Source organism: Marinobacter sp. X15-166B (genome assembly GCF_001752365.1).
GTDB lineage: Bacteria > Pseudomonadota > Gammaproteobacteria > Pseudomonadales > Oleiphilaceae > Marinobacter.
The window spans coordinates 3,090,526-3,132,246 of the sequence record NZ_MEIY01000001.1 but is presented as its reverse complement, the minus strand read 5'-3'; the positions used below and the strand labels follow the sequence as shown (position 1 = coordinate 3,132,246).

Genomic DNA, 41,721 nt, shown 5'->3' with positions numbered 1-41,721 from the left:
TTCTCGATTAGTTGTAGGGAACCATAAGAACGTCAGTTTCTCGACTAACCGTTGCCTGAACCCTTGACGTCACAAGGCCGGGGAAAGTGCAGGAAGCGCCCTGTGGACACTTCCTGGCGGAGTAGGTTACTTAGTCGCCTCCTTGGCTTCGTCACCCATATTTTCTGCGCCTTGTTTGACGTTATACCAAGCGGAAGAGGTGGCCTGCTTTGTGTTCTCCCAAGCGCTCTCACTGATATCCTTGGTGTTCACCCAAGCGTGCTGCAAGCTTTCCCTCGTCTTATTCCACCAACCCTCGTTGTACTCAGGTAGTTGTTTCAACTCATCCTGCGTCATTTCCATGTGAACTTGATACTCGACGTTGTCGAAGCCAGCGTTTTTGGAGACTGTTTTTACGGTAAACATGCCACGTTCCGCAACAACCTCACCACCGCCTATACCAAGTATCTCGCCGGTCTCGATAACCAGCGAATGCACGGACATATCGTCACTCATCAGAATGTCTTCGACTTCACCGATTTCTTCGCCGCTGCTGTCAAAAACCTTGGCATCCGACAGTTCGTCCATGGAATACAGTCCCTCGGCTGCAACCGCTGAAAGACTCATTGCCATCGCGCCTGCCAGCAGGGAGGCGCCCATTGTGCGAGTAATAAGTTTATGCATTGTCGTACTCCTTCAGAACGTGACTTTTGCGGTCGCCCGTAGCGAAAATTGCACTAAGGACGCTCTTCCAGGTAAACGCGAACAATGCCCGAATCATTGATCCGGAAAACCACGTCGCCTAATAAACTTAGCAATGGCCGGGGCGCGGGCCAAATGACGGTCCGGTAATTCGTTGGCACATTAATTTCGATAGCTCACCGCACCCCAATCGAGTTGGCATAGAAGATGCCCTGATTGTTGTGACCGGCGAGGCCTTTTTGGCGGATAAACCGGCAACATTTTGGGCGCGATACCTGGCGAACCGTTCATCGAACAATGCGAATGTGAAGGTTACCGATTATGGCGAGCAAGTCATCGAAACGCATAAAAGATCCAGAAAGATATGAAGCGCTACGTGAGCAAGGGGCATCCAAAGAAAAAGCTGCACGAATCGCGAATACAGACAGTACCGAAGCTGGCAGGCGTGGTGGTAAAGCTCCACCCTACGAACAATGGAAAAAGACCGAGCTGTACGAAAAGGCCAAAAAACTCGGCATCCAGGGCCGCTCCTCCATGTCCAAAGCACAGCTGATAAACGCGTTGCGTAATCATTGAGGATTTGAACGCGCGTCCAGGCCCACACCCAATGCGTAAAAACGACATGGCAGTGTGTAAGTTTTACATAGTTAGCCTGGGACTTTATCGAGAAGGATTGAACGTGAGCGTCTTGCACGACCCACGGAATCTGTACCCAAAGCCTGATTTCCCCGCACAGCAACAACCCCTACCCGGCCAGGAGCGTACAATGGAACCGCTCGCCGATCACGGTGAAAGCTCTTATAAAGGTTCCGAGAAGCTTAATTGCGAACTTTACGTTAGCACTTGCTGAAGACGCCATTGCGCAAGGTGTAAGAGTTAACGGGGTCGTCCCCGGCGCAGCCTGCTGAGCTGGCACCGATTTATGTATTTCTCGCCTCGGCAGCTGTCAGCTACGTGGTTGGAGAAATATACGAGGTTTCAGAGACTTCTCTGCGCGCTGTCCCTTCGCCAGGTGGCGGGGGGCACACCGAACTCCCGCTTGAAGGCGCGGCTGAATGCTGCTTCCGTTTCGTAGCCAATATCTGTGGCTATGCGGATGATGGAATCGTTGGAATTGACCAGCCGCGCCGACGCCTGCTCTAGGCGTTGCTGAGCGAGATAATGCATGGGCGGCTCTCCCAGCGCACGGGTGAAATGCTCCGCAAAGGCCGAACGTGACAAGCCTACCTCCCTGGCCAGAGTTTCGGTGGTCCAGCGGCGCCCTAACTGGCTGTGCAGCAAGCTGAGTGCCTGGCAAACATAGGGGTCGCGGACAGCTCCGTCCGGATTGCCAGCGTCCGGTGGCAACGTCAGCAGATAACGGCGTACCGCTTCAAAAAACAACAATTCTGCCAGTCTGGCCAGAATCAACGGCGAGCTGATCGCGTTGTAGTCAAGGTCCTCTGCCGCAAAACGAAAACTGCTTTCTATCCAGCCGCCCGCTCGCCCGTCAGCTACGTTGATTTTCATCACTCTGGGTAACAAAGCGATGGCCGCACTGTGGGGTGTGTTGTTACCCAGGAATCCGCACAGAATTCGGGTGCGCTCGCCGCCACCGCCGTGGCAGATGCGTGCCAGGCCGTGATCAGGTCCCCTCTGCAGGAGTTGCTCCGGGTTTACCGGTTTGCCGGTCAGGGCGCTTGCCAGGAGGTGTTCATCGTTGCGCGGAAGCAGAACAATCTCACCGCGCTTTACCACCACGGGAGGTTGGTCAGGGACGCTGAGAAACAAACGCCCTTCGGTCACGTAATGATAGGCGATGAGATGGCGGGGCACGGGCGTAAAAGGGGCACAGTCTTCGGGCTCTACCCGGGCCGCAATACACCAGGGTGCGGTGAATTCTGCATCAAGAAACACCGCGCCCGTCAGGCGTATGTCCCGCAGCATGTCCAGTGATATAGCCATTGCCGCTGGCCTCTGAAAAAAGGCGGATCGGATAAGAAAACCGGCGCCTTGCACATAGTCTGTTTGCCCGTGCCCACCTAATCTTAGCATTGTAATCACCCGAATCGACATGGGCTCGACCCATGAACTTCAGGGAGCAAACGAGATGATGTATGACCAACAAGGTAACCGTCTGCCCGGTGCAAATTCAGAGGCAGCATCCTGTTACATTCAGGCGGTCGAAGCCTTCAATCTGTATACCGGCGACCCGGTCGCCCTGCTCGACAAGGCCGTTCAAGCCGCGCCGGAATTCACCATGGCCCACATTCTTAAAGCGCATTTGTTCGCCGTGGCGACAGAGCCTGACGCCATGGAGGTCGCCCGTAATACGGTCCGCCAATTGAAAGATAAGCGGGTGTCCGAGCAGGAAGCGTCGCACCTGGCCGCGCTGGAACTGGTGTCCGCCGGTCAGTGGACCAAGGCGGCCATTGCTCTGGAACACCACAACATGCGGTACCCGCTTGATCTGGTGGCCTTGCAGTCGGGCCATTTGCTGGATTTTTACCGCGCCAGCGCACGTAGCCTGCGGGACCGCATCGCCCGCGTGTTACCCAAGTGGTCAGAGAACATACCCGGATACTCCATTTTACTGGGAATGCACGCCTTCGGTCTGGAAGAAACCGGCGACTACAGCAAGGCTGAAGACGTCGGGCGTCGTGCTCTGGCGTCACAGCCGCTGGATTGCTGGGCGCACCACGCAGTAACCCATGTAATGGAAATGCAGGGCCGACCAACGGAAGGCCTGGCCTGGGCAACAGAGCGGGAACCCTATTGGGCTGCGGAAAACAATTTTTTCAAAGTTCACAACTGGTGGCACCGGGCACTGTTTCATCTGGAACTGGGTCAGCATTCGGAAGCACTGGCTATTTATGACGAAGCCATCCGCAGGGGGGAAAGCACCGTTGCCCTGGACCTGGTTGATGCCTCTGCCCTGCTCTGGCGGCTGCACTTGAGTCAGGTGGACCTGGGGCCGCGGTGGCAGGAGTTGGCGAAATGCTGGCAGGAGCATGCCGACGGGCGCACCTACACCTTTAATGACTGGCACGCCGCCATGGCCTATCTGGGGGCTGGCCACACCCAAGCGGTAGACCGCCTGCTCGCGACAATGCAGGAAACGCTCGTGGAAGAACCCGGTGGCAGCGAGATGTCGGAATGGACACAACGGACAGCCTTGCCATTGGTGCGTGGGTTCACGGCCTTCTGGCGCGGGGACTACTGGGCTGCGGTGGAACAACTGTTCAGCGCGCGCCCCATAGCCAACACTTTCGGCGGCAGCCACGCACAGCGCGATATCATTGACCTGACGCTGATCGAAGCAGCGCTGCGAGGTGGGGTGACGCACGTCGCCGAGGCCTTGAGTCACGAGCGGCTGGCGTTGAAGCCGCACAGCCCGGTGAACCGCAGTTTTCTGGCTCGTAGCCAAGAGGTGGGTGGCACCGGTAATCACGCCGCGTGAGCGTTATCTGCGCCCTTCGAACAGGGGTTTGAGCGCGGCGAGCTCTTCATAAAGGTAAACCATGAGTGCGCGAATGCGCGCCACACGTCGCAGGTCCGGATGGGTGAGCAGCCAAAGCCCTACCTTCAACTCCGCCAAGGGCTCGTGCACGCGCACCAACGTGCTTCTCCCCTCAACCAAAAAAACAGGGGAGCGGCGCGAGACCGGCCCCGCCTTCCGCAAGCGCGACCAGACCAACCAGGCTGTTGCACCGCTGCACGGGTTGCACCGAGGGGAGTTCGCGGCGCAACCAGCGCGAGGATCGCAGGTGCGCCAGACTCTCGTCCGGTGCCAGCCAGTCGTGCTCGGCAAGCAAGTCGAGCGCCGGTGCCCCCTCAAGATAATGGGGTGACCCATAAACGGCCGTGGCAATCTCGGCAATCTTCCGTCCGACCAGAGTCTCAGGCGGATCGGCCGTGGGCCGTAAGGCAATATCGGCATCGCGCCGGGTGAGACTCAGGAACGGATTGCCGGTGGTAACCTCAAGTCGAATGGCCGGGTATCGCCGGCGAAAGCCTGCCAGTACCGGGCCCAGCACTCCGGTGAGCAGGGTATCGGTCGTGGTGAGCCGCACGGTACCGCCGGGGCGCTGATCACGCCCGGCGAGTCGTCGTTCCAACTCATCCACCTCGATACCCAACCGCTCCGCGCTCGCAGCTGCCTCTTCGCCGGCCGCCGTCAGCGCAAGACCTTCCCGGTGCCGCTCGAACAGACGCACCCCCAGGTTTCGCTCAATGCGGCCCAGCCGGCGAAACACCGTCGAGTGGTTCACCCCCAGTGCCCCGGCCGCGCCGGCGAGCGTACCGGTTGCAGCGAGCGCACGGATGTAGCGCAAATCGTCCCAGTCCATCTCATTGCACCATTGCAATACTCGAGTGTAAGTATGCCTATTCCGCTTGCGTGGAAGCAATTATAAGATGATCTCCGTACGCGATACTCCCCTCGCTCGAACTGCGGAGGTTTGTGCCATGTCCAGACTGCAGCTTATCAGCCACCATCTTTGCCCCTATGTCCAGCGCGCTGTTATCACGCTGTCCGAGAAAGCCATTGACCACGAGCGTATCTACATCGATTTGGCCGACAAGCCGACCTGGTTCCAAACCCTCTCGCCTCTGGGGCGGGTGCCCGTGCTGCGCATCGGGGCGGCGGTGCTGTTCGAGTCTGCGGTCATTTGCGAGTACCTCGATGAATCCACGCCTGGATGGCTGCATCCGCAAGACGCTTTGGAGCGTGCCAGGCATCGCGCATGGATCGAATTCGCATCCGCCACTCTCGACGGAATTGCGGGCTTCTACAACGCAACGGAGGCGGACGCCTTCGCGAACCGCCTGGCAACGCTGCATGACCGTTTTGGCCGGCTCGAAGATCAACTCGGCACCGGCCCGTATTTCGCCGGCGCCCGCTTTCACCTGGTCGATGCTGCTTGGGCTCCGGTGTTTCGCTACCTGGACACCTTCGACGCGGCGGGCGGATTTGGCTTGCTCGACGGACTCGTCCGGGTCCCCGCCTACCGGTTGGCCCTGGCAGAGCGTGCTTCGGTGCGCAATGCCGTAACGACAGATTATCCGGAGCGCTTGTACGACTTCCTGCTGCACCGCAACAGCCATCTTGCGGGATTGCTTCGGGGAGCGGCCTAGCCATGGCTCGCATACGCGCCTTGATCGACGGCCGCTGGCATCCAGCGCTGACGAACGAAAGCCCACAGGTGGCACAATTGCGCGACCATCCGACGCGATACCGCGGCTGGATCAGCGCCAGCGGCGCGGCGGGACCGGATGGCCGGCCAACATGGCCGGCGGAGCCGGGCCGCTACCATCTTTACGTCTCCTATGCCTGTCCCTGGGCGCACCGGACTATTCTCTACCGGCGGCTGAAACGGCTGGAGCGCGTGGTGTCCATGTCCGTGCTGCACCCGCGGATGGCTGGCCCTCATTCGTGGACTTTTGCGGACAGCCCGTTCAGCACCCGCGATCACCTGTATGGCTGCGATTACCTGCACCAGATCTACACACGCGGCGACCCGCGGGCGACCACGGTTGTCACCGTGCCAATGCTCTGGGATCGCGCCACCCATACCATCGTGAACCGGGAGTCCGGGGACATTATCCGTATTTTGGAGAGCGCATTTGACGCCTGGGGGGATGCGGGGGTGCACTTCCGGCCACCGGCGTTGCGGCCTGAGATCGAACGGCTCAACGCCTTCCTTATTCCAAGGGTCTGCACGGGCGTCTACCGCGTCGGTTTCGCGCCCGACCAGGCGACCTATGATCACGAGCTGGCTCGGCTCACGGAGGCTCTCGCTGCGCTGGAACAGCGGCTAGCGAGGCGGCGCTGGCTGCTCGGCGATACGCTGACCGAGTGCGACTGGCATCTGTTCGCGACACTTGTGCGCTTCGATGCGGCCTACGTCGGAGCCTTACGTTGCGGTCGGTCCCACTTGAGCGAGTATCCGGCGCTCGCCGACCACACCCGGCGGCTGTATGAATTCCCCGGGGTAGCCGAAACCGTGGATTTCGAGGCCATTCGACTGCACTACCTCGATGACCATCCTGAAATCCTTCGTTCGATTGTGCCCCCGGCGCACCCGGGCAGCAGTGCGCTCGGTTCATAACGGTGTCGCCCTGGCGGTGCCGGGTGACCGGACCGGGCCGCTTGCTCACTGTCGAATTGGCATATACTGAAGGTTTATTTGCTCTGTTCGGCAACTGCAGACCGTGGTTTGCAAAGGAGACCCGGATGGCAAGCTATTCCCACAGCATCGGTGCGGTGACCTACCGCTTCGCCGACCTGAAAGAGTTGATGGCCAAGGCCAGCCCCGCCCGCTCCGGGGACTTTCTGGCAGAGATTGCAGCGGGTAACGACAGCGAGCGCGTCGCGGCACAAATGGCCCTTGCGGACGTTGAGCTCAGCCGTTTCCTGGAGGAGCCGTTGGTTCCCTATGAAATCGATGAAGTAACGCGCCTGATTATCGATACCCACGACAAAGCCGCATTTGCCCCCGTCAGCCATCTGACCGTGGGTGGGTTTCGCGACTGGTTACTCAGCGACTCCGCCGACGGACGGAGCCTGCGGTCACTGGCGCCGGGGCTGACGCCGGAGATGGCCGCCGCCGTAACGAAAATCATGCGCGTGCAGGATCTGATCCTGGTGGCGCAGAAAATCCGTGTGGTGACCAGATTCCGCAATTCCCTGGGCCTGCCCGGCCGCCTTTCGACCCGCTTGCAGCCCAACCACCCCACCGACGACCCGGTGGGGATTGCGGCGAGCATTCTTGACGGACTGCTCTATGGCAACGGCGACGCGGTGATCGGGATCAACCCGGCCACCGACAGCACCGCGTCAATCTGCGCCCTGCTGGAAATGCTCGACGCGGTGATCCAGCGTTATGAAATTCCCACCCAGTCCTGCGTGTTGACCCACGTCACCACTTCCATTGAGGCGATCAACCGCGGTGTGCCACTGGATCTGGTGTTCCAGTCGATTGCCGGCACCGAGGCCGCCAATGCCAGCTTCGGGGTGAGTTTGGAGATCTTGCAAGAAGGTTACCAAGCAGGGCTGTCATTAAACCGGGGCAGTTTGGGGCAGAACCTTATGTACTTCGAGACCGGTCAGGGCAGCGCGCTGTCCGCCAACGCCCACCACGGCCTGGACCAGCAAACCTGCGAAGCCCGGGCCTACGGAGTGGCGAGACATTTTAACCCATTGTTGGTTAATACCGTGGTGGGTTTCATCGGCCCGGAGTATCTGTACAACGGCAAACAGATCATCCGTGCGGGTCTCGAAGATCATTTTTGCGGGAAATTACTGGGCGTACCCATGGGGTGTGATATTTGCTACACCAACCATGCGGAGGCCGACCAGGATGACATGGACACCCTGTTGACGCTGCTGGGTGTGGCCGGCGTCAACTTTATTATGGGCATTCCCGGTTCAGACGACGTCATGCTCAACTACCAGACCACCTCGTTTCACGACGCCCTCTATGCCCGCAAGACCCTGGGCCTGAAACCCGCACCGGAATTCGAGCAGTGGCTGGCGAAAATGGGGATCTTCACCCAGACTGACGGGCAAATTCACTTTGGCGATACCCTGCCACCGGCGTTTCGCCAGGCGCTGACGCAACTGGAACGAGCGAACACCTCATGAACAAACCGACCACCGGCAACCCGAGCCCATGGCAGCGGCTGCGCAACCTGAGCCCGGCCCGCATCGCTCTGGGACGCTCGGGCATCAGTCTGCCTACCAACGCGCAGCTGAACTTTCAGGCTGCCCATGCCCAGGCGCGGGATGCTGTGCACTTGCCGTTTGAAGCCGCCGGGCTCAGTGACCAATTGGCAAAACACGGGCGTGCCAGCCTGGTGTTGCACAGCGCTGCCAGTGACCGCCACAATTTCCTGCTGCGCCCCGATCTGGGACGCCGGCTGAGCGACGCGTCGGTTGATCTGCTGTGCAAGTACCGTAGCGGCAATCCAGGGGGTTGCGAACTTGCGATCGTGGTGGCTGATGGTCTGTCCGCCCTGGCGGTGCACCGCCATGCCCTGCCCCTGCTGAAGTGCCTCGAACCTCAGATTCAGGCGGAAGGCTGGAGCCAGTCGCCCGTGGTACTGGTCAGCCAGGGCCGGGTGGCCGTGGCCGACGAGATCGCTGAACGACTCGGCGCACGCATGGCGATCATCCTGATTGGTGAACGCCCCGGCTTGAGTTCACCGGACAGCCTGGGGGTGTACTTCACCTACGCACCCAGAGTCGGTTTGACCGATGCTTACCGCAACTGCATCTCCAATGTGCGTTCCGAAGGCCTGAGCTACCCAATGGCCAGCCATCGCTTACTGTTCCTAATGCGCGAGGCCTGTCGCCGGAAACTCTCGGGGATTGCTTTGAAGGATGAAACTGAAGTGCCGCAGATGACAAACACAGCACGGGGCGAGAACTTCCTGCTTGGGTGACGGGCTTAAAACAGCAGTATTTTAAAACCGATCACGATCAGAACCACGCCACCGAGCAGTTCCGCCTTGCTCTCCAGCCAGGTGCCACTCTTGTCGCCGACAAAGACCCCGGCCCAGCTGAATATTGAAGTGGTCAGGCCGATGATGGCGCAGGCAACGAACGGGTTGACGGCCAAAAGGGTCAAGGTGAATCCGGCGGCCAGCGCATCAATGCTGGTGGCTATGGCGAGGATCAGCATCACTTTGTGAGTGATTTGGGCAATGTCTTCCTCAATGCCCTCTGCCACGGATTCGTAGATCATTTTCCCGCCAACCAGCATCAACAGCCCAAATGCGACCCACTGTGCGTAGCCCTCCACCCAGCCGAGAACGCCACGGCCACCCAGATAACCGATCAAAGGCATGATGCCCTGAAACAGGCCAAAATAGACTGCGGCCTGTAAAGGTAAGGCGCGGGTGACCTTTGCCTGCTTGGAGCCAAGACCAATTGATACAGCAAACGCGTCCATACTGAGTGCTAACGCCAATATCAATACTTCCGTCATTCAGCGGTCTCCTTCCATTGTTCGTCTGACTTTTTTGAGGCGGTTCGGTAAGCTCAGGGCGGCGAGTTTAACATCATGTGGTCTTTCATCCGCCCGCTTACCATCAAGGAGTAACGTGTCCAGATCATTTACCGGTCATCCGCTTTTCGATACCGCAAAGTACCTTGAAGATCTTGCCGATTTTCACCTGCACCCTTCGATACCCCGGTTTCTTGAGTCTCTGCCCCAACCGACAGAGACGATCCGTGAGGATTACGAAATCAGCCGCCAATTTTTGCTCAGGTATGCGGATGTGTCGGGCACGTTCACCCGTTTCCGCAGCGAAGTGCAGCGTTTTCTAAATTACCTTTGGGTCACCGCCAAGCGCACCCTGGCCCGGACCGACTCGGACGTGGTGTCCGCCTACTTCCGGACACTGAAAAACCCGCCCAAATCCTGGATCAACCGGGGGGTGTTTGCGGCGTTTACCAACTCCGGCGCCCTGCGGACAGCCAATCCGGACTGGCGGCCGTTTGCCCTGCGGGCGACCGACGACAAGGCGGTCTACAGTGCCAGCCAGGCCAGCCTTAACGCCAGCCGCACCGCCCTGCAAACCTTCTTCAAGTTTCTGGTATCGCAGCAATACCTGCTGTCCAACCCGCTGGATGAAGTACGTAAGCGCGACCGCAAGGCCAAACCGCAGTTGGCCAAAGACGTAGAAGCCGACGTGCGACGTCTGACCGACTGGCAATGGGCCTTTCTGCTGGAAAGCCTCACCGAAGCGGCCGCGCAAGACCCCAGGTACGAACGTCACCTGTTCGTGGTGGTCATTATGAAGTCGCTGTTTTTGCGGGTCGGAGAGCTGGCGCCTCGCCCCCTGGAAGACGGTGCGGAACGTATTCCGGTGTTCGGTGATTTCCGGCGCCGGGTCATTCAGGGGGAAGAATACTGGTCTTACTTCGTGTTTGGTAAGGGGGACAAAGCCCGCTCAGTCACTTTGCCGGACGCCTGCCTCCCTTACCTGCGGCGCTGGCGTGCTCACCTCGGACTGCCGGGTGCCATGCCCGAACAAGGTGAGCGCAACCCCATACTGCCGTCCAGCCGCGGCAGAGGGTTGGGCAAGCGCCAGATACAGCGCGTTTACGAACAGGCCATCATGGTCGCAGTGACCCGCATGCGGGATCAGGGTTATCTGGATGAAGCCAGTCAACTCGAAGCGATCAAATCCGAAACCCATTACCTGCGCCATACCGGCGCAAGCCAGGCGATTGAATCCGGTGCGGATATCCGCCACATCAGCGAAGAACTGGGGCACGCCAGTGCGGCCTTCACCGAGTCGGTGTATGTGAATTCGGATCAGGCCCGCAGACGCTTCGAGGGACGGGAACGGCAAATTTAACCATAACCGGACCGGCCTTAATCGGCTTCAAAAATCAGGGTTTCCGGATGGAAGGTGTACCAGGCAAACCAGAAGGCCCGGGTAGCCGGCAACAGCGTACCCGCCTGATTTCTGAGCTCGGCCGATGGCGTGGCCGGGTCGTAATGCAGCGTAACGGTTTTACCGCCGACACTGTCGGTGAGTACGCCTTCGTGCTTGGCCAGTTCCGGGAACGGCCAGGCCTTGCTCTGGCCATTGTGGGTCCATCCCAGCACCCAGGTTTTAGGGTGGTATTTGCGACTGGTATGGGTGACCGGAAAGTACAAACGCTCGGAGTGATCGTACCCCCCGTAGGGCGACAGGCGATAATTGCGCCTGTACCCGGTGTCTGTCGACATAACCTGGCCGCTGTCACCGGTCCGTGCCAGCCAGCTTTGCCAGCGTTCGTGGCGGATGGCCACCCGGTCAAGCGTCGCTCCCACCAGCGGGCCGGCGATCGCCCTGGCCTCGATCTGGGACCACAGCGATTCCGTCTGATCGTCGTACATCAGCAAGTCGCTGTTATACAACAACCCAGATACACCAAACGTCAGTAACTGACCATCGACCACGGGATCAAACGCAATGCCGGTACCGCATAGTGGGCAAAAGGTAATCAGCACCGGCTGACCGTCCACACGGTGATTGACGATTTCATGCCAATTGAGAATACCCACCGGAAACGCAAAAGACTGGCCGTGCTGATCGTAGGTAAGCATCAGGTCGCCGCTGCGCCAGCGCTGGGGAACAGCTTCCGCGCGCTCGAATTTCGGACTGTTAATGGCCGGTATGCCGTCACGGGGTGGTCCACCAGGGAGGATTTCATCGACGGGTACCGAAGCGTTGCTCAAGTCAAACCCGTTTTTTTGTTGCCCGTTTACCGACAGCGAAAACACCAACAGCATCAGCAGCCCTGCCGTCCGGCAACCGTTCAAGCGAATCATTGTTCACCTCCCGACGCAGCCAAATAACGTCACACAGACCTTGCCAATTATTGATAGACACGCGTGGCTTGCATTTGTTACGGATTGGCGGCGCTCTCGCCGCTGTTGCGCACATTCACCCGTACAACTTCTTATATGTAGGTTCCTCATCAACCTTGAGAATGCGCGGTTCGTAATCCACACCGTCTTAAGGGTCCGACACGCCATGTCTACACCTGCTGCCTCGGGCGCACCAACCAGCGCCATGTTGATCATTTTTTCGCTTGCCATGGGGGGCTTCGCCATTGGCACCGGCGAATTTGCCATCATGGGGCTGATGCCCAATGTGGCCCGGGATCTGGGCATCACCGAACCGCAGGTGGGGCACCTGATCAGCGCCTACGCCCTGGGCGTGGTGGTGGGTGCCCCCCTGCTGGCGGTGTTTGGCGCGCGTTTGTTACGCAAGCACCTGCTGATTGCACTGATGGGTTTCTATGCAGTTGGCAACCTCGCCAGCGCCCTCGCACCCAGTTACGACACCCTGCTGGCTTATCGGTTCATTGCCGGGTTACCCCACGGGGCCTATTTTGGGGTCGCGGCGCTGGTGGCGGCGTCGTTGGTACCGGCCGGGCAGCGTGCCACAGCGGTTAGCCTGGTGATGATGGGGCTGGCGCTGGCCTTGTTGTTCGGCAACCCATTGGCCACCCTGCTCGGCCAACACATTGATTGGCGTTACGCGTTCTGGTTTGTGGGGGGAGTGGCTACGCTCACCACTGCGCTGATTGGTTTTACACTGCCACTGAATCGGGACGAGCCCCGTCACAGTGCGTTCCATGAGTTACGTGCCTTCAACCGGCGGGAAATCTGGTATCCATTAGCCATTGGCTCAATCGGCTTTGCCGGCATGTTTTGTGTGTTCAGCTACCTGGCGCCTACTTTGTTGCACGTCACCGGGGCTGATCCGCTGTGGATTCCGGTGGCGCTGTTTGTGTTTGGCCTGGGAGGTTTTGCGGGCAACATCCTCGGCGGCTGGCTGTTTGACCGTATGAATTTTCAGAGTGTGGGCTGGATTTTGTTGTGGGCAGCTGCCATGTTGATGCTGTTTCCACTGGCCGCTGGTACTTTGGGGCCACTGTTGCTGATCTGTTTTCTGGTGGCCCTTATGGTGGCGTTGGGGCCCGCCCTGCAAACCCATTTAATGGATGTCGCCCGCGACGCGCAGACCCTGGCGGCGGCGTCCCACCATGGGGCGTTCAATCTGGCCAACGCACTTGGACCCTGGTTAGGCGGTATGGCCATCAATGCGGGTCTGGGGTGGCAGGTCACCGGTTACGTCGGCGCCGCGACCGCCCTTGCCGGCCTGTTGGTGTTTTTTGTTGCCTGGAAGCAGCAACCCGATAACGAAGCTGCGGCGGGCTCGCAACTTACCCTATAATCCGCCCGGTGACCGGCGCGGCAAAGCCCAGCTCACCACGATACAATATGTTGCCCATGCCCATAACAACGTGGTCGATGTCGTGGTCTACCACGCCATCCGGGTCGACCAGGTCGGGGTGGTGGCGGAGCGTAAGCAACGAGCTCAGCAGTGCCCCCAGATGCACCAGCAAGTCGACGGAACTCAGGTCATTGGATGCGTCCAGCGTCTGTTCCCGGGCGTGGGCTTTGGCGTCTTTCACGATGCAGGCCTGATGCGGGTTCAGTGACTCGGTGGCAATTTTCATCAGCGCACCGTAACACTGCTCGCGCTCCAGCCGGATCGCTTCCATGCAGATGTCTTCATCTTTATGGGATGGCGATTCTTCACGGGCCAGACCGGCGAGATGAAAATCAAGATCACCCTGTTCCAGGCGCTTCTTGTACTCGCTCTGCACCTCTTGCCGGGCTTGCGGTAAAAAATTCTGGATGGCCTGCTCTTTCGCCCGCAGCAATTCTTCCCGGGATAGCTCGCCCACCACCAGGGTCATGAGTCTTGCCCGCTCGAGCAACGCAGGCCACACTTTTGGGTCAATGTCTTCCGGGGACGCCGGTAACGATTGCATGATTGAAGCAGTCTGAAAATAGAAATTGGTGACCTCTTGCTCGCTGAGGCCTGTTTGCATGGCAATCTTTCGCAGTCCCAGTTTTTTCATGTCCTGTAACAACCCCGGGACCAGCAACAGCACGTAATGTCGGGCTCCAGCAGAGGGCGCGGTCATAAGCAATCCTCGCCTCGCAACGATTCGAGGCCTAATTCAAAGGTAGCAGAAGATATGGCGCTCAGCGAAACAGGCAAATCCGTTGTATCATGTGCGCTTTTCATGGTCGGCAACAAAGGCATCTAATGGAACGCTACGGTCTCGAACAAATCATCCTTCACCACAGTTTCAAGCAAGTCAGCGGACGAACGGTGAGCATTCCATGCAACACACGCACCCATCTGGGCGGTGAAAACGGCGCCGGGAAAACCTCCACCCTCGCTCTGATTCCGGCCTTTTACGGGCAGGAGCATGACCGGCTGATCAACCGCGGCTCTGGCAAACTGTCGTTTCTGGAGTATTACCTGCCGACGCCCCAGAGCCTGATCATTTTCGAATACCGGCGCGACGACGGCCTCTGCTGCGCGGTCATGTATCGCCACCAAACCACCGACACCAGCCAGATCCGGTATCGTTTCGTTAAAGGTGCCGCGGCCGCCACCTTTTTCTCCGACAACATAAAAGTGCTGATGAGCTCCGGCACCAGTGCCGGCGATGTTATCAACGCCATCGCAGACACCGGCATTTCAGTATCCGGTCCGATTCGCACCATCAAGGATTACCGCGCCATCATTCAGCGCAATCCCCGTCTGTTATCCCAAAAGGCCGCCGAGGCCCGAAAAATGCGGGCGCTGGCGGCAGAGTTCGGTCTGGGTACGGCCAACTCCAACATGTCCCACATCGAAAAGCTCACCAATGTGGTACTGAACAAAAGCCAGTTGATGAGCAGTTTCAAGGAAATGATCTGTGATACCCAGTTTGACCACATCCATCTGCACCAGCGCCCGAATGCCATCGACAGTCGTGGCCTGATCAACGACATCAGCAGCGTCAGTGATTTTGAAAAAGAAACCGACAAAATGCGCGAATGCCTGGTGCTGGATGGCCAGCGGCAGGCCAACGACAACCACATTCGGAGTCTCGGTCACGCCCTGACTGCAACTGTGGCGCTTGAAGAAGAGCGTCTGAGTGCCCTGCGACAGGAAATCCGAGATACCGAAAACGAAATCATCCGCTTGCAAGACGCCCATGAGGACAGCCAGAGCGCGCTGAAACGGGCCATTGCCGACGCCCGCATTGATCTGGAAAAAACCGAGGCTGATTACGACGACCTGCACAGCCAGCGGGAGCGTTACGACCAGTCCGGCACCCCGGAGCTGGCCCGCAAGGCCGACAATCTGGCCATACTGCGGGCGAACGAGGCCGAAGCGAAGATCGAGTACGAACGATTGAGTGGCCAGCAAAACGAAATACGCGAGCAGCACGAAGCTGAGAAACGCCGCCTGCAAGACGAACACCACCAGCGTCGGGGGATGCTTCTGGAAGAGATCGCCAAAGCCGAAAAGCGTTTGGCCGAGGCCGAACAGAAGCACGAACGAACCGTGTTGACCGAGCAGGCAAATCTAGGCAATAAGATTGCCGAATTCAGAGAGTCCCGTCAGGCTGGCCGGGAACTGTTGCAGAATCGGGTAATCGAGCTGGAAACCGTGATCAACAATATCGGCCCCAGCCAGCACCAGGTTGAGCAGCAGGAACTGGCCGAAGCCAAAGTGGCCCAGGCCCACGGGGCACGAGACAAAACCCGCGAAGACATTGAGCAGTGTGGCCACAAACTGAGGCTGGCGGCCCAGGCCCGACAAGACGCTCTGGACGCACTGAAAGATGCCGAAGCCGTGCACCGGATCAGACTCGAAAACCGGGACGAACTCCGCCGGATTATGCATCCGGAAGACGGCTCCTGGTTGTCGCAGCTCCGTCAGCAGGACCCTCAGTGGGCCACAAAGCTGGGCAAGGTCGTTCGCCCTGACCTGCTGTACCGGAAAGACCTGGCTCCGGAATATCAGGCCAGCGCCGCGGTACCATCCCTGTACGGCTGGGTGTTGCAGCTCGAGGGTGAACCGGCTCCGCAACACGCCTTGGCCGAAGACGAATTGCAGCGCCGCTTGCAGACTCTGGATGAAGAAGTCAGCGTCGCCAAACACGCGGTTACAGCTATTGAGAAAGACGTCAAAACCTCGACCGAGCAGCTCCAGGATCGTGAGCGCGAGCTGGAACAGGTGAAGATTGCCCTTAACAGCCACGACCGTAATCTGAAGGCGGCGCAAAGCGAGTTGCAACTTATCAGCGATCGCATCCGCAAGGCCGTCGATGACACCCTGACAAAAGCCCGGACTGAACTCGAGTCCAAAACCCGTGATTTGGCCGCCTATACGGTTGCGACTGATGAGGGCGTTGCGGAAATCACCCGTGACCATCAGGCCCTGTTGCTGGAGTTGAAATCCCACTGGGCAGACAGTCAGCAAAATCTGACGGTTGACCTGGAGGCCCGCACCCAGAGCAAAATCGAGGCAGACGAGCAACACCGGCAGAGACTGGCCAGGCTCGAGGATGCCTATGAACAGGCCTGCCGCGACACCGGCATTGACCCGCAACTGATCAGCGATGCGCGCAAGCGACTGGCATCATTGCAGGCTGAAATCAAAAGCATCACCGACAATCTGGATGAGATCGACCGGTTCAAACGCTGGCAACAGGTGCAGTGGCCGCGGATCGAAGAGTTGCAGGCACGCATTGCCAGCCTGAAAGGCTCACTGGGCCAGTTGCTCGGTGAGCAGCGGGAGCACGAGCGTGTGCACAAAGCGGCCGTGGAGGCATTGCGGGACAAGCGAAGCTACTGTCAGAACCAGTCACGCGACCTGGACAGCGGCTTAGGTTTGGCTCGTAACTTATTGGAAAAAATAGATTTAGGCGAGTCAGACGGTGCAGCTCCGGGGGATCTGGAGATGCTGACCAACGACCTTCAGGAACGCCTGGCGGCGCAGCACAAGTTACGTGGACAGGTGCTGAAAATGTTCCGCGACGCCAAGGCCATCATCAATCGCTACGACAGTTCCCAGATAGCCATGGCCTGGAAGAAGCGCACCCGTGAGCGACAAATCATGCGGGGTTATGACGCCAGCATCGAAGGTACCGAAGCTTTTGACCTCGAGCAGGTTTCGGACATTCGCGGCTTGTTGGATGTGGAGATTCCCATGTTGCGGCAAACCCTGGTGGGTAACTTTATCAGTGAGGCCAGCCGGTTTGAAAACTATTACGGCAGTCTGCGCGTCGTAGTGGCAGAAGTTGAGGCCGTGTCCCGCAAACTGGGCCGCCAGATCAATCTAGATCAACGCATCGAGTCCTTGTCGGACATCCGTATCAGACTGACCCCGAGAATCCACGACGATGAGGCCTGGGAGCCCCTCAAGGCGTTTGTAAAAGAGTGGGAAGACTGGAAACTGCTGAACCGCAACGAACTGCCCCCGCTGGACCTGCTGCGTCTGTTCAGGGCGGTCGACGATGGCCTGCGGGCAGCCCACGCCGGTACCAGCATCGCATCGCTGATCGATATGACCATAGAGATGCGGGAGAACGACCGGGATGTCATCATTCGCACCGATAACGACTTCGCCTCGGCCAGCTCCACCGGCCTGACCTATCTGGCTATTATGGCGATCTTCATGTCCATGACCCGCTACCTGTGCCCGGACCAGTCTGTACGCATTACCTGGCCGGTAGACGAACTGGGGACCCTCAGCGAGAACAATATCGCCCGGCTTGCGGATATGCTGGAGCAGCATAACCTCACCATGATATCCGCCTGCCCGACCCTTGACAGCGGCCTGCGAAAATTCTTTGAGAACAAATTCCGGATCCACAAGGGCCGTATTCAGGAATTTGTGGCCACACCGACACCCGCAACCAGCGGTATCCGTGAATATTTGATGAGCCAGACCCAAGAGGAGGCACCCACCCATGCCGGCTAACTCCGCACCTGGAAACACACTGTTTGAACAAGTGGTTACCGCCCTTCTTGAAGGTGAAATCTTGTGCTCGATCCGTTACGAATCGCTGTACAACTACCTCATGATCCCGGGTAACGTGGACAAGGTGAATGAGTTTCTGAGTCGTCTGAACCGCCGGGCACGGATGACCGGAAGCCAGGACGCCTGGTTGTGTGCGTACATTGATCTGGACACACCGGGGGCCCGCGACTCGGTGCGTCACCAGTTCAGCGAAGTCGCCAACCACCTGGAAGCGCTGGTGGGCTGGCTGCGGCTGAGCCGCAATGCCGGCACCCACGATCGCCCGTTGATTCCCGGCGATTATCTGTCGGAGGCCGACCTGCTGAAAAAAATAGAACAGGCGCCGGATCTGGCACAGAACCTGGCCACAATCACCGAACGGGGCCTGTTCAAAAGCCAGAACTCCACCGCGAAGGGCCAGTTGGGTCACATCATGACACGGCTGGTGGAGCACGGTTATCTGGAGCGCCAGAGTGGCACCGGTACCGTCTATAAGGCCACCGGCAAGTGGAGTTGGCTCTACGACGTGATGGGCTTTATCCAACAACATGAACAGCTGGAAACCGAATCCGAAGACGTTCAGATGAGTATGCACTGATGGCCCAGAAAGACGATGCCCGAGCGGCCCTTAAAGCATTGGCCAATTACGCTGACCCGATCATCGATGCTTACCTCGGCAACGGCAATTGCCTGGACGATAGCGACGCCAACAGTACGGTGATCAGATCCCTCAACAGGCATCGCTTGCTGTGGCGCCTGGATGAGACCGAAGGGTTTCAGCTCAAAAACCCGGTGATCCGGTTGCTGGACCAGGTGACTCAGTCGTATCGCCGGCAAATGGCCAACGAACACATCGCCGAGCTGTGGAAGCAGCTGCAGGATCGTTTTGAGGATTACCAGGAAACCCTGCGCACCGGAGCTTACCGGGATCGCGACCGTCTGGAGCAGGAAATTCGTGAATTGATGCACGAAATAATGGACGACATGGCGACCGCCACCAGTGGTTTTTTTGCGTACATCAACAGCGGGTTCTCCTATGTAACTGACCCTGCGCTGCGCATTCGGGAAAACGAAAAAGTCATTCAGCAGGCCGGCAACCTCAACCAACTGTTCGACACCTTCAGGATTGAAGACCTGGTGGAATATGCGGGCCAGAACACTTTCCTGAAGCGTCTGTTGCTGAAGCATTTGCAGGCAGAGTTGGAAAAATCCCAGACAACCCTCGCCTTCGCATTGAATCAACTGCGCAAGATGCTGGTTCGCCTGCGGGAGGATCAGCGGCTGAACCGCATGCTGGGCGCACTGCACGCTCACTTTGCCAACAACCCGGGTTACCTGCCGTCCATCGACGATCTGACCCTGGATCGATGTCCGGACGCCCTGAATCAAAGTCGGCCCATGGCCTTAGTGGCGTACAACGACCTGACCGATTTTCGTCAGGACGAAATCGCCGCAGAAATCGCAGCGAGTATCCGTCGTGACCGGCCCCGCTCACCGGACACCGATATCGGGTTTGAAGCAGTTGAGATCACTCAGGATCTGGACAGTGAAAGCATCGAAGAGGTCAGTGACCCCATGGACCTGGCGGTGGACGAACTGCTCGAAACCCTGACCACCGGCGAAATGACCGGCCTGGTAATCAGCGCCCGCAAGATCAAGCGTGCGCACCTACCCGATCTCGATCCGGTCATCTGGCTGCACTCTATAGCGGCCGGTGTGGATTCTCTGTCTGCAACCAGCCGAAACAAGCTCGACGTTGAATTTGTCGGCGTCCGCAGCGAGCTTTACGAGGGCAATGACCAGATCCACGACATTATTCTGCGTCAGCGTTCCCATGAATAGAAAACATTACAACGCCATCCGCGCCCTGATCGTTAGAGAAGCAAAACATGTAAAACGTGGGGCCATCTGGACGGAAATTGTTGATGTCACAGGCATTGGTGCGCGGCGAGGACATAATTACGAATTTACCGAGGATGACATCGAACGTTTACGCCAGCACTGCGTGCGCACCCTGGGTCTGGATCCGTACGTTGATGGGCAGCAAGCCGATCGCTTATCGCAGGTTGAGTTAACGGCCGATGAAAAATTGGCCCGCGGATCAGTCTTCGGACAAAGTTTGCTGCTTGCCACAACCGGGAACGCCACCTTGCCGCTTGCTTCTGGCGACTTCAAGCTGCCGCCCTTTGCTTTTCTAGGGGTAACTCAGGATGTTATCAGAACAGACGAACTAGCTGACCGTAACCTGGTGGTGATCGAAAACGGTAGTCTGATGACTCAGCCCCACCGCATCACATTGCCCTATCCCTGGAACGACGCCGTGTTAGTTTACAGAGGGCACGGTGATGACGCTAAATTAGCGAATGCCCTTGCACGGGCGCAACCGGCGGATAGATTAGCGTTGTTTTTCGATTTTGATCCGGCTGGCATTGAGATGGCACTTACCTTCGGTCGCGGTTCCATCATCCTTCCGAAAACCTGGCAAAACCTCTCGGAAAGTACCACGATCAACAAGCGGGTCAGTTTTTACGAGCAACACAAACAGCTCCTTCGAGCTCTCCGTCTTGCCAAAAGCCCTGAACTGACGAGCATACTTGGTCACGTCCAGCAGGAGAAACTGGCCATTACCCAGGAAGCACTGGTGGTCCACCAGGTTGAACTGACGGCCCTCGCGAACCAACCAATTGCATAGACGAGCCGGATGTCTCCGACGACATAAATTATTTGTCCGTAATTCCGGATTCCGGCGCCCTCCTGCCCTCGTAGCAAGAAGCGTATATTCCGGTGGTTCACGTCAAACCGATTGTTGCAGGCTGGCGCCCGAGATATAAAAAACAATCACGTATGTTGGTATATTATAAGATTGGGCGCGCAACCCCTATTTGCATGTTGGTATATTGTTGGTGTTGAATCCGGGCTGGAATAGCCAGCACCAGCATCCGACGCTGGCACTCACTGGCCGCCTTCGATAGTGAAATCCGAGCGGCGAGTTCGCCTCCTTACCGAATGGTCGCCCTTGGCGGGTTTTTCCAACGCCCGACAAACAGCTAATAACTCTGAGCCCCTATTCGATATAGGATAGGATACTATTGTCATTAATATACTTAGCTGCGCCCGAGGCGAATTACCCATGACTTACGCTCGAATTACTGGCACCGGCTCTTACCTGCCTGAAAATATTGTGACTAATCACGACCTGGAAAAGATGGTGGATACCACCGACCAATGGATTCGTGAGCGTACCGGCATTGAGCAACGGCATATTGCGATTGAAGGGGAAACCACCGTTGATCTGGCGGAGGAAGCGTCCCGCCGTGCTATTGAGGCGGCCGGAATCCGGGCGGAAGACATTGATCTGATTGTATTTGCCACCTCAACGCCCAACAAGATTTTCCCCAGCTCTGCCTGCATTCTGCAAGCTCGACTGGGCATACAGGGCTCCCCCGCTTTTGACATTCAGGCGGTGTGCAGTGGGTTTGTTTATGCCTTGGCGACCGCTGAAAAATTCGTCAAAACCGGCACCAGCAAAAAAGCTCTGGTCGTCGGCGCCGAGGTGTTCTCACGGATACTGGACTGGGACGACCGCACCACTTGTGTATTGTTTGGCGATGGCGCCGGAGCGGTCATTCTGGAAGCGGATGAAGAAACCGGGATATTGTCCACTCACCTGCACGCGGATGGTCGTTATGAAGAGCTCCTGCATGTACCAGGCGGCATTGCGGATCGCTACGACCTGGTCAAGGCCGGCAACGCCTTTGTCGAAATGAAGGGCAATGAAGTGTTCAAGATGGCCGTTAACACCCTTGGCAAGATTGTGGACGAAACCCTGGAGGCCAACCAGATGGACAAATCTGAGGTGGACTGGCTGGTGCCTCATCAGGCCAACCTGCGCATCATTGCAGCGACCGCCAGAAAATTGAGCATGTCCATGGAGCAGGTAGTCGTCACCGTCAACAAGCACGGTAACACCTCTGCGGCCTCTATTCCCCTCGCGCTTGACGTCGCGGTCCGTGATGGGCGCATTCAACGAAATCAAGTGGTTTTACTGGAGGCCTTTGGCGGTGGTTTCACCTGGGGCTCTGCCCTGCTCCGCTTTTAATGTATAATATCAAGCAAATAGCCAATCTGCCGTGTGATGCAGCCGAAGAAAAAAACAGAGGGTAGGATTTATGGTTAAGCCTGTTAAGAACAATATAGAAAACTCCAACGCGTCAGAGCCGCAGAACTTCAGTCGTCGCCGTTTGCTCGTTGGTAGTGCCGGGGCATTAGCGTCAGTCAGTCTGTTGGGTATGGTGCCGCTGGCCAAGGCCGCACAAGCCAGAACCTTGCCCGATTACGCCAAATGGAAAGAACAGACCGCGCTGATCGTCCACAGCGCTAACACCATGGAGACCGAAAGGGGCGCGATTGGCAGTGGTGTAGTAACGCCCAGCTCACGTTTGTACGTGCGTAACAATCTGCCAGCGCCCAGTGAAGACATTGTCACCAACGCCGATGCCTGGGAGGTTTCTTTTGAGGGTGTGAAAAACCCGAAATCTTTCACTCTCGCAGAGTTGAAGACCATGGGGGTCGAGTCCGTAGCCGCTGTCTTGCAGTGTTCAGGTAATGGTCGTGCGTTTTTCCCCCACGGCCCGGGTGGTACCCAGTGGAAAACCGGTGCTGCAGGATGCGTTGTCTGGACGGGTGTTCCGCTGAAGAACGTACTGGACTCTCTGGGCGGCGCCAATGCAGAAGCCAAGTACATCACCGGCACAGGTGGCGAAGAGCTGCCGGCGGGTCTGGACCCTAAATCGTTGGTTGTTGAGCGTTCTGTACCGCTGGCCGCTCTCGAGCAGGCACTGCTGGCGTGGGAAATGAACGACGAACCCCTGCCCCTGAGTCATGGTGGCCCGGTGCGCCTCGTGATTCCCGGGTACTACGGCGTAAACAACGTAAAATACGTCAAGACTATTGCCTTTACCGAGAAGCAGACTGAAGCAAAAATTCAGGCTTCCGGGTACCGTGTCCGGGATGTGGGTGTTAAAGGCGCGCCCGACCAGCCTTCCATGTGGGAAATGCCGGTTAAATCCTGGGTAACGGCCCCGCTCGAAACAACCCACAAGGGTCGTAACCTGATTTATGGCGTTGCCTTTGGCGGCGTGAACGATGTGGCCAAAGTGGAAGTGTCCACGGATGACGGCAAAACCTGGAAAGACGCCCGCTTCCTTGGCCCAGACCTGGGACCCTACGCATGGAGGCCTTTCGTCCTGGCAGCCGATCTGCCAGCCGGAGAGCACCGTATCGTCAGCCGCGCAACGGACAGCAAAGGCAATGTACAACCCGCCGAGCGGATTGAAAATGAACGTGGTTACGGCAACACCAGCTGGAAAGACCACGGTGTTACTGTAACCGTTGCGTAAGGATTCTGGTATATGAGAGTTTTTGTAGTCGCTGCCGTTTTGTCCATGGGTACAACGTTTGCCAGTGCAGATGATCTGTACGATACCGGCAAAAAGCTGTTTTCCGAGCAGGCCATGCCTTCGTGCACGATCTGCCACACGCTGAACGACGCCGGCTCGGCCGGTGCCGTTGGTCCTGATCTGGACGAGCTGAAGCCGTCGGAAGATCAGGTGTTCAATGCACTGAACGGCGGTGTGGGTATCATGCCCGATTACTCAGCAAGCTTGAGTGAAGAACAAATGAAAGCGGTTGCTCATTACGTGGCAAAAGCGACTGGTCAGTAAGAAGTGGATGACTGCACCGCCCCGCGGTGCAGTCCTTGCCAAGCCAATTTTTTTCCAGATCCCGCCGATCAGACTGTCCGGTTCAATTCAGCAATGCCAATAACGCCTTGGCGGCGTCTTCCGAGGAGGCAGGGTTTTGCCCGGTTACCAGGTGACCATCGGTGACCACGTAACTGGCCCAGTCATCCCCACAGGAATACTTCCCGCCCCTTTCTTTGAGCATGTCCTCGACCAAAAATGGAACCACTTCGGTCAATTCGACTGCGGCCTCTTCCGAGTTGCTGAAGCCGGTCACGGCCTTGCCTGCCACCAAAGCCTTACCGTCGATTTTGGTGTGACGGAATACTCCCGGGGCATGGCAGACGGCGCCCACGGGTTTCTGCGCCTTGTAAAACGCTTCGATCAGGGCGATGGATGTTTTGTCCTCCGCCAGATCCCACAAAGGCCCGTGTCCCCCCGGATAGAAAATAGCGCAGTAATCGGTGGCATTGACCGTGCTTAGCACGCGGGTGACGGACAAGGCTTTTTGCGCAACCGGGTCCTGATTAAAGCGCTCGGTGGCCGCCGTCCGGGCGTCATCGGTCTGGCTGTTCGGGTCAACAGGCGGCTGTCCACCCATGGGTGAAGCCAGGGTTACCTTCATGCCTGCGTCTTTGAACACGTAATACGGGGCGGCAAACTCTTCGAGCCAAAACCCGGTGTTGTTACCTGTCTCACCCAATTGATCGTGAGAGGTTAATACCATCAATATATTCATGTGGCGGTCTCCATTGCAGTGAAACCTAGCCCCCACCGCCCATACCACCAAACAGCATGGTAAGGATGACGAGCGCCGCTATCCAGCCGATTACCGCGGGCCAGAAATTAATCAGCTGGGGCTTGTCGAGCTCCTGGTCAGTTGGTGATTCACTCTGCGCCCCCCCGGGTTGTATGTCCGGAACCGTGGGCGTCGCTGACGCACCGGCCAGCTCAGGCCAGCCGAACCAGTTGCCCAGTGCATGGGCCACCGGCGCGGCCAGCTGCCCATTGCGCGCCATGGGGCGCACTCGCGGCTCCAGACTGTCGGCAATGGCCCCCTTGATCGGGGCATCCTCCGCCGGTGGTTCGGTGAGAATGGCGCCCCATATGTCCGGATCATTGCGACGGCCATCATCGTTCAACAGCGCTTCAATCTGGATGACCACTTCCCGCACCACCTGTTGCTCCCGAGTCGACAGGGCAACCGGGGCCGTCTGCCGCTCCGGCGCCTGTTGGGGGGCGGGCTGCTGATGCTGTTCATCCTGGCGGGGTGCCGGTGTGGGCGCTTCATAACCCGCTTCCACCAAGGCGTCACGGTAGGCTTCGTCCAAGCGTGCGCTGTCATCGCTGGATACAAATTTAGCCTGTTGTTGGTAGGCTTCGTCAATCGAGGCACGATTTCGGGTGGGCTCGATGCCCAACACATCCCAGCAGTTCATCAGCTGCGGTTCTCCAATTAATAAATGGCTGTTCAGGCGGCGCAACACGCGGGGCAACACTGACCGGTGACCGGTAATGACGCCGTATCCAGGCCAGCGCCCCCGCAGGCGGCATGCGGCTCTGGAGTCGTTAACGCACCGGCTGGCGCATGGTAACAAACTCTTCAGCGGCTGTCGGGTGAATCCCCAGGGTGCTGTCAAACTGCGCCTTGGTGGCTCCTGCCTTCATGGCAACTCCAAGTCCCTGGGTGATTTCACCCGCGTCAGTACCCACCATGTGGGCACCGAGCACCACATCGCTGTCCTTATCAACCACCAGCTTCATCATGCAGCGCTCTTCGCTGCCACTCAACGTATGCTTCATGGGCCTGAATTCAGACATGAAGATGCTCACGGAGTGCCCCGCGGCGATTGCTTCTGCTTCGGTCAGGCCTACGGTACCGATATTAGGCTGGCAGAACACAGCGGTGGGAATATGACGGTAATCCATTTCACCCTGGCCATCACCAAACAACCGGCGAGTCAGTACCATCGCCTGGGCAAGGGCCACCGGAGTCAGTTGGGGCGTGCCAATGACGTCGCCCAACGCCCGGATAGATGGCACCGAGGTCTGAAAATATTCATCCACCTTGATGTGCCCGGAGTCGGTGAACTCCACCCCGAGCTCTTCCAGTCCCAGTCCATCCACCAGCGCCCGGCGCCCGGTGGCACCCATAACCAGACCGGTCTGCATGGTGGTGCCGTCAGACAGTTCCAGTTGATACTGGTCGCCGTCAGTCCGGACAGAAGTCAGGGTCACACCAAACTTGAGATCGACGCCCTTCTTGCGCATTTCGGCCGCCGTGAACACCCGCACATCGTCATCGAACCCGCGCAGGAACAGATCGCCCCGATAGACCAGCGTGGTTTCCACACCCAGGCCGGCAAGAATGCCCGCGAACTCGACTGCGATGTAACCGCCTCCCCAGATGACCGCCTGTTTGGGCAATTGCGGCAAAAAAACATTTCATTGGAGGTCACGATGTGTTCGCTGCCGGGTATTTCCGGTATAACCGGCCAGCTGCCGGTGGCAATGGTGATGTGTTTGGCGCGGTATTGTTTACCGGCGACCTCGACCGTATTGGCGTCTGCCAGGGACGCGGTGCCTTCAATGATGGTGACGCCGGCATTGCCCAGGAGGTTCCCGTAAATGCCATTGAGGCGTTCAATCTCGGTGTTCTTGTTTGCAACCAGTGTCGGCCAGTCAAACTTTACCTGCTCTGAAGGCAGATTCCAGCCATAGCCGGCAGCGCCTTCCAACTCGTCGATGACACTGGCTCCGTACACGAACAGCTTCTTGGGTACACAGCCAACGTTGACACAAGTGCCGCCCAGATAGCGGGACTCAACGACTGCAACCCGGGCACCCGCCTGCGCCGCCATACGCGACAAACGGACCCCGCCGGAACCGGCTCCAATTACGATCAGATCAAAATCCTGGCTTTCAGACACAAAGTCTCCTTATCAATTGCTTCATCAACTCACTTCTGAAACAGCGTCTGTCGGTGCTGTTTCGCGAAACAGTACATAATCTTCAAAATCGCCCAGCTTAACCTGTCCCAGACTACGAAAACCTTCGGATTGGTAAAATTGCAGATAGTGACTATTGCCAGTGTCCAGAACCAGACCGCTACCCTGGTGACTGGCGGCACATAACTGGCCGACTTCCGACAGCAGTTGCCGGCCAAACCCCCGGTTCTGGTATTTGGGGTGCACCCCCATCAGGGGCAAGTGGTGGGTCTGCTCGCTGGGCAATAACTTGCGAATGGCCTCATGGTATTCGATATAGCGTTGGGTCGAGGCAAAGCCGGCGGTCAGCATCATCCGCAGACGCCAACTGAACCGGTTGGGCAGATCCAGACGCAAATCAGGATTGCCTATAAACGCGACGGCCACCAGGGTTTCGCCTGACAGGATGCCGATGGCATCCTGCCCCAGCTCAAGGTACAGAGTGATCAACTCCCGAATAGTCGCGCGGACGCGCTGCTCATAGCCCGCTTGCCGGTGGTTGAACAAATACTGGAAGGTGGGTTCGTGCCGATACGCCTGATACAGGACCGACTTTGCTTCATTGAGTGCAGTTTCATCCAGACGAACGATCGATCCGTGTGCCATGTCATCACCCCTCATTGTGATACCCCGGTCATGCAATCAGATGTTCAAGGTCAGCCGCACCGAGACCATACCGGGCGTCTCCCGGCGGTCAAAAGCAGCCTGTCCCACCACTACACCATACTCCTTTCCCAGCAATTCCAGCCAGGCCGCAACCTGTTTGAAACTGACATTTTCAAGCCACACCCGCATGGCTTTGTCGCCACTGGGTTCGAACCTGCTCAGCGCAAGACCCGACTCTCTGGCGCTGCGGGTAACCGTTGACATCAACCCGCGGCTATCAGCAATATGCGATGCGGCGGTGGCCCCGGTGTGCATCTGAGCCAGCCTTTGCAGGGCGGGCTGATTGGTCTGCATCCAGCTGTGCAGTTCCGCGGCGCGGATCCGGTCTGCTTCGGCGCGGTCATTAAAGTCCGCCACCGGTCGCCAGATCAGAAAATAAACCGCGGCGCACACCAGGGCTACCATTAATATCGTCAGCGCCTGCTGGTCACGTCTGGGCAGCTGATCAAACCGGGCGGTCAGTTGCTGCAGCAATCTGGACCTCTTTAGTTTGTTAACCAAAACTTTAACCTCCGGATATGGTCAGACGGCCACGGGCACCGCTTGATTCATTCACGACTGAGCCGATATCCGCCTCCAGTCCAGTGTTCACCAGTGCGCCGCGCAACGCATTGAGCTTGTCAAAACTGTCTGCGCGTAGATCCACCACCAGCTCGCCCCTCGCCTGACTGTAGTTAAGCGAGTTGAAAGTGACGGCATTCTTACCCGGCAACCGGGTGTATTGCTGGCCAACGTATTTCAGCAGGGTCAGGAAGTCGGCCTCCTGTCCACTGGTACCCAGCTGCCGGAGCTGCCCCTCCACAACGCGCCTGACGTTGCCGCTGTGGGTGCGCCGGTCGTCCGGGAACGACTGCTGGTACAGGGCCATTGCCTGCTGCTCAAATTGTTGCGCCTGTTGCTGCTGGTAGACCCCCATACCCGCTTCAATACCCAGTTGGACCAGGAACCAGAGGCATGCGATTGCGATGGCTGGTTTCCAGGGCTGGAGGGGCGATCGGCTGCGATCGACCACGCTGTAAGGCCCTTCACACAAATTCACCGGGTCGCAGAGTCGTTGATGGTGGGCGATTGCCAACAACTCTAATGCCGTCACTTCCAGTGTTTTCTGCTGCAGTTCTAGAGTTCCAGACGCCGCCAGCGCGGTGATGGTGGCAGAGTGCCGGCTCAGGTCTTCCGACGAACCAACCAGGGTCACCCGCTCGGTGGCGATCTCTTCTGTGACCCCGGTCGCAAGGTTATCGGCAATCAACGGCAGATTGCCCACCTGTAACCGCAGCCACTCTCCGCTGCGGTTGGCAACCAGAGCGACCGGGCCATCGAGGCAAATGCTCCACTCCTGCTGTTCTATCGGCAGCAGGCTTGCATCCGGATACAGCGCTTCCAGCTGCAGCTGGGACCAGCCCGAGAACAGCTCGAACCAATGGGCCATTTTCTGGTGATCGATCGCGGCAACCCGATAACCGCTATCGCCAATGCGTTTTCCCAGCGCCAGATGGACGGTTTCGATATCCTGAGCCAATTGCTCCTCAACGGCAAACGGCAGCGCCTGACGGATATAGCGGGTTTGCCTCGCGGGCAATTGCGCCACACATAAAACCGCCTCGTCGGCAGGAATCAAACCGATCAGGCGCACGTTGGTAAGCGCATTCTGCGCCAGAGTCTGCTCGATGCTGCTTTGACCCTCCCCTTCGCCACGCGCAATCACTGCACCACTGGCATCCAGCAGCACCCAGTCAAACCGCGGCACCGGGTAGCTGGCAGCCGGATCGACCGTGGGCAAGGATTCTGGCCGAACGTAAAGGTGGTATGACATAGGGATGAATGTCCTTGGATTAGCCTTCGGGAACGGCGAACGGTTGTTTGGTAATACGGTTCTTTTGGCCAGAGTCCCGCTGAACGGTCAACACCTCGTTTTCTTCGGGGTTCCGAAACATCAGGCTCACCAGACTCGTGGTACGATCGTCATAGGTTATTTGTGAAACAACCTCGAAAAAATAAGTTTGCAGGGATAAGCCCGCGGCCGTCATCCCCAGTCCGGCAAACTCGGGCAACGCCAGAAAATCCACCAGGCTCTCAAATCGCCCCTCTTTCCTCTTAGCCAGAATAGCCGCTGCCTGCTGCGCCGTCAGCCGTTCATCCAGCGCCTGCAACACCGGCCCACTGGCCATATTAACATTGATCCCGAGCCCCGACACGGGCACAACGGTAACGTGGGGCAACAGCCGTTGGTAAGCGTCTTCCGTCATACCATCAATCAACCGTAATTCACTCACATTAACGAACGGTTGATTGGCCGCGCGGTAAGGGGGATCCTGTTGCAGATAGACGCCGTCTTCAGCACCGTAGGCGTTTATGGTCTGATCATCCGCATCTACCCAGTCGATCAGGGCTTCGACGTGCACACTGCTGATGTCCAGAAGCTCCAACAAGCGCGCGACCCGTTTGCGGGTCAGCTGTTGCGCTTCAGTTGTCGCGTTGACCAGATTATTCAGATTAATGCGCCCCCCCAGATCGTCAATCTGCACTTCAACAACTCCCCGGTCATCAACCGGCAGCACTGCAGCGTACTGGTTCCAGAATTCATCGGGGCTATCAACCAGCGTTCCGTCTTCCTTGTCCTGTTCCAGATCCTTGATCAACACCTGTTGGGCAAAGGCTTCGCTGCCGAGGGCGATACTCAGTGCTTGCTGCTGCGCAAGATAATGTCCCGTGCGAAATACCCGGACCGACTGCTGCTGGGTCATGCCACTGACCAGCATAACGACCAGCGCCATTGCCAGGAGCACCATGATCAGTGCCACCCCTTGCTGCCGGTGCACGGTACGCGCCACCCTGATCACTGTGCCGCTCCGTCAGGTTCTGAGGCAGCATCGGCTTCGTCCGGCGGCGGAGCCTGAACCGGAGCCACATTGCCAGCGCTGATAACCCGCTGAGCGGCCCGCTTGCTGAAATTCGGCAAGGTAAACAGCCGTGTCAGGACACCGAAACGCTCATGGGTGAGTGTGATTTCCACCGCCAGGGGCATGGGCAGGCTGAGCGTCGCTGAGCGGCTTCCTGGCAGACCGACGTTGTTCATGGCCTCTTCCGTTGGCCATTGCGAGACCCACCTGCGACCTTCATTCAAAAAGCGGATGTCGAAGCCCGTGACATTGCCCAGCAGCAGCTGGTCGCGGCTCGTGTCATCCTGCCCCTGATCAAGCATCAGCCAGTAGCGCCGACGCAATTCGTCGCCGGTGAACTCATAGCCCGCGCGCTGCAGTTCCGAACGTTTCTCACCCAAAGGATTGCGCCAGCCCTGACGGGTGAGCAACAACGAAAAATCCCCGTGCACACTGGTGAGCGCCGGCTCGCTGTCACCGTACATGTTGCGCACCGAACGATTCACCACCTGACCGATATCCCGCTCAATCATCAGCCAGGTTTGCTGTAACCGGTTGAACTCTCCGGCCACTTCGTCGACCCGGTCCCGGGACAGGACGACGCTGGACATCACCTGCCACACTCCCAGGCCGATAACGGCGGTGATGGTCACAGCGATCAGTACTTCCATCAAGGTGAATCCGGACTGCCGGGTCATGGCGGCGCTCCGATGAATCCCGACAAGGTATGCACCGGTCTTGGTTCACCCGCCAGATCCGCGTAGCGGGACACGGTGATGTCGATGCGTCGAATGCTCGGTTCGGGCGTGCCCTTCACTGCGGTGGCAATCAGCCAGCGGTCGGTGCCGTAATCCAGATCCCGGGAAGTTTCGGACAGGGTGGGAAATGTCTCGGCAAGGCGCAGCTCGTTCATCCGGTTTTCTGCAATCCAGGCGGCCAGGGTTTTGTCACGGACGGTCTGGTAACTGTTGATGTATTGGCTACCCACTTGCGATGCGGCCGAAGCGATAAGGCTGAACACCAGCAAGGCCACCAGCACTTCAATCAGCGTGAATCCCTTGCCTGGAGCCAGTACGTACTTGCAATTCACCGGTCGGCCTCGTCATCACCCGGTTTGAGCCATTCCAGTCCGCCGATCCCGTCAGCGACAATGCGATGTACCCGGCTGGTGTCCCGACCCACCGTGGCCTGCAACTCAAAGGGGGTGGTTTCACCACTGGAAAAAAACACCACATCGGGGCGCAGGGTGGATTCGCGGGTGGTCAGCCTTGGCAGGCCGCTTTCCACCTGCGGGGTCAATACCAGCCACTCAGGCAGGCTGCGGGGCCGGAACAACCGCTCCTGCGCTTTTTCCCAGCGCGTGGCCTGGTCATCGAACCGCACAAAACGATAACTGTTGCCTTCGAGCAGCCAACCCAGCTCCTCGTTATTCAGAATGGCCTGTTCCGCCGCAGTCTGCATAAGCAGGTAAATCTCCCGGACCTCGTTCTCCCATTCCCGGTTCTGGGCACTGCCCCCCAGATTAGCGACCGCCAAGGCCGCCAGTAAGCCGACCACCACCAGCACGACCAAAATTTCGATCAGGGTAAAGCCCCCATGGGTCCGTGGAGACGCGCTCATCGGGGTCAGTTTTGAATCTGCCAGATACTGATATCCGCCGCATCACCCTCGCCACCTTCACGGCCATCGGAGCCGTAAGAGTACAAGTCATAAGGGCCTTCCACCCCGGGGCTGATGTACTGGTAGGGGTTCCCCCAGGCATCCTCGGGGACGCTTTTGAGGTAGCCATCCGGATTCCAGTTTTTGGGTTCCGGGTTGCCACTGGGACGTCTGACCAGGGCTTCCAGGCCCTGCTGGGTTGACGGGTAGTGACTGTTATCCAGCCGGTACAGATCCAGGGCGTTGGCGATGTTGCGCATCTGGGTTTTGCTTACGGTTACTTTGGCCTGGTCGCTGCGCCCCATAATATTCGGTGCAACGATTGCTACCAGTAAGCCGAGAATAACCATCACCACCATGATCTCAATCAGGGTAAAACCGCGGTGGGCGTACTTATAGCTATGCTTGATATTAGTCATCGTAGGTGTCTCGTTTATTGCATAAAATCATTCGGTTAACCGACAAGGTTACTCATATTCAATATGGGCAGCATGATCGCCAGCACAATAATGAGCACCACCACCCCCATAACCAGCAACATCATCGGTTCGAACAGACCCACAAGCGCCGCTATTTTGGCTTGCAGGGTGTTTTCCTGCATGCGTGCGGTGCGCTCCAGCATACTGTCCAGCTCACCGCTGGCCTCGCCACTGGCGATCATGTGCAGCATCATTGGCGGGAAGTAGCCGGTCTGATCAAGCGAACGGTGTAAGGAGCCCCCTTCGCTCACCTTCTGGGCCGCGCCCCGCAGCTCCTGCCGAAGGAAATCGTTGGACAGCACCTCACCGGCTATTTTCATCGCCTCTACCAGAGGCACACCGCTGGTGGTCAGGATACTCAAGGTACTGGCATAGCGGGCGGTATTGACCCCGCGCACCATACCCGAGAACGGTGGCATGTTCAGCAACTTCCGGTGGAACCACAGTCGGTTGGCGGGCCGGCGCAAGGCGTACTGGCAAGCGACCAGCAGCAGCAGCAACACTGCCAGCAGGTACACCCCGTAATTGCTCAGGAAGTCGGAGACTGCCAGCATGGCCGCCGTCAGGGCGGGCAATTCCTGCCCCTGTTTGACAAACACGGCGATAATGTCCGGCACCACGTAGGTCAGCAAGAAAATCACGATGGCAATGGCTACCACACTGAGAATAATGGGGTATATGGCCGCCAGCTGTATTTTCTGACGCGCTTCCTGGCGGTTTTCGGTGTAATCCGCCAGCCGGTTGAGTACCAGATCCAGGTGTCCGGCGTGTTCTCCTGCCGCCACCGTTGAGCGGTACAGGCGAGGAAAGGCCCGGGGAAAGTCTCCCAGACTGTCCGCCAGAGTGTAACCCTCCAACACTTTGGAGCGCACCGCAATCATCATGCTTTTGATGCGCGGTTTGTCCGTTTGTTGGGCGGCCGCCGACAAGGCTTGTTCTATGGGGATACCGGCCTGGATCAGGGTGGCCAACTGGCGGGTGATCAACGCCAGATCCGCCGCACCCAGACTGCCACGGCTGCTCAACAGGCGGGTGCGGGAGGTACGTTCCCGCGCCTGCTCGACCGACAGGGGCGCCAGGCCCTGATCGCGCAACGCCTGACGCACCGCCCGCGCGCTGTCGGCTTCAATGACCCCCCGTTTTTGCCGACCCTTAAGATCCAGTGCTTTGTAATCGAATGCTGGCATTGATGTTATCGGCTCCGGTAAGTCACACGCAGTACTTCTTCTATCGAGGTGACGCCACTGAGAATTTTAGCTACACCGTCTGTGTGGATACTGGGGCTGAATTTGCGGGCTTCATGCTCCAACTCCAGCTCACCCGCGCGCCGGTGAATCTGCCCGCGTATTTCTTCCGACACCTCCACCATTTCATAAATACCGATGCGTCCACGATAACCCAGCTGATTGCACCCGGTGCAGCCGACCGCGCGGTATATGGTGGGCGGGTTGTCCGGATCCTGCTGCATGAAGTCGCATTGTTCGGCGGTGGGCGTGTACGCCTCCTTGCATTCCGTGCACAACACCCGCACCAGACGCTGGGCAATGATGCCCACCAGACTGGACGAAATCAGAAAAGGCTCAATGCCCATGTCCATTAACCGGGTAATCGCACCCACGGCGGTGTTGGTGTGCAATGTCGACAGCACCATGTGACCGGTCAGACTGGCCTGCACCGAAATTTCGGCGGTCTCCAGATCCCGGATTTCACCAATCATCACCACATCCGGGTCCTGACGCAGGATGGCCCGCAGCCCCCGGGCAAAGGTCATATCCACTTTAGTGTTCACCTGAGTCTGACCAATACCCGGCAGGTTGTACTCAATGGGGTCTTCCACGGTGAGAATGTTACGGCTGCGGTCGTTGATCTCCTGCAGCGCCGCATACAGGGTGGTGGACTTACCGGAACCGGTAGGCCCGGTCACCAGCAGAATGCCATAGGGACGGTGAATGAGTTTACGCAGAATGGCGAGATCCGCAGCAGACATGCCCAGCGACTCCAGCCGAATCGCTCCCGCCTGTTTGTCGAGCAGGCGCAATACCACCCGTTCCCCGTTGGCCGAAGGCATGGTGGATACCCGCAGATCCACTTCACGCCCGGCCACCCGCAGGGCAATCCGGCCATCCTGTGGGACCCGTTTCTCGGCAATATCCAGCCTTGCCATCACCTTGATGCGGGACACCAATAAAGGCGCCAGCGCCCGCTTGGGCTGAACCACTTCGCGCAACACCCCATCCACCCGGAAACGCACCACCAGACGTTTCTCATAGGTTTCAATGTGCACGTCGGAGGCCCCGGTTTTGACCGCTTCCGTGAGTATGGCGTTGATCAGACGGATGATCGGGGCATCGTCTTCCTGCTCCAGCAGGTCCTCGGTTTCCGGCACCGAGTCAGCCAGAGACGCCAGATCCATATCGTCACCGATGCCTTCCACCATTTGCATGGCTTCGGCCGAATCATTCTGATACGCCGTGTTCAGCGCGGCGTCGAATTCTTCGGGGTCGATGGTGGTAAATCTGGCCCGCCCGCCACTGATCCGGTTGGCCTCGGCCAATGCGGCGTGACCGGCCCCCGGGCGCACCAGCACCACCGGCTGGTTGTGGTCATCCCGGGTGAGTATCACCCCATTGCGCTTGGCAAACGCGAACGGCAATCGCTCTACAGACGCAGTTCGCTCATGAATGTCGGTATCTGGATTCAAGCTGGACTCTCGCTCAATCAATTACTTTTGTTATCGACTGCACCCTGTGTTTCAGGTCATGCGATCCGCGCTCATAACTTACCACAGGATACAGAACCACCGGATAATTCTATACACTATACTGCGAGCCGGGGAATCCCCCTAAATGTTTGACCAGATGCTGCTTTTGCACGAAATTCAAGGATCATAATGCCGGTTATCGACGCCAGAATCCCCGCCCTGATGGCGGCCCTGCTAGCAGTTGCCATGGTCGCGACCCTGGGCTGGCAGGGCTATCTGTGGTGGCAGGGCGCTCTCCTGACGCCCCCCGGGGTTAACGGACACACCGCCAGGGTCGTTCCGCCGGTAAGCCCCCCTCCCGCCATCCGGTGGGCGGAAGTGCCCCTGTTCGGCACCGCCACCAGCGCCCCCCCGGAAACCGCCGTCAACACCGAAAACCTGCCGCCAACCAACCTGCGGCTGTCGTTGCGCGGGGTGCTGGCCACCGAAGGGGACTTTCCAGGCAGTGCGCTGATCGAAGACGACCGGGGCAATACGGAAGTCTATCTGGTCGGCCACGAACTCCCGGGTAACGCCATCTTGCGTGCCGTGCATGCCAGTCGGGTGGTCATTGACCGATCCGGCAAACTGGAAAACCTGTATTTCCCCGACGATGACAATCGCCGTGGGCTGACCCTGTCGGTAACCCAGCAACAACGAGAGGCCGGTTTACCCGTCCGGCAACCGGCGCCAGCTGCAAGCCCGGCCGCCGTGCAGCGCCCCGCCGCCCCTGTGGGCAGCGACCAACGCCGGGAAGAAATCCGGCAACGACTCGATGAACTGCGCCAACGTTTGCGAAACAACAGCAACTGAGGCTTGCACCATGACACAGCCGCGGGTTCGTCGCTTGCCAGTTCGTACCATCCCGCTCTGTTTGCTGTTGGTTACCTCCCTGCTGTCGGCCTTTGAACTGAACAACACCCTGCTTGCCCAGATAGAGTCCGAGTATGGCAGCGAGGCCCGGGAACGGCTGATCGCCTGGCAATCCCTGTACACCGCCGCCGTAAACGCGCCCGTGGAAGGCCAGCTGAAACTGGTGAATTCCTTTTTTAACCGTGTCCACTTCATCAGTGACCTGAAACACTGGGGGCAGGAAGACTACTGGGCCACACCGGTGGAGATGCTGGCCACCAACGGCGCCGATTGTGAAGACTTTTCCATTGCCAAATACCTCACCCTCAAGTCCATGGGCGTGCCGGACGACCAGATGCGCATCACCTACGTCAAGGCGCTCGAATACAATCAGGCCCATATGGTGCTGGCCTGGTACCCCACCCCCGATGCGGACCCGCTGATCCTCGATAATCTGATCAATGAGATCAAACCGGCCTCCCAGCGCCCGGATCTCGAGCCAGTGTACAGTTTTAACGGCGAAGGTCTCTGGCTCAGCCAGGCGAACAAGAACCATCAGCGTCTCGGCGGGGCCGACCGGCTCAGCCGGTGGACTGATCTGTATAACCGGCTGCGGGTGGATTCACTGCGCTGATGCCCCACCGAACATCAACTCACCCAGCCCCGACGTGCGGTTCACCGTTCTGGCCAGTGCCTGATCCAGCACCCGGTTGTCCGCCACCAGCAGGCTGAACCAGTATCTGGCGCGGGTGATCCCGGTGTAGACCAGTTCCCGGGTCAGCACCGGGTTGATGCGTTCTGGCAACACCATGCAGGTATGGATGAATTCAGACCCCTGGGATTTATGCACCGTCATGGCGTAGACCGTTTCCACACTGTGCAGCCGGCTGGGCAACACCCAGCGCACCCCTCCGGAACCGTCACCCGCAGGAAACGCCACCCGGATAACCTCGCTGTCATCACGCACCACCGGATGCCCGTCGACCCATTGCCAGGCCGGAATTTTCAGTGCGATGCCAATATCGCCGTTCATCAGCCCCAGACTGTAGTCGTTTCGAGTGACCAATACCGGACGGCCGGGAAACCAGCCGGTGGTCTGGGGGATCAGCCGGGCCCGGTACAAAGCCTCGATGACGGTCTGGTTCAGCCCTTCCACCCCGTAAGGGCCGCGCCGTAATGCGGTCAGCAGCTGAAAATGATTGTACGCCTTCAACACCGCCGCGCCCCACGCATCCCAATCGCGTTTGGGTGCACTGAGCAGCGGACGGGTGTTCTTCATCGTCGTCAGGTAATGGCGGTACCCGCAGGGCGCGTCAATGGCACCCTGGGCACTGACGCGGTTTTCACCGCCGTTGGGAAACCGGCCCGCGCCGCCAGACAGGCAATGCTGGCTGATCACGGCCGTGGCAGCAGCATACGGCAGGGCAACATACGCCAGATCAGCGTATCCGGCCGACAAAACATCCCGAACCTGCTGCGCCACGGTGGCCGCGGACGCCTGATTGACCGTCTGCGACAACTTGCCGATACCGCTGTCTGCGCCGAAGCGGTGACTGGTGCGCAGCATGGTAACGGCCTGATCCAGCGCCATACCGCGAGCATCGACAAACTTCTCCGGCAGCCGGCAGCCGGTGATCTCCTCCAACCAGTCTGCGGTGCCCCGGGTGTAGTGCCCCTGCGCCGCACGCTGGCACAATTCTCCCAACACAGCGCCGGCGTCGACGGACGCAAGCTGGTCTTTATCACCCAGCAAAATCAGCCGGGATTGTGCCGGCAGGGCATCCAGCATGCGCGCCATCATCTCCAGGTCCACCATGGAAGCCTCGTCCACCACCAACACGTCCACCACCAGCGGGTTGTCCCGGTGGTGCCGGAATTGCCGTGAGCCCGGGATACTGCCCAGCAATCGGTGCAAGGTGGTTACTTCCGTCGGAATGGCCGTCCGCAGTCGGGCGGCATCCGCCAGCCCCTCCAGATTCAGACCGGCGACCGCGCCGGTGATGGATTCGTTCAACCGGGCGGCGGCTTTGCCGGTAGGCGCCGCCAGCCGGATGCGCAACGGCCGCCCCTGGTGAGTGTCCAGGGTAACACTTTGCAGCGCCGCCAGCAGTTTGATCACCGTGGTGGTTTTGCCGGTCCCCGGCCCTCCGGTGATGATGCTGAACTGATGCCGGGCCGCACTGGCACAGGCGATCCGCTGCCAGTCGGGGCCGGCGTCTGCCGGTAAAGACGGAAACAACCGGGCCAGCACCTGCTGCAGCTGCCTGGACCGGGCACTGTCGGCGGCGACCATGGCGGGCAATGCGTTCAGCCTCGCGGTCATCCGCGCAAAGACCTGCTGTTCGTAATTCCAGTAGCGACGCAGATACAGACGCAACCCCTTGCGCACCAGCGGGGTATTGGCAGAGTCCGGGGTGGGAAGTGTCCCATCGGCCACCAGCAGATCATGGGTCAGGGCATGCTCCCAATCCGCCCCGGTCACTTCCGCCAGCACATCCGAGGGCAGCAGGCGCCGGTCTGGCGCGCTTTCATCTTCCGGCGGCAGCGACAGACTGTCGTTAAACCCCGACGCTTCCATCAGCATCAGATCGAGGCAGACATGACCGCGGCCGAGCTGATGGGACGCCAGCGCAATGGCCAGCAACAACAACGGAGGTGCCGGTGCGTCTGCCTCCCGTGACTGCTGGTCCAGAAATCGCACCAGTGCCGCGTCCAGTGAACGCAACCACCCCATGGCCACCCATTCATCCAGCAACGCCAGGAGTGAGGCGGTGCTGCGCAGGGCAGATTGCTCCCGCCGGATGCTCGCCGGTTCGGTTGGGCTCATAATAACGACTCCTGCGCCATCTCACCCTTTGCGGTGTAGCGTCCTGTTTTGAACAGTTTATCCATGGTTTCGATCAGCGCCCGCCCGGGACGGTCCACGTGTGCACCGGCGGTTTCGGCGCTGCTGCCGCGCAGGAACAGGCACAGTGCACCGCCAATGTGACGGTCGTAATCATAATCCGGTAACCGGGATTGCAGCAGCCGGTGCAGGGCCAGTAAATAGAGTGCGTACTGCAGATCATAACGTTTATCGGCCACCGCAGCCGCCATCGCGTTGCGGGTGTAGGCACTGTCGTCCGGCCCCAGGTAATTGGACTTGTAATCGGCCACGTAATAGCGCCCGCCGTATTCAAACACCAAATCGATAAACCCCTTGAGCATGCCATTGAGCTGTAAAGCATCCGCAATCGGACGCCGGGCGCGAACGCTGTCATCAAAGGCCGTCAGGGTATACCGGCGCACTACGGTATCCAGCGCGGTCACATCCACCGTTGCGCTGGACAGCCAGAATTCCAGTTCCGGAATGGCCTGTGGCAGCTCCGCCAGACTCGCTTTGGCCAGGGGCTCGGCCGTTGGCCCCGGCAAGGCAAACTGGGTGTGCAGGTAGCCGTGGGTCCAGTGTGTCAGTGGCTCCGCCCAGGGTGCCCAGCCCCGTCCCTCACAACGCAGGCGCAGGGTGTCCTGCAACGCCTCCCCATGGTCGGCCACGGCCGGGAAGCCGAGGTTGGCGCACCACTCCAGAATGTTGTGCAGGAAGGTACCGGGACCTGCGCCGCGGTAAAAGCCGTGCAGATCTGCGGTGCCTTCGGCGGGGTGCACAATGGGTTGGGGCCAGTTCGGTCGCGCCGGTTCGTTCTCCTCGCGCAGCCGGGCCGCTTCGGGTGTTTCCGGCTCCGGGATCTCCGGCCGGGTTGGAAGCGTTTGTTGGCCGCGGTCATCCGTTCGGTATGGGATGGCGGAATAACTGGAGATCCACCAGTTATCCCGGGCCGGACGTTGCGGCACCCGGGCATAGCCCACGGGTGGTGCCGGTGGCGGGATGTAGACGGCATCGCCGATAGCCGGGAAAGGCTGGACTGCCAGCGCGGCCTTCCCCTCCCCCAGTGCGGCAATACCCTGTGCAAGTGTGGTGTGTTCATCCGCGCCCACCAGATAGGCCAGTGCGCTGCGCAATTCCTGGCCGTTGAACAGGGGGGCACCCACCCAGGTGGCGTATCGGGACCGGGTGAGCGCTACGTACAATTTTCGTATATCCTCGCCAAGCCGTTCCTGATCCGTGGCCACCAGCGCGTCGTCAGTGGGGTCAAAGGACAGCTGCGGCACCCCCTCGCTGTCGTGCCATTCGAACGGGGCGTCTCTCCGTGTCACCGGCCGGCAGTTGGTGGCAAAGGGCAAAAACACCAACGGGTACTCCAACCCTTTGGATTTGTGCACGGTGACTACCTTAACCAGATCCGAATCACTCTCCAGGCGCATTTGTTGGGCGTCGGCGCCGGCCCGGGCCTCCAGCAGCATGTCTTCGAACCGGCGGATCAGTGCCAGCTCCCCATCGGTATGCTGGCTCTCCTGCTGCAACAATTCCGCCAGGTGCAGAACGTCCGTCAGGCGCCGTTCACCGTCGTTATCCCGCAGCAGCCGCGCCGGGACCTCAAAGCGGTTGAGTAACCGCCGGATCATGGTCAACACCCCCTGACGCTGCCAGACCCGCTGCAATGCGCGGAAAAACTCGATTTCCTCTTCCCACGCCAGCTCATTGCGGTTGAGATGATCCAGTCGTTGCCAGCTCAGCCCCAGGGTGGCGGTGGCCAGAGCGGCCCGGACCGGACGGTCCCGCTCCGGTTCGGCGCAGGCTTCCAGCCAGTACAGCAGGTCCCGTGCCTGAGGGGTTTTCAGCACCGACGAGCGCTCCGACAAATACACACTGCGCACCCCACGCAGGTCCAGCTCGGCACGAACGTGGCGGGCCTCGGTGCCGTTGTTGACCAGAATGGCAATATCCGCTGACCGCAACGGGGTCAGCGTGCCGGTGGCTGCGCGAAACCCCGCCTGCCCCGCCTGCCCGAGAGTCAGTAAACGCACAATTTCACTGGCACAGGCGGCAGCGGTATCCGCCAGGACCCGCTCTTTGGTGGCCACGGTGGCGTCCGTCCAGAAGGTGATCCCCGCAACCTCGCGGCCCTCGATCTCCAGAGTCTCCTCGCGACCATTGGCTTCCACCGGACTGAAGGGCACCGGATTATGCCCCGCCCCGTCCGGCTCGCGGAACAAAAACGCACCCCGGTGGGCGAATTTTTCGGCGTAGCCAAAGACCTGATTGCTGGCGTCGACCATGGCACTGGCGGAGCGGTAGTTTTTCGGCAAAGTGGCGTGACGCCCAACGGTCGCTTCCCGGGCCTGCAGATAGGTAAAAATGTCCGCCCCCCGGAACCGGTAAATGGCCTGCTTGGGGTCGCCGATCATCAACAAAGCGCTTGCGCAGTCGTTAGTCTTGAGCTCGTATATCCGGTCGAATATCCGGTACTGCACCGGATCGGTATCCTGGAATTCGTCAATCATCGCCACCGGGAACTGACTGCGCAGCCGGGCTGCCAGGCGGGCCCCATTGGGGCCATGCAGCGCCCGGTCCATGCGGGTCAGCAGGTCATCGAACCCCATCTGTGCCCGGCGCAGCTTTTCCTGCTCCAGCCGTTGGGCAATCCACCCACAGGCATGGAGTTTGAGCTGTTCAGCGGGCACGGGGGTCGCGCACACCGCCTGCAGCTGTTCCACCGCAGCAATCAACGGATGGTCACCCGGCGCTGGCCCGGATTTCCAGGCGTCCTCCATGCCCGCACGACTCAGCCG

The 41,721-nt window shown here is 58.9% G+C and carries 38 protein-coding genes and 1 pseudogene (1 of these 39 only partly in view); 17 read left to right on the top strand and 22 right to left on the bottom strand.

The annotated features are described in order from the left end of the window. Window positions 1–126: 126 nt before the first annotated feature. Entirely contained in the window at window positions 127–663 is a 537-nt protein-coding gene (locus BG841_RS14765) for a PRC-barrel domain-containing protein (RefSeq protein WP_070058342.1), read from the bottom strand. Between the two features lie 339 nt (window positions 664–1,002). Between BG841_RS14765 and BG841_RS16620 the strand changes: the two genes are divergently transcribed. Continuing rightward, entirely contained in the window at window positions 1,003–1,257 is a 255-nt protein-coding gene (locus BG841_RS16620) for a Rho termination factor N-terminal domain-containing protein (RefSeq protein ID WP_074454376.1), read from the top strand. A gap of 402 nt (window positions 1,258–1,659) precedes the next feature. Here the strand turns inward: BG841_RS16620 and BG841_RS14760 are convergent, their stop codons facing one another. Next, window positions 1,660–2,625 (bottom strand): AraC family transcriptional regulator, encoded by a 966-nt coding sequence (locus BG841_RS14760; RefSeq protein WP_070058341.1) that lies wholly within the window; start codon window positions 2,623–2,625, stop codon window positions 1,660–1,662. 145 nt (window positions 2,626–2,770) lie between these two features. Between BG841_RS14760 and BG841_RS14755 the strand changes: the two genes are divergently transcribed. Beyond that, complete coding sequence (locus tag BG841_RS14755; protein ID WP_070058340.1) at window positions 2,771–4,120, top strand: tetratricopeptide repeat protein; 1,350 nt, start codon at window positions 2,771–2,773, stop codon at window positions 4,118–4,120. Between the two features lie 3 nt (window positions 4,121–4,123). Here BG841_RS14755 and BG841_RS17100 read toward each other — a convergent pair whose 3' ends face one another. Next, complete coding sequence (locus BG841_RS17100; protein WP_158007622.1) at window positions 4,124–4,279, bottom strand: hypothetical protein; 156 nt, start codon at window positions 4,277–4,279, stop codon at window positions 4,124–4,126. A 13-nt stretch (window positions 4,280–4,292) separates the two neighbouring features. Next, entirely contained in the window at window positions 4,293–5,009 is a 717-nt protein-coding gene (locus BG841_RS14750; RefSeq protein WP_083260276.1) for a LysR substrate-binding domain-containing protein, read from the bottom strand. Between the two features lie 118 nt (window positions 5,010–5,127). Here BG841_RS14750 and BG841_RS14745 point away from each other — a divergent pair, with 118 nt between their 5' ends. From BG841_RS14745 to eutC, 4 genes are all read left to right on the top strand, one after another. Beyond that, a complete protein-coding gene (locus tag BG841_RS14745; RefSeq protein WP_070058339.1) occupies window positions 5,128–5,796 on the top strand; it encodes a glutathione S-transferase family protein in 669 nt (222 codons plus the stop codon). Window positions 5,797–5,798: 2 nt separating this feature from the next. Further along, window positions 5,799–6,770 carry a glutathione S-transferase family protein gene (locus BG841_RS14740; protein ID WP_070058338.1) on the top strand — a complete coding sequence of 324 codons (972 nt, stop codon included), beginning with the start codon at window positions 5,799–5,801 and terminating at the stop codon, window positions 6,768–6,770. A gap of 125 nt (window positions 6,771–6,895) precedes the next feature. Continuing rightward, on the top strand, window positions 6,896–8,305 hold the full coding sequence (locus tag BG841_RS14735) for an ethanolamine ammonia-lyase subunit EutB (protein WP_070058337.1): 1,410 nt from the start codon (window positions 6,896–6,898) through the stop codon (window positions 8,303–8,305). Continuing rightward, window positions 8,302–9,105 carry an ethanolamine ammonia-lyase subunit EutC gene (eutC, locus tag BG841_RS14730; RefSeq protein ID WP_070058336.1) on the top strand — a complete coding sequence of 268 codons (804 nt, stop codon included), beginning with the start codon at window positions 8,302–8,304 and terminating at the stop codon, window positions 9,103–9,105. Before BG841_RS14735 ends, eutC begins: the two co-directional genes overlap by 4 nt. Before the next feature lie 5 nt (window positions 9,106–9,110). On the opposite strand, the gene BG841_RS14725 is transcribed toward eutC, so the two are convergent. Beyond that, complete coding sequence (locus tag BG841_RS14725; RefSeq protein WP_070058335.1) at window positions 9,111–9,650, bottom strand: manganese efflux pump MntP family protein; 540 nt, start codon at window positions 9,648–9,650, stop codon at window positions 9,111–9,113. 115 nt (window positions 9,651–9,765) lie between these two features. Here BG841_RS14725 and BG841_RS14720 point away from each other — a divergent pair, with 115 nt between their 5' ends. Continuing rightward, window positions 9,766–11,028, top strand: a complete 1,263-nt coding sequence (locus BG841_RS14720; protein ID WP_070058334.1) for a tyrosine-type recombinase/integrase — start codon at window positions 9,766–9,768, stop codon at window positions 11,026–11,028. Window positions 11,029–11,045: 17 nt separating this feature from the next. Here the strand turns inward: BG841_RS14720 and BG841_RS14715 are convergent, their stop codons facing one another. Next, window positions 11,046–11,990 (bottom strand): DUF3179 domain-containing protein, encoded by a 945-nt coding sequence (locus BG841_RS14715; RefSeq protein ID WP_083260275.1) that lies wholly within the window; start codon window positions 11,988–11,990, stop codon window positions 11,046–11,048. 205 nt (window positions 11,991–12,195) lie between these two features. Here BG841_RS14715 and BG841_RS14710 point away from each other — a divergent pair, with 205 nt between their 5' ends. Beyond that, window positions 12,196–13,404 carry an MFS transporter gene (locus BG841_RS14710; RefSeq protein WP_070058333.1) on the top strand — a complete coding sequence of 403 codons (1,209 nt, stop codon included), beginning with the start codon at window positions 12,196–12,198 and terminating at the stop codon, window positions 13,402–13,404. On the opposite strand, the gene BG841_RS14705 is transcribed toward BG841_RS14710, so the two are convergent. Then, the gene (locus BG841_RS14705) at window positions 13,394–14,164 is read right to left on the bottom strand and encodes a hypothetical protein (RefSeq protein ID WP_141737110.1); all 771 of its coding nucleotides are present in this window, start codon (window positions 14,162–14,164) and stop codon (window positions 13,394–13,396) included. The genes BG841_RS14710 and BG841_RS14705 overlap by 11 nt on opposite strands. Before the next feature lie 191 nt (window positions 14,165–14,355). Here BG841_RS14705 and BG841_RS14700 point away from each other — a divergent pair, with 191 nt between their 5' ends. The 7 genes from BG841_RS14700 to BG841_RS14670 all read left to right on the top strand — a co-directional run bounded on the left by BG841_RS14700 (window position 14,356) and on the right by BG841_RS14670 (window position 23,771). Continuing rightward, on the top strand, window positions 14,356–18,009 hold the full coding sequence (locus BG841_RS14700) for an ATP-binding protein (protein WP_158007621.1): 3,654 nt from the start codon (window positions 14,356–14,358) through the stop codon (window positions 18,007–18,009). Continuing rightward, on the top strand, window positions 17,999–18,646 hold the full coding sequence (locus tag BG841_RS14695) for a condensin complex protein MksE (protein WP_070058330.1): 648 nt from the start codon (window positions 17,999–18,001) through the stop codon (window positions 18,644–18,646). The genes BG841_RS14700 and BG841_RS14695 overlap by 11 nt, the downstream gene beginning before the upstream one ends. Continuing rightward, on the top strand, window positions 18,646–19,890 hold the full coding sequence (locus tag BG841_RS14690) for a hypothetical protein (protein ID WP_070058329.1): 1,245 nt from the start codon (window positions 18,646–18,648) through the stop codon (window positions 19,888–19,890). The genes BG841_RS14695 and BG841_RS14690 overlap by 1 nt, the downstream gene beginning before the upstream one ends. Further along, window positions 19,883–20,740: a hypothetical protein gene (locus BG841_RS14685; protein WP_070058328.1), complete on the top strand. Its 858-nt coding sequence runs from the start codon at window positions 19,883–19,885 to the stop codon at window positions 20,738–20,740. The genes BG841_RS14690 and BG841_RS14685 overlap by 8 nt, the downstream gene beginning before the upstream one ends. 438 nt (window positions 20,741–21,178) lie before the next feature. Beyond that, entirely contained in the window at window positions 21,179–22,147 is a 969-nt protein-coding gene (locus BG841_RS14680) for a beta-ketoacyl-ACP synthase III (protein WP_070058327.1), read from the top strand. Window positions 22,148–22,217: 70 nt separating this feature from the next. Further along, window positions 22,218–23,447, top strand: coding sequence for a sulfite oxidase (locus tag BG841_RS14675; protein WP_070058326.1), 1,230 nt, complete (start codon window positions 22,218–22,220; stop codon window positions 23,445–23,447). A 12-nt stretch (window positions 23,448–23,459) separates the two neighbouring features. Next, window positions 23,460–23,771 (top strand): c-type cytochrome, encoded by a 312-nt coding sequence (locus BG841_RS14670; RefSeq protein ID WP_070058325.1) that lies wholly within the window; start codon window positions 23,460–23,462, stop codon window positions 23,769–23,771. An 82-nt stretch (window positions 23,772–23,853) separates the two neighbouring features. Here the strand turns inward: BG841_RS14670 and BG841_RS14665 are convergent, their stop codons facing one another. From BG841_RS14665 to gspE, 13 genes and pseudogenes are all read right to left on the bottom strand, one after another. Next, complete coding sequence (locus BG841_RS14665) at window positions 23,854–24,528, bottom strand: type 1 glutamine amidotransferase domain-containing protein (protein ID WP_070058324.1); 675 nt, start codon at window positions 24,526–24,528, stop codon at window positions 23,854–23,856. Window positions 24,529–24,553: 25 nt separating this feature from the next. Beyond that, window positions 24,554–25,228: a hypothetical protein gene (locus BG841_RS14660; protein WP_070058864.1), complete on the bottom strand. Its 675-nt coding sequence runs from the start codon at window positions 25,226–25,228 to the stop codon at window positions 24,554–24,556. 130 nt (window positions 25,229–25,358) lie between these two features. After that, window positions 25,359–26,719 (bottom strand): annotated as a pseudogene (gene gorA, locus BG841_RS14655) (glutathione-disulfide reductase). 24 nt (window positions 26,720–26,743) lie between these two features. Then, a complete protein-coding gene (locus BG841_RS14650) occupies window positions 26,744–27,382 on the bottom strand; it encodes a GNAT family N-acetyltransferase (protein ID WP_070058323.1) in 639 nt (212 codons plus the stop codon). Between the two features lie 36 nt (window positions 27,383–27,418). Then, on the bottom strand, window positions 27,419–27,916 hold the full coding sequence (gspM, locus tag BG841_RS14645; protein WP_228141675.1) for a type II secretion system protein GspM: 498 nt from the start codon (window positions 27,914–27,916) through the stop codon (window positions 27,419–27,421). Between the two features lie 31 nt (window positions 27,917–27,947). Further along, entirely contained in the window at window positions 27,948–29,255 is a 1,308-nt protein-coding gene (gene gspL / locus BG841_RS14640; protein ID WP_070058321.1) for a type II secretion system protein GspL, read from the bottom strand. A 19-nt stretch (window positions 29,256–29,274) separates the two neighbouring features. Next, the gene (gspK, locus tag BG841_RS14635; RefSeq protein ID WP_158007620.1) at window positions 29,275–30,282 is read right to left on the bottom strand and encodes a type II secretion system minor pseudopilin GspK; all 1,008 of its coding nucleotides are present in this window, start codon (window positions 30,280–30,282) and stop codon (window positions 29,275–29,277) included. Next, a complete protein-coding gene (gene gspJ / locus BG841_RS14630; protein WP_070058320.1) occupies window positions 30,279–31,019 on the bottom strand; it encodes a type II secretion system minor pseudopilin GspJ in 741 nt (246 codons plus the stop codon). Before gspJ ends, gspK begins: the two co-directional genes overlap by 4 nt. Then, window positions 31,016–31,411, bottom strand: a complete 396-nt coding sequence (gene gspI, locus BG841_RS14625; RefSeq protein WP_228141674.1) for a type II secretion system minor pseudopilin GspI — start codon at window positions 31,409–31,411, stop codon at window positions 31,016–31,018. Before gspI ends, gspJ begins: the two co-directional genes overlap by 4 nt. Continuing rightward, complete coding sequence (gene gspH, locus BG841_RS14620; RefSeq protein WP_070058319.1) at window positions 31,408–31,941, bottom strand: type II secretion system minor pseudopilin GspH; 534 nt, start codon at window positions 31,939–31,941, stop codon at window positions 31,408–31,410. Before gspH ends, gspI begins: the two co-directional genes overlap by 4 nt. A 5-nt stretch (window positions 31,942–31,946) precedes the next feature. Continuing rightward, window positions 31,947–32,399 carry a type II secretion system major pseudopilin GspG gene (gene gspG / locus BG841_RS14615; RefSeq protein WP_070058318.1) on the bottom strand — a complete coding sequence of 151 codons (453 nt, stop codon included), beginning with the start codon at window positions 32,397–32,399 and terminating at the stop codon, window positions 31,947–31,949. Between the two features lie 35 nt (window positions 32,400–32,434). Then, entirely contained in the window at window positions 32,435–33,646 is a 1,212-nt protein-coding gene (gspF, locus tag BG841_RS14610; protein ID WP_070058317.1) for a type II secretion system inner membrane protein GspF, read from the bottom strand. Window positions 33,647–33,651: 5 nt separating this feature from the next. Further along, window positions 33,652–35,160, bottom strand: coding sequence for a type II secretion system ATPase GspE (gene gspE, locus BG841_RS14605; RefSeq protein ID WP_070058316.1), 1,509 nt, complete (start codon window positions 35,158–35,160; stop codon window positions 33,652–33,654). A 189-nt stretch (window positions 35,161–35,349) separates the two neighbouring features. On the opposite strand from gspE, the gene BG841_RS14600 reads away from it, so the two are divergent. Both BG841_RS14600 and BG841_RS14595 read left to right on the top strand, forming a co-directional pair. Then, window positions 35,350–36,012, top strand: a complete 663-nt coding sequence (locus tag BG841_RS14600) for a type II secretion system protein N (protein WP_070058315.1) — start codon at window positions 35,350–35,352, stop codon at window positions 36,010–36,012. A gap of 10 nt (window positions 36,013–36,022) precedes the next feature. Continuing rightward, entirely contained in the window at window positions 36,023–36,685 is a 663-nt protein-coding gene (locus BG841_RS14595) for a transglutaminase-like cysteine peptidase (protein ID WP_070058314.1), read from the top strand. Here BG841_RS14595 and recD read toward each other — a convergent pair. Both recD and recB read right to left on the bottom strand, forming a co-directional pair. Beyond that, a complete protein-coding gene (recD, locus tag BG841_RS14590; protein WP_074454374.1) occupies window positions 36,674–38,878 on the bottom strand; it encodes an exodeoxyribonuclease V subunit alpha in 2,205 nt (734 codons plus the stop codon). The genes BG841_RS14595 and recD overlap by 12 nt on opposite strands. Beyond that, window positions 38,875–41,721: the 3' portion of an exodeoxyribonuclease V subunit beta gene (gene recB, locus BG841_RS14585; RefSeq protein ID WP_070058313.1), read on the bottom strand. 897 nt of this gene lie beyond the right edge of the window; the window shows 2,847 of its 3,744 coding nt (coding positions 898–3,744); its start codon lies off the right edge, out of view; the stop codon is at window positions 38,875–38,877. Before recB ends, recD begins: the two co-directional genes overlap by 4 nt.

Bases quoted from the DNA above. Each gene is read 5' to 3' on its own strand.
- BG841_RS14765 (WP_070058342.1), bottom strand. From the start codon at position 663: ATGCATAAACTTATTACTCGCACAATGGGCGCCTCCCTGCTGGCAGGC.
- BG841_RS16620 (WP_074454376.1), top strand. From the start codon at position 1,003: ATGGCGAGCAAGTCATCGAAACGCATAAAAGATCCAGAAAGATATGAA.
- BG841_RS14760 (WP_070058341.1), bottom strand. From the start codon at position 2,625: ATGGCTATATCACTGGACATGCTGCGGGACATACGCCTGACGGGCGCG.
- BG841_RS14755 (WP_070058340.1), top strand. From the start codon at position 2,771: ATGATGTATGACCAACAAGGTAACCGTCTGCCCGGTGCAAATTCAGAG.
- BG841_RS14750 (WP_083260276.1), bottom strand. From the start codon at position 5,009: ATGGACTGGGACGATTTGCGCTACATCCGTGCGCTCGCTGCAACCGGT.
- BG841_RS14745 (WP_070058339.1), top strand. From the start codon at position 5,128: ATGTCCAGACTGCAGCTTATCAGCCACCATCTTTGCCCCTATGTCCAG.
- BG841_RS14740 (WP_070058338.1), top strand. From the start codon at position 5,799: ATGGCTCGCATACGCGCCTTGATCGACGGCCGCTGGCATCCAGCGCTG.
- BG841_RS14735 (WP_070058337.1), top strand. From the start codon at position 6,896: ATGGCAAGCTATTCCCACAGCATCGGTGCGGTGACCTACCGCTTCGCC.
- eutC (WP_070058336.1), top strand. From the start codon at position 8,302: ATGAACAAACCGACCACCGGCAACCCGAGCCCATGGCAGCGGCTGCGC.
- BG841_RS14725 (WP_070058335.1), bottom strand. From the start codon at position 9,650: ATGACGGAAGTATTGATATTGGCGTTAGCACTCAGTATGGACGCGTTT.
- BG841_RS14715 (WP_083260275.1), bottom strand. From the start codon at position 11,990: ATGATTCGCTTGAACGGTTGCCGGACGGCAGGGCTGCTGATGCTGTTG.
- BG841_RS14710 (WP_070058333.1), top strand. From the start codon at position 12,196: ATGTCTACACCTGCTGCCTCGGGCGCACCAACCAGCGCCATGTTGATC.
- BG841_RS14705 (WP_141737110.1), bottom strand. From the start codon at position 14,164: ATGACCGCGCCCTCTGCTGGAGCCCGACATTACGTGCTGTTGCTGGTC.
- BG841_RS14695 (WP_070058330.1), top strand. From the start codon at position 17,999: ATGCCGGCTAACTCCGCACCTGGAAACACACTGTTTGAACAAGTGGTT.
- BG841_RS14690 (WP_070058329.1), top strand. From the start codon at position 18,646: ATGGCCCAGAAAGACGATGCCCGAGCGGCCCTTAAAGCATTGGCCAAT.
- BG841_RS14685 (WP_070058328.1), top strand. From the start codon at position 19,883: ATGAATAGAAAACATTACAACGCCATCCGCGCCCTGATCGTTAGAGAA.
- BG841_RS14680 (WP_070058327.1), top strand. From the start codon at position 21,179: ATGACTTACGCTCGAATTACTGGCACCGGCTCTTACCTGCCTGAAAAT.
- BG841_RS14675 (WP_070058326.1), top strand. From the start codon at position 22,218: ATGGTTAAGCCTGTTAAGAACAATATAGAAAACTCCAACGCGTCAGAG.
- BG841_RS14670 (WP_070058325.1), top strand. From the start codon at position 23,460: ATGAGAGTTTTTGTAGTCGCTGCCGTTTTGTCCATGGGTACAACGTTT.
- BG841_RS14665 (WP_070058324.1), bottom strand. From the start codon at position 24,528: ATGAATATATTGATGGTATTAACCTCTCACGATCAATTGGGTGAGACA.
- BG841_RS14660 (WP_070058864.1), bottom strand. From the start codon at position 25,228: ATGAACTGCTGGGATGTGTTGGGCATCGAGCCCACCCGAAATCGTGCC.
- BG841_RS14650 (WP_070058323.1), bottom strand. From the start codon at position 27,382: ATGGCACACGGATCGATCGTTCGTCTGGATGAAACTGCACTCAATGAA.
- gspL (WP_070058321.1), bottom strand. From the start codon at position 29,255: ATGTCATACCACCTTTACGTTCGGCCAGAATCCTTGCCCACGGTCGAT.
- gspJ (WP_070058320.1), bottom strand. From the start codon at position 31,019: ATGACCCGGCAGTCCGGATTCACCTTGATGGAAGTACTGATCGCTGTG.
- gspH (WP_070058319.1), bottom strand. From the start codon at position 31,941: ATGAGCGCGTCTCCACGGACCCATGGGGGCTTTACCCTGATCGAAATT.
- gspG (WP_070058318.1), bottom strand. From the start codon at position 32,399: ATGACTAATATCAAGCATAGCTATAAGTACGCCCACCGCGGTTTTACC.
- gspF (WP_070058317.1), bottom strand. From the start codon at position 33,646: ATGCCAGCATTCGATTACAAAGCACTGGATCTTAAGGGTCGGCAAAAA.
- BG841_RS14600 (WP_070058315.1), top strand. From the start codon at position 35,350: ATGCCGGTTATCGACGCCAGAATCCCCGCCCTGATGGCGGCCCTGCTA.
- BG841_RS14595 (WP_070058314.1), top strand. From the start codon at position 36,023: ATGACACAGCCGCGGGTTCGTCGCTTGCCAGTTCGTACCATCCCGCTC.
- recD (WP_074454374.1), bottom strand. From the start codon at position 38,878: ATGAGCCCAACCGAACCGGCGAGCATCCGGCGGGAGCAATCTGCCCTG.